The organism is Undibacterium pigrum (assembly GCF_003201815.1).
In the GTDB taxonomy this organism is placed as follows: domain Bacteria; phylum Pseudomonadota; class Gammaproteobacteria; order Burkholderiales; family Burkholderiaceae_D; genus Undibacterium; species Undibacterium pigrum.
Genome location: NZ_QJKB01000001.1, coordinates 980,414 through 1,038,084 on the forward strand (window position 1 = coordinate 980,414; position 57,671 = coordinate 1,038,084).

The 57,671-nt window shown below is 49.4% G+C and carries 51 protein-coding genes (1 of these 51 cut by a window edge); 17 read left to right on the top strand and 34 right to left on the bottom strand.

All coding sequences use genetic code 11. The annotated features are described in order from the left end of the window. Both upp and DFR42_RS04310 read left to right on the top strand, forming a co-directional pair. Window positions 1-633 carry a uracil phosphoribosyltransferase gene (gene upp, locus DFR42_RS04305; protein ID WP_110253682.1) on the top strand — a complete coding sequence of 211 codons (633 nt, stop codon included), beginning with the start codon at window positions 1-3 and terminating at the stop codon, window positions 631-633. Between the two features lie 54 nt (window positions 634-687). After that, window positions 688-1,854: a pyridoxal phosphate-dependent aminotransferase gene (locus DFR42_RS04310; RefSeq protein ID WP_110253683.1), complete on the top strand. Its 1,167-nt coding sequence runs from the start codon at window positions 688-690 to the stop codon at window positions 1,852-1,854. 125 nt (window positions 1,855-1,979) lie between these two features. Here DFR42_RS04310 and DFR42_RS04315 read toward each other — a convergent pair whose 3' ends face one another. The 15 genes from DFR42_RS04315 to DFR42_RS04385 form a co-directional block, all read right to left on the bottom strand. Beyond that, on the bottom strand, window positions 1,980-3,464 hold the full coding sequence (locus tag DFR42_RS04315) for a DUF3999 family protein (RefSeq protein WP_110253684.1): 1,485 nt from the start codon (window positions 3,462-3,464) through the stop codon (window positions 1,980-1,982). Beyond that, complete coding sequence (locus DFR42_RS04320; RefSeq protein ID WP_110253685.1) at window positions 3,461-7,360, bottom strand: DUF2339 domain-containing protein; 3,900 nt, start codon at window positions 7,358-7,360, stop codon at window positions 3,461-3,463. The genes DFR42_RS04315 and DFR42_RS04320 overlap by 4 nt, the downstream gene beginning before the upstream one ends. A gap of 252 nt (window positions 7,361-7,612) precedes the next feature. Then, window positions 7,613-8,017 (bottom strand): hypothetical protein, encoded by a 405-nt coding sequence (locus DFR42_RS04325; RefSeq protein WP_110253686.1) that lies wholly within the window; start codon window positions 8,015-8,017, stop codon window positions 7,613-7,615. Beyond that, window positions 8,017-9,114, bottom strand: a complete 1,098-nt coding sequence (gene zapE / locus DFR42_RS04330) for a cell division protein ZapE (RefSeq protein WP_110253687.1) — start codon at window positions 9,112-9,114, stop codon at window positions 8,017-8,019. The genes DFR42_RS04325 and zapE overlap by 1 nt, the downstream gene beginning before the upstream one ends. A 180-nt stretch (window positions 9,115-9,294) precedes the next feature. Further along, window positions 9,295-10,722, bottom strand: coding sequence for a dihydrolipoyl dehydrogenase (lpdA, locus tag DFR42_RS04335; RefSeq protein WP_110253688.1), 1,428 nt, complete (start codon window positions 10,720-10,722; stop codon window positions 9,295-9,297). 61 nt (window positions 10,723-10,783) lie between these two features. Continuing rightward, on the bottom strand, window positions 10,784-11,116 hold the full coding sequence (locus tag DFR42_RS04340; protein ID WP_110253689.1) for a PspC domain-containing protein: 333 nt from the start codon (window positions 11,114-11,116) through the stop codon (window positions 10,784-10,786). Between the two features lie 33 nt (window positions 11,117-11,149). Further along, complete coding sequence (gene odhB / locus DFR42_RS04345) at window positions 11,150-12,406, bottom strand: 2-oxoglutarate dehydrogenase complex dihydrolipoyllysine-residue succinyltransferase (protein WP_110253690.1); 1,257 nt, start codon at window positions 12,404-12,406, stop codon at window positions 11,150-11,152. Between the two features lie 61 nt (window positions 12,407-12,467). Next, window positions 12,468-15,323, bottom strand: coding sequence for a 2-oxoglutarate dehydrogenase E1 component (locus tag DFR42_RS04350; protein WP_110253691.1), 2,856 nt, complete (start codon window positions 15,321-15,323; stop codon window positions 12,468-12,470). A gap of 321 nt (window positions 15,324-15,644) precedes the next feature. Continuing rightward, window positions 15,645-16,949 carry a citrate synthase gene (gene gltA, locus DFR42_RS04355; protein ID WP_110253692.1) on the bottom strand — a complete coding sequence of 435 codons (1,305 nt, stop codon included), beginning with the start codon at window positions 16,947-16,949 and terminating at the stop codon, window positions 15,645-15,647. Between the two features lie 61 nt (window positions 16,950-17,010). After that, entirely contained in the window at window positions 17,011-17,292 is a 282-nt protein-coding gene (locus tag DFR42_RS04360; protein ID WP_110253693.1) for an FAD assembly factor SdhE, read from the bottom strand. A 112-nt stretch (window positions 17,293-17,404) separates the two neighbouring features. Then, window positions 17,405-18,115: a succinate dehydrogenase iron-sulfur subunit gene (locus tag DFR42_RS04365; RefSeq protein ID WP_110253694.1), complete on the bottom strand. Its 711-nt coding sequence runs from the start codon at window positions 18,113-18,115 to the stop codon at window positions 17,405-17,407. 12 nt (window positions 18,116-18,127) lie between these two features. Beyond that, a complete protein-coding gene (gene sdhA / locus DFR42_RS04370) occupies window positions 18,128-19,903 on the bottom strand; it encodes a succinate dehydrogenase flavoprotein subunit (protein WP_110253695.1) in 1,776 nt (591 codons plus the stop codon). Between the two features lie 2 nt (window positions 19,904-19,905). Next, the gene (sdhD, locus tag DFR42_RS04375) at window positions 19,906-20,274 is read right to left on the bottom strand and encodes a succinate dehydrogenase, hydrophobic membrane anchor protein (RefSeq protein ID WP_110253696.1); all 369 of its coding nucleotides are present in this window, start codon (window positions 20,272-20,274) and stop codon (window positions 19,906-19,908) included. A 2-nt stretch (window positions 20,275-20,276) separates the two neighbouring features. Next, window positions 20,277-20,684: a succinate dehydrogenase, cytochrome b556 subunit gene (gene sdhC / locus DFR42_RS04380; RefSeq protein WP_110253697.1), complete on the bottom strand. Its 408-nt coding sequence runs from the start codon at window positions 20,682-20,684 to the stop codon at window positions 20,277-20,279. Window positions 20,685-20,891: 207 nt separating this feature from the next. Next, entirely contained in the window at window positions 20,892-21,695 is an 804-nt protein-coding gene (locus DFR42_RS04385) for a GntR family transcriptional regulator (RefSeq protein ID WP_110253698.1), read from the bottom strand. Between the two features lie 351 nt (window positions 21,696-22,046). Between DFR42_RS04385 and DFR42_RS04390 the strand changes: the two genes are divergently transcribed. The 5 genes from DFR42_RS04390 (at window position 22,047) to DFR42_RS04410 (ending at window position 27,834) form a co-directional block, all read left to right on the top strand. After that, on the top strand, window positions 22,047-23,036 hold the full coding sequence (locus DFR42_RS04390; RefSeq protein WP_110253699.1) for a malate dehydrogenase: 990 nt from the start codon (window positions 22,047-22,049) through the stop codon (window positions 23,034-23,036). Between the two features lie 66 nt (window positions 23,037-23,102). Further along, window positions 23,103-24,074, top strand: a complete 972-nt coding sequence (locus DFR42_RS04395) for an HpcH/HpaI aldolase/citrate lyase family protein (protein ID WP_110253700.1) — start codon at window positions 23,103-23,105, stop codon at window positions 24,072-24,074. An 8-nt stretch (window positions 24,075-24,082) separates the two neighbouring features. Next, a complete protein-coding gene (locus DFR42_RS04400) occupies window positions 24,083-24,562 on the top strand; it encodes a hypothetical protein (protein WP_110253701.1) in 480 nt (159 codons plus the stop codon). 125 nt (window positions 24,563-24,687) lie between these two features. Then, the gene (gene acnA / locus DFR42_RS04405; protein ID WP_110253702.1) at window positions 24,688-27,423 is read left to right on the top strand and encodes an aconitate hydratase AcnA; all 2,736 of its coding nucleotides are present in this window, start codon (window positions 24,688-24,690) and stop codon (window positions 27,421-27,423) included. Between the two features lie 171 nt (window positions 27,424-27,594). Continuing rightward, window positions 27,595-27,834, top strand: a complete 240-nt coding sequence (locus DFR42_RS04410) for a hypothetical protein (RefSeq protein WP_110253703.1) — start codon at window positions 27,595-27,597, stop codon at window positions 27,832-27,834. Between the two features lie 65 nt (window positions 27,835-27,899). Here DFR42_RS04410 and DFR42_RS04415 read toward each other — a convergent pair whose 3' ends face one another. The 6 genes from DFR42_RS04415 to phaC all read right to left on the bottom strand — a co-directional run bounded on the left by DFR42_RS04415 (window position 27,900) and on the right by phaC (window position 34,583). Beyond that, the gene (locus DFR42_RS04415) at window positions 27,900-29,081 is read right to left on the bottom strand and encodes a cystathionine beta-lyase (RefSeq protein WP_110253704.1); all 1,182 of its coding nucleotides are present in this window, start codon (window positions 29,079-29,081) and stop codon (window positions 27,900-27,902) included. Between the two features lie 118 nt (window positions 29,082-29,199). Continuing rightward, entirely contained in the window at window positions 29,200-29,676 is a 477-nt protein-coding gene (locus DFR42_RS04420; RefSeq protein WP_211324147.1) for a hypothetical protein, read from the bottom strand. A gap of 8 nt (window positions 29,677-29,684) precedes the next feature. Then, window positions 29,685-31,067: a 30S ribosomal protein S12 methylthiotransferase RimO gene (gene rimO / locus DFR42_RS04425; RefSeq protein WP_245936822.1), complete on the bottom strand. Its 1,383-nt coding sequence runs from the start codon at window positions 31,065-31,067 to the stop codon at window positions 29,685-29,687. A gap of 154 nt (window positions 31,068-31,221) precedes the next feature. Continuing rightward, entirely contained in the window at window positions 31,222-31,779 is a 558-nt protein-coding gene (phaR, locus tag DFR42_RS04430) for a polyhydroxyalkanoate synthesis repressor PhaR (RefSeq protein WP_110253707.1), read from the bottom strand. Window positions 31,780-32,080: 301 nt separating this feature from the next. Then, window positions 32,081-32,821 carry a 3-ketoacyl-ACP reductase gene (locus tag DFR42_RS04435; protein WP_110253708.1) on the bottom strand — a complete coding sequence of 247 codons (741 nt, stop codon included), beginning with the start codon at window positions 32,819-32,821 and terminating at the stop codon, window positions 32,081-32,083. A 43-nt stretch (window positions 32,822-32,864) separates the two neighbouring features. Further along, a complete protein-coding gene (gene phaC, locus DFR42_RS04440) occupies window positions 32,865-34,583 on the bottom strand; it encodes a class I poly(R)-hydroxyalkanoic acid synthase (RefSeq protein ID WP_110253709.1) in 1,719 nt (572 codons plus the stop codon). Between the two features lie 133 nt (window positions 34,584-34,716). Between phaC and DFR42_RS04445 the strand changes: the two genes are divergently transcribed. Next, on the top strand, window positions 34,717-34,962 hold the full coding sequence (locus DFR42_RS04445) for a hypothetical protein (protein WP_110253710.1): 246 nt from the start codon (window positions 34,717-34,719) through the stop codon (window positions 34,960-34,962). Between the two features lie 13 nt (window positions 34,963-34,975). Here DFR42_RS04445 and pgeF read toward each other — a convergent pair whose 3' ends face one another. Together pgeF and DFR42_RS04455 are read right to left on the bottom strand one after the other, a co-directional pair. Further along, a complete protein-coding gene (pgeF, locus tag DFR42_RS04450; RefSeq protein WP_110253711.1) occupies window positions 34,976-35,788 on the bottom strand; it encodes a peptidoglycan editing factor PgeF in 813 nt (270 codons plus the stop codon). After that, complete coding sequence (locus DFR42_RS04455) at window positions 35,785-36,837, bottom strand: RluA family pseudouridine synthase (RefSeq protein WP_110253712.1); 1,053 nt, start codon at window positions 36,835-36,837, stop codon at window positions 35,785-35,787. Before DFR42_RS04455 ends, pgeF begins: the two co-directional genes overlap by 4 nt. A 43-nt stretch (window positions 36,838-36,880) precedes the next feature. Here DFR42_RS04455 and DFR42_RS04460 point away from each other — a divergent pair, with 43 nt between their 5' ends. Then, complete coding sequence (locus tag DFR42_RS04460; protein ID WP_110254233.1) at window positions 36,881-37,684, top strand: outer membrane protein assembly factor BamD; 804 nt, start codon at window positions 36,881-36,883, stop codon at window positions 37,682-37,684. 58 nt (window positions 37,685-37,742) lie between these two features. Here the strand turns inward: DFR42_RS04460 and yaaA are convergent, their stop codons facing one another. Next, window positions 37,743-38,519, bottom strand: a complete 777-nt coding sequence (yaaA, locus tag DFR42_RS04465; RefSeq protein ID WP_110253713.1) for a peroxide stress protein YaaA — start codon at window positions 38,517-38,519, stop codon at window positions 37,743-37,745. Window positions 38,520-38,532: 13 nt separating this feature from the next. On the opposite strand from yaaA, the gene DFR42_RS04470 reads away from it, so the two are divergent. The 8 genes from DFR42_RS04470 (at window position 38,533) to DFR42_RS04505 (ending at window position 45,630) form a co-directional block, all read left to right on the top strand. After that, the gene (locus DFR42_RS04470) at window positions 38,533-39,024 is read left to right on the top strand and encodes a putative toxin-antitoxin system toxin component, PIN family (protein WP_110253714.1); all 492 of its coding nucleotides are present in this window, start codon (window positions 38,533-38,535) and stop codon (window positions 39,022-39,024) included. A 255-nt stretch (window positions 39,025-39,279) separates the two neighbouring features. After that, window positions 39,280-40,038: a protein phosphatase CheZ gene (locus DFR42_RS04475; protein ID WP_110253715.1), complete on the top strand. Its 759-nt coding sequence runs from the start codon at window positions 39,280-39,282 to the stop codon at window positions 40,036-40,038. Next, the gene (locus tag DFR42_RS04480; protein ID WP_110253716.1) at window positions 40,038-41,894 is read left to right on the top strand and encodes a chemotaxis protein CheA; all 1,857 of its coding nucleotides are present in this window, start codon (window positions 40,038-40,040) and stop codon (window positions 41,892-41,894) included. The genes DFR42_RS04475 and DFR42_RS04480 overlap by 1 nt, the downstream gene beginning before the upstream one ends. 98 nt (window positions 41,895-41,992) lie before the next feature. Further along, window positions 41,993-43,471: a protein adenylyltransferase SelO gene (locus DFR42_RS04485; RefSeq protein ID WP_110253717.1), complete on the top strand. Its 1,479-nt coding sequence runs from the start codon at window positions 41,993-41,995 to the stop codon at window positions 43,469-43,471. A gap of 32 nt (window positions 43,472-43,503) precedes the next feature. Further along, entirely contained in the window at window positions 43,504-43,899 is a 396-nt protein-coding gene (gene msrB / locus DFR42_RS04490) for a peptide-methionine (R)-S-oxide reductase MsrB (RefSeq protein ID WP_425450863.1), read from the top strand. Window positions 43,900-43,910: 11 nt separating this feature from the next. Continuing rightward, window positions 43,911-44,534 (top strand): septation protein A, encoded by a 624-nt coding sequence (locus DFR42_RS04495; RefSeq protein ID WP_110253719.1) that lies wholly within the window; start codon window positions 43,911-43,913, stop codon window positions 44,532-44,534. Further along, window positions 44,531-44,803, top strand: a complete 273-nt coding sequence (locus tag DFR42_RS04500) for a BolA family protein (RefSeq protein WP_110253720.1) — start codon at window positions 44,531-44,533, stop codon at window positions 44,801-44,803. The genes DFR42_RS04495 and DFR42_RS04500 overlap by 4 nt, the downstream gene beginning before the upstream one ends. 50 nt (window positions 44,804-44,853) lie before the next feature. Further along, window positions 44,854-45,630 carry a peptidylprolyl isomerase gene (locus DFR42_RS04505; RefSeq protein ID WP_110253721.1) on the top strand — a complete coding sequence of 259 codons (777 nt, stop codon included), beginning with the start codon at window positions 44,854-44,856 and terminating at the stop codon, window positions 45,628-45,630. 68 nt (window positions 45,631-45,698) lie between these two features. Here DFR42_RS04505 and DFR42_RS04510 read toward each other — a convergent pair whose 3' ends face one another. From DFR42_RS04510 to DFR42_RS04555, 10 genes are all read right to left on the bottom strand, one after another. After that, on the bottom strand, window positions 45,699-46,439 hold the full coding sequence (locus DFR42_RS04510) for a substrate-binding periplasmic protein (RefSeq protein ID WP_110253722.1): 741 nt from the start codon (window positions 46,437-46,439) through the stop codon (window positions 45,699-45,701). A 160-nt stretch (window positions 46,440-46,599) separates the two neighbouring features. After that, window positions 46,600-50,595, bottom strand: coding sequence for a phosphoribosylformylglycinamidine synthase (gene purL / locus DFR42_RS04515; RefSeq protein WP_110253723.1), 3,996 nt, complete (start codon window positions 50,593-50,595; stop codon window positions 46,600-46,602). A gap of 136 nt (window positions 50,596-50,731) precedes the next feature. Beyond that, complete coding sequence (locus DFR42_RS04520) at window positions 50,732-52,417, bottom strand: glycosyltransferase family 39 protein (RefSeq protein WP_110253724.1); 1,686 nt, start codon at window positions 52,415-52,417, stop codon at window positions 50,732-50,734. 147 nt (window positions 52,418-52,564) lie between these two features. Continuing rightward, window positions 52,565-53,782: an EAL and HDOD domain-containing protein gene (locus DFR42_RS04525; protein WP_110253725.1), complete on the bottom strand. Its 1,218-nt coding sequence runs from the start codon at window positions 53,780-53,782 to the stop codon at window positions 52,565-52,567. 11 nt (window positions 53,783-53,793) lie between these two features. After that, a complete protein-coding gene (locus DFR42_RS04530; protein WP_110253726.1) occupies window positions 53,794-54,090 on the bottom strand; it encodes a hypothetical protein in 297 nt (98 codons plus the stop codon). A 31-nt stretch (window positions 54,091-54,121) separates the two neighbouring features. Then, a complete protein-coding gene (gene cheY, locus DFR42_RS04535) occupies window positions 54,122-54,511 on the bottom strand; it encodes a chemotaxis response regulator CheY (protein WP_110253727.1) in 390 nt (129 codons plus the stop codon). A gap of 103 nt (window positions 54,512-54,614) precedes the next feature. Then, the gene (locus DFR42_RS04540) at window positions 54,615-55,691 is read right to left on the bottom strand and encodes a protein-glutamate methylesterase/protein-glutamine glutaminase (RefSeq protein WP_110253728.1); all 1,077 of its coding nucleotides are present in this window, start codon (window positions 55,689-55,691) and stop codon (window positions 54,615-54,617) included. A gap of 50 nt (window positions 55,692-55,741) precedes the next feature. Beyond that, window positions 55,742-56,350 (bottom strand): chemoreceptor glutamine deamidase CheD, encoded by a 609-nt coding sequence (cheD, locus tag DFR42_RS04545; protein WP_110253729.1) that lies wholly within the window; start codon window positions 56,348-56,350, stop codon window positions 55,742-55,744. Further along, entirely contained in the window at window positions 56,347-57,249 is a 903-nt protein-coding gene (locus DFR42_RS04550) for a CheR family methyltransferase (RefSeq protein WP_211324148.1), read from the bottom strand. Before DFR42_RS04550 ends, cheD begins: the two co-directional genes overlap by 4 nt. A 231-nt stretch (window positions 57,250-57,480) precedes the next feature. Further along, window positions 57,481-57,671: the 3' portion of a methyl-accepting chemotaxis protein gene (locus tag DFR42_RS04555; RefSeq protein WP_110253730.1), read on the bottom strand. Its footprint extends 1,543 nt past the window's final position; only the last 191 of its 1,734 coding nucleotides appear in the window; the start codon falls outside the window, past its right edge; its stop codon occupies window positions 57,481-57,483.

Consider the following 57,671-nt stretch of genomic DNA (forward strand, 5'->3'; position numbering starts at 1 on the left):
TTGAACGAACTCGTTACCGAAATCAGACACCCATTGGTGCAACACAAGCTGACACTGATGCGCAGCAAAGACACGCCGACCGATAATTTCCGCCGCCTCTTGCGTGAAATCAGCCAGATGCTGGCCTATGAAGTCACCCGTGACCTGCCGATTGAACTGGTCAAGATCGAGACTCCGATCACAACCATTGATGCACCAACCATCAGCGGCAAGAAGCTGTGCGTGATCTCGGTCTTGCGCGCTGGCAATGGTATTTTGGATGGCATGCTGGATTTGCTGCCAAATGCCCGCGTAGGCCATATTGGTCTGTACCGCGACCCGGAAACACTGGAGCCAGTCGAGTATTACTTCAAAGTGCCAGAAGATATCGCAGAACGCCTGGTGATCGTGGTTGACCCTATGCTGGCAACTGGCAACTCAGCCGCTGCAGCAATCACCCGCCTGAAGCTGCGTGGCGCCACGACAATCAAATTCGTTTGCCTGCTGGCCGCGCCTGAAGGCATCAAGGTAATGAACGCTGCCCATCCTGATGTGCCTGTCATTACAGCCTCTATTGATGACCATCTGAATGAACACGGCTACATCGTACCTGGCCTGGGCGATGCTGGTGACCGTTTGTTTGGTACTAAATAATCATTTTATATTAATCGCTTTGTATTAATTAATAGTTTTTGAAGAACTTCACTGATGACGACCACTGCCCGCTTCGTACCTGAGTCTAAATTGCCCGAAGTGGGCACCACCATTTTTTCAGTGATGTCTGCCCTGGCAGCAGAGAAAAAAGCGGTCAATCTTGGTCAGGGCTTCCCTGACTTTAGCTGCGACCCTGCTCTGCCTGCCCTGGTGGCGCAAGCAATGACGGATAATTACAATCAATATCCGCCTATGCCAGGCATGCCGCAGTTGCGTGAGCAGATAGCCGCCAAGATCAAAAACATCTATGGCCATGCTTATGATGTGAATACTGAAATCACCGTCACAGCTGGTGCAACCCAGGGTATTTTGACGATATTGCTGGCCTGCGTGCATGCTGGCGATGAAGTCATTGTGATTGAGCCAGCGTATGACAGCTATGTATCCAGCATCAAGCTGGCAGGTGGTGTGCCGGTATTCGTCAGCATGGAACTGGGTGCAGATGGCTACGCTATTCCCTGGGACAAGGTAAAAGCCAGTATCACGGACAAGACTCGTTTGCTGATGCTGAACTCACCGCACAACCCTACCGGATCGGTATTAAGTGTAGATGACATTACCACTTTGAGCGATATCGTGCGCGACACCAGGGTCTTGATCGCATCCGATGAAGTGTATGAGCACATGGTGTTTGATGGTCAGCGCCACGAATCGCTGTCGCGTTACCCTGAACTGGCGGAGCGCAGCTTCATCATTTCTAGCTTTGGCAAGACTTATCATGTGACAGGCTGGAAAGTCGGCTATGTGACGGCACCGGCAGCACTGATGGCAGAGTTCCGCAAAGTTCATCAATACAATGTCTTTACCGTCAATACGCCTATGCAGGTGGGACTGGCGCAGTATATGAGCAAGCCTGCTCCGTATCTGGAGTTACCAGACTTTTATCAAAAGAAACGCGATTTGTTCAGGGCTGGTCTGGCCAATTCTCGCTTGCGTCTGTTGCCATGTGCTGGCACTTATTTCCAGTCGGTAGATTATTCAGCAGTTTCCGACATGACAGAGCTGGACTTTGCGCGCTGGCTGACTACCGAGATTGGTGTGGCAGCGATTCCCGTATCCGCGTTTTACCAGCAGGGTAAGGAATCTGGCATCGTGCGCTTTTGCTTTGCAAAGCAGGACACTACCCTGCAAGACGCCTTGCAGCGCCTGCAAAGCATTTAATTCCCTTCAAAAGACCTGAAACATTAAGAACGTGTTTGCGATCTGTAGCGAGCGAGCGTCAGCGGGAGTGAAGAGCAGCGCATGAGCCCCGATCACGCTTGCGCAGTAAGATCGCAAACAGGTTCTCAGGTCTTTGCCTTATCTTCCGATATACTCTTCAGCAGGGACCATACCATCCCGCCCAATAATAATAAACCAACACCCAATGCAGCCCATAACCAGGGTTTATGCTCTTTGGCAGGCGTCTTATCAACGGCTGGTTTGATCGCAGCCTGAGGTGCGACATAGTCGGCAATTTCTACACTGGCGATATCGGCCTGCACTGGCCTGGTCAAATCCATTTTTGGGATCAGCGTTGTCAAAGGTATTGCAGCGCCCTCTTTGTTCTCCATTCCCCATTCCAGCTGGTAAGGCGGTTTGCCACGCGCCAGAAAAACCAGCCTGCGCGGTAAACTAGCGATCTGTATCTCCGGCAAAGTTTTACCCAGCTTGCTATATGGATTATCTGTTTGCAAGCGCAAGGTTTTATAACTAGCTCCATCCATGAGCAAATCACGTGATTTGACTTCGCCATTGGGCAGGTTTATTTTATAAACCAGACTGTCATTCAACCAGACCTGTTGATCCACCTGCACTTCGGTATTGCGCTTTTGATGCCTTAGCACATGCAAAGGGTATAGCGGGCTATGCCTGTGATGATACGAGGATACTGGTGTAGTTGTGGTCGTCACCTGTGCCAGTACCGTGATATGCAGCAGGGTATTGGGTTCGCTCACCAGTAAACGCAGGCTGTCTATAGGCGTATTATCGGGAATGCTGTACTCGCAGTAATTTGCAGCGCAAGTCTTCACAGGAATAGGCTTACTCCATTGCAAAACTGGTGGCGTGTAGACTTCTTGCTGACTGTCTATGCTGACATTGTCCAGCCAGGGTGCATCTGCAGGATTATTCCAGCGCAGGCGCAAATACTGCGCGCTGACATGATGAAGCCTGATACCGAGATTCTGCAACACTGAACCTTGATGACGCAGCTGCACCAATTGTTCGCTGCCCAGCGATTGCCAGTTTTTCAGATCATTGCTGCTTTCCAGCGTGAAGCCGAACATGCCATCTACCTGTTCGCTAATGCTGAACCTGGCTTGCAATAACTTACCCTTGATCTTGCTGACATCAATAATCCAGGCAGGCACAGGATTTTGCCTGGTAATTTTCACTTGAGACAAGGCAGTCAGTGAGCCATCTGCATTTTGCCGGAAGCTGCTGAAACTGTTGCTTTGTATATCTTTCAAAGGAAAGGCACTGACAGTTTTACTCTCCAGCTTGGCGCTGGAGGTTTCCATATCAGCCCAGGCAAATGACAAGAGATCACCATCTGCATTGCGCACACGTACATCATGCAGATCAGGATGCAGGCTACCAGGATAAATATTGGTTGGTATATCCAGTTGAAAATACGGGCCAGCCGCGGTGCTTGAAATGACCGCATGCTTTGTCTGCGGAGCAAGCGCCTGCGCTACACCAGCATTGGAAGTAATCGCACAAGCAGCCAGCAATAACAGCTTTAATTGCGATTTCAGGGTCAGCTTGTTGATACGCCTGTTGATACTCATAATGCCTTCCCTTGATCTGCTGATACTTCACTATCCTCTGCCAATGCTGCCTGCGGCTCTTTGGGCTTGACGGGCACAGGCGCAAAATAAGCAACCACCAGCACCAAGATACCAACACCAATGAAAGAGACGATACGGTAAACGTCGCCACGGTCTGCCAGTTCTATCAGGAACAGTTTCACTACCACGACACCCAGGAGGGCAGCACCGGCGATCCAGGTACTGCGTGACATGCGGCGATTGCCAAACAACATGACAGCCACACTACAAATTGCCCAAGTGATGGAAACTGCAGCTTGACTCAGGCGCGAAGCAAACAAGGCATCTGCATCCCACGGCACGCCAGCAAAATGGTGGCAACTGCGCAAGACCATGCCAGTTAACAGAGCCAGCGCAGTGGAGGCGACTACGGCCACGGCAACTTGCCTGAGATTAGTTTTTGCGATACTGGCAGGCAAAGCGCGCCACCAATGCAACAGGGACGCCAGCACCAGCCATTGCCCCAATTCCAGTGGATTCAACAAAGGCAGATAAGGCAAGGGGCTGGCATCACCTGCACTGAAGGCATTGGTCAGCCAGCACCATGCCAGCAAGTACAAGGCGACAGGTGCACATGCCTGCTCGATATAAGTCTTGCGATAAGTATTCAAGGGCCAGCGACCTGCCAGGGGCTTGGCACCAATGAACCAGAATACAACGGCAGGAACCAGCACCCAGCCCAGCAATGGCCAGCTCGACCAGGTATCAGCCATAGGTGCGAGACGTGCCTGACCTTCGCGTGCTGCCAATAACAGGAAGAACCAAAAACCGGCAATATGAATAAGACTCAAGAGACGTGGCCATGCAGTCATCCAGTTTTGCTGCTTTTTCAATATCAGCAAATGCCAGGCCAGTGCCGCAGGCCAGGCAAGCCAGCCCAGGTTTGCCGATGGCAGATAAAGGCCGTCTGCACTCGCCGCACCTATCAAGCCAGCAAATACCAGGAGAGGCAAAGTGACGATGGTCGCGATACCCATTTGCGACCATCGTCGCCAGCCTGCCAATACTGCCATCAGGGCAGAACTGGCAAGAGCAATTACGATAGCGACTGTTGAAGAATATTCACGATGATCTGTGCGTACCAGAGTTTCCAGGCTTTCCGGGAACCAGGCACTTAACCACCATGCCAGACCCCAGACCACAGACAAGCCCAAAGCAAGCTTGCTGCTGCACCATGGGTTAAGCCAGACGGATGGAAGTTTTTGTTCAGCCCCGTCTGCATTTGCAGTATTGCCAAATCCACTCAGGTCCAGCAGCACAGCACGCATCCTGGCAGCCTCGGCCCGTATGAAATCTGCGCTGAACCAGGCTGAAACAGCCAGCGACAAGGGCACAAAAAAGCCCAGATGTGCGAAAGCTGTGCCCTGATATTTGCCAGGTTCCAGTAAACACAAAACCGCCGCAATGATTTGCACTGCTCCGGCAAAACCTGCCAAAGCGCCGTGCGACATGCGCAAACCTACCCATAACAACATGCAGGAAGTTATAGGCCAGATCAACGATGCCTGCGTCAGGTTGATGGCAAACAGCATGGCCAGATGCAGCAATGCACTACCACTGATAATGGCCAGCTGGTTCCAGATTGACCAGGCCGGTGGCAAGGATTGTTCTTGTGCTGCGCGCTTGGTCGCTACCATGGAACGACCGGCACTGAACAAGATGCTGCCAGCAATAATCAGGGCTGCCAGGCCGCCTTTCCAGCCATCTTCCAGCGCCGCATTGCCACTGGCAGCAACATGCAGCGTCAACAAGAAAGACGCCAGTGCAGTTGCCTGCAAAGTGGCAGAGATATGCCCAAAAGCCGTCAGGACATAACGACGGGCAATCGCCGATACCAGCAAAGCCATGACAGCCATCGCTGCTGCCGCGAATTGCGGGTCCAGCAACATCCACGGCAATAAGGTCAGCGAAGCGACACCCAGCCAGGGCAAGGCTGCATTTGGCATGGCTTCCCAGCTGGAAATACTCTCAGCTTTGGCTTTCCCGTGCAAATTCCAGACTACAAAGCAGCTTACTGCCAGCAAGACGGGCCCCAGCAAGCCGCCCTGCAACAGCGGGCCGGTGGCCTCGGGATTGATGTAGATACCATGCAAAAGTTTGTAGGCTGCACCGACCATGACCAGATATGCAAAACCACGTGCATAAGGACGTTGCTGACGTATACCCAGCCAGTACATACCTGCGCCCTCTATGGCCCAGGCTGCACCTGTCCATGCACCTTCCAGCCCCAGCGGTATCGCCAGCGTGGCAAAGATGGCGGCAACAATGACATAGGCCTCGGCCAACAGAGCCAGGCCCTGTTTAGCTTTGGAAAATACTATTTTTGCCAATACCAGATAAAAGAAACCGACGGCCAGCGCAGAAAAGGCAGCACCAAATTCGGTGTGTTTGACCAGCATGTATTGCATGCCAAAGGCGGTGATGGGGTTACCAAAAACCAGGGCACTATCGACCCGCCCTACCCGCTTCAGCGTAGCCAGAGGCCCCTCTTCAACTTCTGCTTCTTTCAGAGTGCGACGGGCAAAAAGCAGGCCTATCAAAGCAAACAGGACAAAGAAGAAAATTAGGAAAGGCTGGACAATGCCATACTGACTATCGGTATAGCTTCGCTCTGCCCAGCCCAGTGCCAGCGTAAAAGTGCCGACAAAGCCGATCAGGTTCAGTACACGCCAGGCATTGAACCAGGCAACCACGAAGATACCTATATCCAGCACAGCCATATAGGTGAACAAACCCAGGGGACGGTTTTCACCTGTGGAAATCAATACCGGCGTTGCAAAACCTTCAATTGCCGCAACAATCGCGAGGACAGGCGCATTTTGCAAGACAGCCAGGATGGCGCTCAGCACCGATACCATGAACAAGAATGCAAAGCCAACTTCAGGTGTGATCAAGGCATGCAATTTCATCGCCGATAGTGTGGTCAGATAAAACACACCTATGGCCATGCCCTGCAAGATCAATGCATAGTCTCTGCGTTTGCTGCGCAAGAACCAACCCAGGGCCAGTAATACAACGCCAGACAGAGCCACGCCTGCATAGCGCAATTCCACGGGTACGGTGACTCGCTCTGCGGTATAACGTAACAAGAAAGCCAGACCCAGGAACAAGATCAATACGCCGACTTTGACCAGTGCATTCCCGCCGAAAATAAGCTTCGCCAAAGGCGCAGGCAAGCGCTCCTGCAAAGACCTGGGTGGCGCTGGTGGTGGCGGGCGCTTTACTGGCTCAGGCTTCGCAGCTACCTGATTGACTGGCTCTTCAGTTTTGATAACAACAACTGGTGGAATGGAGTCGGCTTGCTCCATCGCTACGGCAGAGCTATTTTGTGAGGTAGCAATTTCATCGAGAGAAGTGAGTTGCAAATCCAGTGCTTCCAGGCCTGGCAACTCTTTTGCTACTAGCTGAGGCTGATGTTGAGATTCAACTGGATCTGGCTGCGCACCAAACTCTATTGTCGGCGGCACAGGCAGGCTCAAACTAGCATCATTGATTTTTGCGGCAGCGGCAGACTGTATGATTTTTTCTTCAGCAGGCGCCTCTTGAGGCCTTGCTTCAGCAATTTCTGCACTTTTAATGACGACGTTACCGGCTTTAAGCTCGGCCATTTCGCGTTCCAGCGTTTGCAGGCGATGCTCAAGCTTGAAGATTTTCTGGTGCAATTCAACCAAACCATCATTGCCGCCGGTTTTTGGACTTGCTTGTGGTGATGGCTGCTGAACTGCAGCATCAACTTTGCGCGAACGCCCAATCTGATGACCGACAAAACCGCCGATCAAAGCGAAAAAGAACATGGCCGCACCCGAATCGGTCGCCACGCCCAACACGAAGCCTATGATTGCGCCAACAAACCACATAGATTATTTCCTTGATTACAGTGCCAATGAGGCTAACGACAGACTGTAAGGAAATTTCCAGTGACTTGCAATACTTATATCGCCGCCGATCTAAGGGAGTTGCTACTAAAATTAATGCCCAGCCCAAGTGGAGCAGCTAGAAAACTGGACCAGACACATGCAGGTAGCAGGGAAAAGACTGTGACTTGATTTGATCAATAGCGGATAGTCGAGCTTACCGCAAGTTACAAATTCATGAATAAAAACGGCTGACTATGGCTTGGCCTGACGTTGTTCCAACTCTTTGTCGAGTTGATCGATACGCAGTTTGCGCTGCAATGCTTTCGCTTCGAGTGCGATTCTTTGAAGGGAAACAATATACTGACGGCGCTGCTGTTTGACATCATTAAGGCAGTCATTGACAAAAAAGGTCTGGTGGCAAGCTCTGTCTGCCTGCTCATACCAGCTTTGCAAACGCAATTGCGCTGCATTGCTTTCTTTCAAAGCAATCTCGGCCTGCTCCGCAGTGCTAATGCTGCCCGCAACATATTTTTGATCCAGGCTGGCAGTCAGGTTTGCAATTTGTGTCAGCTCATTGCTGCCAGGGATAGCCAGCGCATACGCAGAAATAAAAAATTGCATCAACAATGCGAGACCGCCAAACAATAAACGATTCATCAGGCTATATTCTCCGCAAGTTGGCGTTGATCTGTATCCATATATTCTTTTGATTGCATTTCTATGATGCGTGACACTGTACGGTGAAATTCATTAGACAAGGTACCATTGGTATAAAGTTCCTCAGGTGGCACTTCTGCCGACATGATCAATTTTACCTTATTGTCATAAAATACATCGATCAGCCAGGTAAAGCGCCTTGCCTCGGAAGACATGGCCGCAGACATGCGTGGAACAGAAGACAAAATAACTGTATGAAAACGACTGGCGATTTCCAGATAATCATTCTGTGAACGCGGACCGCCACACAGAGTGGCGAAGTCAAACCAGATAGCACTACCAGCACGGCGCAAAGATTTGAGCTTGCGCCCCTCAATATCCACATGCGGATCTTCATCACTGGTTTCTGCGACACGTGCAAAACTGTCTCGCAAGGCCTTGTCAGTAGCAGCATTGAGTGGCGTCATATAAGCCTGGACCTGCTCCAGTGCACGCTTGCGATAGTCATTGCCTGAATCCACATTCAGGATATCAAGCTTTTCCTTCAGCAAGGCGATGGTGGGCAACATGCGGTCACGGTGCAAGCCATCCGGATACAAAGTATCAGGCTGATAATTGGATGTCATGACGAAAGACACGCCATTTTCAAACAGGGCATTGAGCAAGTTATACAATAGCATCGCGTCTGCCACGTCTGAGACATGAAATTCATCGAAACAAATCAGACGGTATTTCTTGGCGATTCTGCGTGCCACTTCATCGAGGGGATCTGCCACGCCTTTAAGCTCATCCAGCTGCCTGTGTACGGCACGCATGAACTCATGGAAATGCAGGCGAGCCTTCCGGACGACGGGCACGACGGAAAAAAAACTATCCATCAAAAAAGACTTGCCACGCCCCACCCCACCCCACATGTAAACGCCACGAGGCACTTCAGGGCGGGTAATCAGGCGGGTAAATTTATTAGCGCGCTTGCTCTTATACTCCACCCATTCTTCATAGGCCGTCTGTAAGCGGTCAACCGCACGTTTTTGTGCCTCATCGGCCTGAAAACCACGCTGACTCAAGGCATCCTGATAATACTCTATGACATTCATGGGCGAGGGATACTATCTTTGCTGGCTTGCCTGTGAATGGCAAGCGGGTAAAAAAGCGACGCACCCTACCCCAATCAAAGCGAGGACAGAGTGCGCTGCCAATGCGGGCCCGAAGTGCGCCCGAAGTTCAAACAACCGCTTGAGTATCTATCAAACAAGCGATCAGACAGTCGTCCTGAATCAGAAATTCAGCGAACGTTTGTCAACTGCCAAAGCTGCTTCTTTTGTTGCTTCAGACAGAGATGGATGTGCATGGCAAATACGGGCGATGTCTTCTGCCGATGCCTTGAATTCCATCGCCACTACGGCTTCGGAAATCAATTCAGATGCCATAGGGCCAACGATGTGCACGCCCAGGATTTCATCTGTCGTTGCATCTGCCAGGAACTTGACCATGCCTGAAGTATCACCCAGCGCACGGGCACGACCATTCGCCATGAATGGGAAAGTACCTGCTTTGTATGCCACACCGTCCGTCTTCAATTGCTGCTCGGTACGGCCTACCCATGCGATTTCCGGAGATGTGTAGATCACCCATGGAATAGTATTGAAGTTCACATGGCCATGCTGACCAGCGATACGTTCAGCCACGGCAACACCCTCTTCTTCTGCCTTGTGTGCCAGCATAGGGCCACGTACCACGTCGCCCACGGCCCAGACATTCGCCAGATTGGTTTTGCAATCACCGTCAACAGCAATGAAACCACGTTCATCGAGTTGCAGGCCAACAGCCTCAGCATTCAAACCATTGGTGTTAGGTGTACGGCCAATGGAAATAATCAGCTTGTCGAACACAGCTTTGTGCTCAGTGCCCTTGTCGTCAGTGTAGTTGACAGTCACATCGCTGCCGCCATTGACGATTTCGCCTATCTTGACGCCCAGATTGATGGACAGGCCTTGTTTGACAAACAGCTTGTGTGCTTCTTTAGCAATTTGCTCATCCACAGCGCCAAGGAATGTTGGCAATGCTTCCAGCACTGTCACTTCAGCACCCAGACGACGCCATACGCTACCCATTTCCAGACCAATCACACCAGCGCCGATAACGCCGAGTTTTTTCGGTACTTCTGCAATCGTCAAAGCACCATCATTTGACAGGATAGTCGCTTCATCAAACGCTGCACCTGGCAATGCACGTGCATTGGAACCAGTCGCCACGATGATGTGTTTGCCAGTGATGGTTTCTTCTGTCTTGCCAGCTACCTTGATTTCATAACCAGCAGCATCGCCTTTAACAAACGAACCATGACCATGGAAAAAAGTGACTTTATTCTTTTTGAACAGGTACAAGATACCGTCATTGTTTTGTTTGACGATGGTGTTCTTGCGACCCAGCATCTTGGCAACATCCAGACCCAGACCCTGCACATTGATACCATGGTCAGCGAAAGCATGGCCAGCGTGTTCATAATGTTCGGAAGACTGCAACAGCGCCTTGGATGGAATGCAACCTACGTTGGTGCAAGTACCACCTGGAGCCGGGCCACCTTTTTCATTGGTCCATGCGTCGATACAGGCAGTAGAAAATCCCAGTTGGGCAGCGCGGATTGCGGCGATGTAGCCGCCAGGGCCACCACCGATAACGACGACGTCAAATTGTTTGCTCATGAAAATATCCTGATTTTGTATAGATGATTTAGCCGTGAAAGACAGGTTTCGCCTGACAGTGTCAGCTTTCTTCAGGGATGAATATCCAGGCCAATAAATAAGCCACGACACCCGCACCAAAGTAAAGACTGAAGAAGACAAACATCAAACGCCAGATCCAGGAATCCAGACCGGTAAATTGCGCCAGACCACCACAGATACCTCCCAGCCACTGGTCTTTTTTTGACCGGCGGAACTGGTTCAGATGATTGATACCCTGGTGCTGTTGCTGACCGGATGTGGATGGATCGCCAGTTGCCAGCAGCCTGGCTTTGGCTTGCGCAAATTCTGCATCAGACAGTGCTCCTGTCTGATGCAGTTCATGCAGACGTTTGATTTCGTCAGCGATATTCACGGAATGATTCTCGCTTTGCGCTCAGAACCTGAATTACAGATCAAGCAACAGGCGGGCTGGATCTTCCAGCGCGTCTTTCATTGCCACCAGACCCAGAACTGCTTCACGACCGTCAATGATACGATGGTCATAAGACATAGCCAGGTAGTTCATAGGACGGATCACGATCTGACCATTTTCAACTACAGCACGGTCCTTGGTCGCATGCACGCCCAAAATTGCGGATTGTGGTGGGTTGATGATAGGCGTAGATAACATGGAACCGAAAGTACCGCCATTCGAGATGGAGAAAGTACCGCCAGACAAATCATCCAGTGTCAGTTTGCCGTCTTTTGCCTTGGCACCGAATTCGCCGATTTTCTTCTCGATTTCAGCAATCGTCATTTGGTCCGCATTGCGCAGGATAGGTACTACCAGGCCGCGTGGAGAACCAACAGCGATACCGATGTCGAAATAACCGTGGTAGACGATGTCGTTACCGTCAACAGAAGCGTTGATGATAGGATATTTTTTCAATGCAGCAACGGCAGCTTTAACGAAGAAGGACATGAAACCCAGTTTCACGCCATGTTCCTTTTCAAACTTGTCTTTGTACTTGTTACGCAAGTCCATGACGGGTGCCATGTTGACTTCGTTGAAAGTTGTCAGAATTGCGTTAGTCGATTGAGATTGCACCAGACGTTCAGCGATACGGGCACGCAAACGGCTCATCGGTACGCGCTCTTCTGGACGGTCACCCAGGCTGGCGATCGTTGGAGCAGCGACTTGTTGCAGTGCTGGCTTGCCAGCTGCAGGAGCAGCCAGAGGAGCAACTACTGGTGCTGCAGCAGGTTTGGCGGCTACTGCTGCCAGTGCATCACCTTTGGTAACACGGCCATCTTTGCCGGAACCGTCAACTTGTGCTGCAGTCAGGCTGTTTTCTGACAGGATTTTTGCTGCTGCTGGCATCGCTACGCCAGCAGAAGACTTTGCATCAGCAGGTGCAGATGTGGCAGCGGCAACTGCTACTGGAGCAGCAGATACTTCCATCGGGCTTACTTTTGCAGATGCATCAGTATCGATAATCGCGATGACTTCGCCAGCAACGACCGTACTGCCATCGCCCTTGATGATTTGTGTGATCACGCCAGCGTCAGGTGCTGGCAGTTCCAGTACGACCTTGTCTGTTTCTACGTCGATCAGGTTTTCGTCGCGGCCGACTTCCTGGCCAACTTTTTTATGCCAGGACAACAGGGTTGCTTCTGCGACGGACTCAGATAACTGAGGAACTTTTACTTCGATAATTGCCATTTTTTACTCTCCGATTCGGGTAGCCAAATGCGACATCAGCTTCTGATGTCGCATCGCGTCATTATTTGGTCAGGACAAAGCCTTTGAGTTTGGAAAATGCCGTTTCCAGCAATGCTTTTTGTTGTGCATAGTGCTTGTCATAGTAACCGACAGCTGGCGATGCACTGGCTGGACGACCTGCATAAGCAAGTTTTTGACCTTCTTCCAGGCTTTCAAAAATATTGTGCTGGATCTGGAACCATGGTCCCTGATTTTGCGGCTCATCTTGTGCCCAGACCAATTCCGTCATGTTCGGGAATTTTTTCAGTTCAGCAACAAAACTCTTATGCGGGAAAGGATACAGTTGTTCAACACGGACAATTGCCGTATCTGACTGACCGCGCTCTTTACGGGCATTGACCAGGTCGTAGTACACTTTGCCTGAGCAAGCGATAACGCGCTTGACCTTCTTGGCATCAATCTTCTCGTCAACTTCACCAATCACTGTCTGGAAGCTGCCTTTGGCCAGATCGGACAAAGGTGAACCTGCATCCTTGTTACGCAGCAAGGACTTCGGTGTCATGATGACCAGAGGCTTGCGGAACATGCGTATCATCTGACGACGCAACAGATGGAAAATCTGGGACGCAGAAGTAGGCTGAACCACTTGCATATTATTGTCAGCACACAGTTGCAGGAAACGTTCTGGGCGAGCAGATGAATGCTCCGGACCCTGACCTTCATAACCATGCGGCAGCATCATGACCAGACCAGATGCGCGGCCCCATTTCACTTCACCAGAGCTGATGAACTGATCAATAACAACCTGAGCACCATTGGCGAAATCGCCGAATTGCGCTTCCCAGATAGTCAGTGTATTTGGTTCAGCGGTGGAGTAACCGTATTCAAAGCCCAGTACCGCTTCTTCAGACAAAACAGAATCGATAACAGTAAATGGTGCCTGCTTGTCAGAAATGTTTTGCAGAGGGATATAAGTACCAGCATCCCAGCGTTCACGGTTTTGATCATGCAAAACAGCGTGACGGTGAACGAAAGTACCGCGACCTGCATCCTGACCTGTCAAACGGATAGCATAACCTGAAGAAACCAGAGATGCGTATGCCAGATGCTCGCCCATGCCCCAGTCCAGGTTCATGTCGCCACGACCCATGGCTGCACGGTCGCCCAGTACTTTTTCGACCAGGCTATGTGGCTTGAAGCCTTCAGGTACAGTAGTAATACGTTCCGCCAGACGCTTCAATTCAGTTGACGGTACGGCTGTGTCAGCTGCATCTGTCCATTTACGGTTGAGGAAAGGAATCCAGTCAACAGCGTATTTGTTTTTGAAATTGGAGATTACCGGATCATGGGTATGCTTGCCAGCATCCATGGCATCACGGTAGGCCTTGATCATTTGATCGCCGCCATCCGCAGGGATAGTGCCTTGTGCAGCCAGTTTGTCAGCATACATACGGCGTGTGCCTGGGTGCTGAGCAATCTTCTTGTACATCAAAGGCTGAGTCAGAGCGGGTGTATCTTGCTCATTATGACCAAGTTTGCGGTAGCAGATGATGTCAACGACGACGTCTTTCTTGAATTCCATACGGTAATCCAGAGCGATCTGAGTCGCCAGGACTACTGCTTCAGGATCATCTGCATTGACGTGCAGTACCGGTGCTTCGATCATTTTGACAACGTCGGAGCAATACAGGGTAGAACGTGAATCGCGTGGATCAGAAGTCGTGAAACCGATCTGGTTATTGATGACGATATGCACAGTACCACCTGTACCGTAGCCGCGTGTTTGCGCCAGGTTCAGGGTTTCCATGACTACGCCCTGCCCTGCAAACGCAGCGTCGCCGTGTACCAGGATAGGCAAGACTTGTGAGCCGTCTTTGTCGCCGCGACGATCCATACGTGCTTTGACAGAACCTTCAACCACTGGATTAACGATTTCCAGATGAGAAGGATTGAACGCCAGGGACAAGTGAACAGGGCCGCCTGGTGTAGAAATATCAGACGAGAAGCCCTGATGGTATTTAACGTCGCCAGCTGGCAAGTCGTCACCGTGTTTGCCTTCAAATTCAGCAAACAGATCCTGAGGCATTTTGCCCAGGGTATTGACCAGTACGTTCAGACGACCACGATGGGCCATACCGATAACGATTTCTTCGACACCGCGCTCACCGGCGCGCTGGATAGTCTCATCCATGGAAGCGATAAAGCTTTCGCCGCCTTCCAGGGAGAAGCGCTTCTGACCAACATATTTGGTATGCAGATAGCGTTCCAGGCCTTCAGCCGCAGTCAGGCGGTCAAGGATGTGTTTTTTCTTTTCAGGAGAGAAAGATGGTGTGGAGCGAATTGCCTCCAGCTTTTGTTGCAACCAGCGCTTTTCTGTAGGGTCACTGATGTACATGAACTCAGCACCGATGGAACGGCAATAAGTGTCACGCAGGGCATTCAGCAGGTCGCGCAATGATGCAGTTTCTGGACCGAAATAGGTATTGCTGATATTGAACTGTATGTCCATATCGGCATCGGTAAAACCATAGAAACTTGGCTCCAGTTCTGGAATGCTAGGACGTTCCTGGCGTTGCAGCGGGTCCAGATTGGCCCAGTGGCTACCAAGAAAGCGATAGGCAGCGATCAGTTGCTGGGCGGCGACGCGTTTGCGTCCCATCTCAGCATCAGCAGTCGCATTGACTGTGCGTATCGGGCCTTGTTTGGCACGTTCGGCAAACGATGCAATAACAGGTGCGTGGGCAACGTCTGGCTTGGAGGAGCCATCGACTGCAGGCACGTTTTGCATGGCGTCGAAATATGCGCGCCAGTTGTCAGGAACAGAACCGGGATTATTCAGGTACGCTTCATACAGTTCTTCTACATACGGCGCATTGCCGCCGAACAAGTACGAGTTAGCGTTATATTGTTGCATCATCTTGCTCACCTTTCTTCGCGTTTCGCGAGATTAGCGGGTTAATCTAACCTTCCGCGACACGGCCTGACCGGTTAGCGGATTGCACATCAAGTTGTGGGGAAGGGCTTAATTCAATCTATCCTCGTGACCAAATCAAAAAGCATGTCATTTAAATATGTTTTTTGATTAGATCGCGAAAGTTATTCCTAAAAATCACTTTCGTGGCGAAGCATAGCATAATTACTGAAGAAAAAAAAAGCGAGTCGTAAAGACTCGCTTTTTACAACAACATAAAATAACTAAAGATTAACGTTTTAACTTCACGTTCGAATGAACGCTTAATTAACGCTTGTCTATAGCTGGTACATCACGTTTGGCTGAGCCAACAAACAACTGACGTGGGCGACCGATTTTTTGCTCTGGATCAGAAATCATTTCTTTCCATTGAGCGATCCAGCCTACTGTACGTGCCAAAGCAAAGATACCGGTGAACAATGCTGTTGGAATACCCAGTGCACGTTGTACGATACCAGAGTAGAAATCGACGTTAGGATAGAGCTTGCGGCTGACGAAGTATTCGTCTTCCAGCGCGATTTTTTCCAGTGCCATGGCCAGCTTGAACAGTGGATCATCTTGCAGACCCAGTTCTTGCAGCACTTCATAACAGGTTTCACGCATCAGCTTGGCGCGTGGGTCATAGTTTTTATAAACACGGTGACCAAAGCCCATCAGCTTGACGCCAGAGTTCTTGTCTTTAACCTGAGCGATGAACTCAGGAATATTGTCAACGCTGCCGATTTCTTCCAGCATGCTCAATGCTGCTTCATTCGCACCACCGTGAGCAGGACCCCACAGGCAGGCGATACCAGCAGCGATACAGGCAAATGGATTGGCACCAGAGGAACCGGCCAGACGCACTGTTGATGTAGAGGCATTTTGCTCGTGATCTGCGTGCAGGATCAGGATACGATCCAGGGCGCGCACCAGTACTTCATTGGTTTTGTATGGCTCACATGGCGTAGAGAACATCATGTGCATGAAGTTCGCGCTGTACGACAAGTCATTACGTGGATACACGAAAGGCTGGCCGATAGAATATTTATAGGCCATCGCTACCAGTGTAGGCATTTTGGCGATCAGGCGGATAGCTGACACTTCACGGTGATGCGGATCATTGATATCCAACGAATCATGGTAGAAAGATGCCAGTGCACCAACCGTACCTACCAGTACCGACATAGGATGGGCATCACGGCGGAAGCCGCGGAAGAAGAATTGCATTTGCTCATGCACCATGGTGTGATTGGTGACAGTCGCTACAAATTCTTTCTTTTGATCTGCGTTTGGCAATTCGCCATTCAACAACAGATAGCAGGTTTCCAGGAAATCACCGCCATTGACAGCCAGTTGCTCGATAGGATAACCGCGATACAGCAATTCACCCTTGTCGCCGTCGATATAGGTGATGGAAGAATTACAGGCTGCCGTGGACATGAAACCTGGATCATAGGTGAACATGCCGGTAGAACCATACAATTTACGGATGTCGATGACATCAGGACCAATCGAACCCTTGTAAATTGGCATTTCCAGGGCTGGTGAGCCATCGGAGAATGATAGCGTGGCTTTTGTTTCAGAATTTGTCATGGCTCTTCCTTCAGATAAGAGGTGAGTCGTTAATCAAAAAAACACAAAAAATCAAATTGACTTACGCCGCTTGCAGGCGCAGCAATAAAGCATGGACATGAGGCAGATCGACTTCGGCTTCCGGTTTGGTCTTGGCCAAGATCAGATCCATTAAAGTATTGTCTGGCAATTCCATCAGGCGGCTGAAGGCATCCACTTCCTCATCTGTCAGGGATTCTTCATTGGCATCCAGAAAACGCGTCAAGATCAGATCGTTTTCCAGCAAACCACGCCGTGCCCGCCACCGCAGCCTGGCCCGCTTTATCGGGTCGCTTTGATGGGATATAGCTTGTGACTCAGACATATTTAATTTTCTTCCATACTGACTATTTCATGCGGCTCTCAGCTTGCCTGGAAAACCGCATGAAATAGCAGCGATGCCCGTCAAAAAATAACAGGGCATCGCCAAAAACAACTTAAACCGCGCGACGGACCATCAGCTCTTTAATCTTACCGATAGCACGGGTAGGATTCAGACCTTTAGGACAGACGTCCACACAATTCATGATGGTGTGGCAACGGAACAAACGGTATGGATCTTCCAGGTTGTCGAGGCGTGCTCCAGTTGCTTCATCACGAGAATCAGCAATAAAGCGATAAGCCTGCAACAAACCTGCGGGACCAACGAATTTATCCGGATTCCACCAGAAAGATGGGCAGGATGTAGAGCAACATGCACACAGAATGCACTCATACAGACCATCAAGCTCTTCACGCTCAGCAGGCGTCTGCAGGCGCTCTTTTTCCGGAGGAATGGAATCATTCATCAGGTAAGGCTTGATGGAATTGTATTGCTTGAAGAATTGCGTCATATCCACGATCAGATCGCGGATCACTGGCAAGCCAGGCAAAGGACGCAAGACGATAGGCTCGCTCAATTCATTCAGATTGGTGGTACATGCCAGGCCATTCTTGCCATTGATGTTCATCGCATCAGAACCACACACACCTTCACGGCATGAGCGGCGCAGCGCCAGTGAGTCATCAACGTCAGATTTAATACGTTGCAATGCATCCAGCAACATCTTGTCAGTGTCTTGCAGCTCGACGGTCAGGTCTTGCATGTAAGGCTTGGCATCCTTGTCCGGATCGTAGCGATAGATTTTAAATTTCAGTGTACGTGCCATATCGGTATCTCTTTAGAATGTACGGGCTTTAGGCTTGAAGGTTTCTACAGTCAGTGGTTTGGTCACGACTGGCTTGTAGTCGAGGCGATTGCCTTCGGAATACCACAAGGTATGCTTCATCCAGTTCACGTCGTCGCGCTGTTCGTAATCACGGTGCGCATGTGCGCCACGGGATTCTTTACGGGCGGCAGCGGATGTGATCGTTGCCTTGGCTGTTTCGATCAGATTATCCAGTTCCAGTGCTTCTACACGTGCAGTATTGAAGACCTTGGATTTATCTTTGAAAGAAACATGCTTGCGACGCTCATCAAGCTCCATAATTTTCTTGTAGCCGGTTTGCAGCAATTCATCAGTACGGAACACGCCGCAGTATTGCTGCATAGTGCCGCGGATGGCATTGGCAACGTCTTGTACGCGCTCGGAACCGGTACTGGTTTCCAGCTTGGCCAAACGTGACAGTGCCAGATCAGCCGCATCAGCAGGCAAATCTTTATTGCTACGCGCCTTCAGATTACTTGCAACTACGTGATTACCAGCCGCACGGCCAAACACCAGCAAATCGAGCAGAGAGTTAGTACCCAGACGGTTTGCACCATGCACCGATACGCAGGCGCACTCGCCAATTGCATACAGACCATTAACGACTTCACTGCCACCGTTTTTAGGTGCCACAACCTGACCATGAATATTGGTCGGGATACCACCCATCTGATAGTGAATTGTAGGAACGACAGGAATCGGCTCTTTGGTCGCATCAACGTTGGCAAACTTGTGCGCGATTTCCAGAATCGATGGCAGGCGTTTTTGAATGGTGTCAGCACCAATATGACGCAGATCCAGCATGACGTGATCTTTATTTGGACCACAGCCACGACCTTCCTTGATTTCCTGATCCATGGAGCGGGAAACAAAGTCACGTGGAGCCAGATCTTTCAGCGTAGGCGCATAACGCTCCATGAAGCGCTCGCCCTGGCTATTCACCAGAATACCACCTTCACCACGCACACCTTCAGTAATCAGGACACCCGCACCGGCAACGCCAGTTGGATGGAACTGCCAGAATTCCATATCTTCCAGCGGCAAGCCCACACGCGCCGCCATACCCATACCGTCACCAGTATTGATGAAGGCATTGGTAGAAGCTTGCCAGATACGGCCAGCACCGCCAGTTGCAAATATCGTGGTCTTGGCTTCCAGCATCATGACTTCGCCAGTTTCCATTTCCAGCGCAACCACACCAAGGACATCACCATCAGCATCACGGATCAGGTCTATCGCCATCCATTCAACAAAGAAATGGGTACGGGCGCGGACGTTACGCTGATACAGAGTATGCAGCAAAGCATGACCAGTACGGTCAGCAGCAGCACAGGCACGCTGCACAGGTTTTTCACCGTAGTTGGCAGTATGGCCACCGAATGGACGCTGATAAATCGTGCCGTCAGCATTACGGTCAAATGGCATACCAAAATGCTCAAGTTCATAAACCACTTTTGGTGCTTCACGGCACATGAACTCGATCGCATCCTGGTCACCCAGATAGTCTGAACCTTTAACGGTATCAAACATATGCCAGAGCCAGCCATCTTCCGACATATTGCCCAAAGAAGCACCAATACCACCCTGCGCAGCAACAGTATGCGAACGGGTAGGGAAAACTTTAGACAGTACAGCGACATTCAGGCCAGCCTCAGCCAATTGCAGCGAGGCACGCATGCCGGAACCGCCAGCACCAACGATGACCGCGTCAAAACGGCGGCTAGGGATTGTGGATTTAATTGCAGCCACTTTTATACTCTCCACAAAATCTGTGCAGCATAGCCAGCACAAGCGATCAACCACAGAATTGTGGCAACTTGAAATACCAGACGCAAAAATACATTGTGCGTCACATAATCCATCCAGATATCGCGCATACCAACCCAGGCGTGATACAGCAGGCAGATGACGACAGAGAAAGTCGCCAGCTTGAACCACTGCATGGCAAATATGCCAGCCCAGGCAGCTTGATTGAAGTTTTTACCCGTCAAAAACAGACCCAGCAAAATAACGGTGTATAGCGCCATGACGATGGCAGTAACACGCTGCGCCAACCAGTCACGCAAACCGTAACTTGCTCCCACGACCAGACGCTTAGGTCCAATATTATTATTTGCCATTTTTAGAATACTCCGAACAGTTTCAAGGCTATCAATGCTGCCAGCACAAGACTGATCGCCAACACACTCACTGCTGACTTACGTGCACTATCCTTATCGAGACCATAGTGCAAATCCATGAGCAAGTGACGGATACCAGCGCAGAAATGGTGCAGATAAGCCCATGACAAAGCCAGGATAACCAGCTTGACAAAAACGCCGGATGTCAATGCCTGCAATTCGGCAAATGTAGTTTCCGATGTCAAACTCTTATCAAGCAGATAAAGGATGAATGGCAACAACAGGAACATCAGCATTCCACTTGCCCGGTGCAAGATGGAAACGAAGCCTGCTAGCGGCAACCGGTATCCGGTCGCATCTATCAAGCGCATGACACCAAAGCGTGGCTTGGCTCTTACTACTTCAGACATAAATAATCTCCCCATTAACTAGTCTGTACATAAACCTTGCAATTTTCGCTCATTTTGGTGCATTGCACCAACAAAAATCGGCGCAATTTACAAAATATCGCTATCTTAAACCTAAAGCTCTGCGGGTGCAGAGCACGCAAACACACGTCACAAGGTCAGGACACGCCAAAAAACCACAGCAAGCACACCGGTCGCCAGATGATTGATTTAGCTTAATTCATTCCTGTAATGGTGATTCACAGTCAGATACAAACCACGACGCAGCTCTACTGGCTTGTCGCCATACGTAAAGGAAACGCGCTCAACATTAAGCAAAGGCACCCCGACATCCACACTCAGCAAACCTGCAACCGCCTCATCAGCACACACCGCACGGATTTGCTCGGACGCTCTTATCATGTGCGTGCCAAATTCGCTTTCAAACAGACCGTACATCGGCCCCTTGTATTCATTCAAACGCTCGGCAGTCAGGCCTTTGAAGATGGAACCAGGCAACCACAAATCATCGAGGATGGTAGGCACACCAGAAAAAGACTGCACACGACGGATAAAGACGACCGAATCACCAGATTTAATGTCCAGCAAACGCGCCACCTCTGCTGGTGCGCGCATGCGTTTGACTTCGATAATGCGATTCTCAGGATAATGCGGCACTCCCTCATCAGGGGCCAGCCGCAAAAAACGAAATTGCGAACGCGCCTCATGGTGAGTTGCGACGAAAGTGCCCTTCCCCTGCCTGCGCACGACCAGATTTTCCGCAGACAGTTCATCAATGGCTTTGCGCACCGTACCCTGACTGACTTTGAAACGGCCAGCCAATTCCATCTCACTGGGTATCAACTCACCCGGCTTCCACTCACCGGATTGCAGGCTCTGGGTAATCAGCGCTTTTATCTGTTGATATAATGGGCTGAACGTAGGCGAAGCACTCAAAGACGAAGCACCAACCCCAGCACCTGGAGTGGTCGGTGCAACGGGCGAATTATTTGCGGTTGGTATGCTTGAGTTCATAGACTGCAATTTCACCACAAAACTACCCGCCACGTCCAGAACAAAAACTAAGTGATATGTCTTATATAAGACATAAGATATTGATTGACACTTAGCCCTGCACGACCTACACTCCCGTACAAATAGTTGGCGCCAGCATTTAGGCCAGCACCAGCTAACAATCTGTCACACAGCTGTCATACCAAGCAATATAGTTCGAACGCTTTCAATGTAAAGGACGAAAACGTGTTTGCAGCGGATTTTGGCTGACTGACAGCGCTTTCAACGGTATCATTAAGTGTTTTACATAGCGTCGGCACCAGTCGCTGCAATTGTTTGAACATCGTTTTCACACCACTTCGGAGATGCATCATGGCGAAATCCCCTATGCGCGTAGCTGTTACCGGCGCCGCAGGCCAAATTGGCTATTCCCTTCTGTTCCGTATCGCCAATGGCGACATGCTGGGCAAAGACCAGCCAGTGATTCTGCAATTATTGGAAATTCCTGACGAAAAAGCCCAGAAAGCGCTGAAAGGCGTAATGATGGAAATCGACGACTGCGCATTCCCACTGTTGGCTGGCATGTCAGCTCACAGCGATCCAATGACAGCGTTCAAAGATATCGACGTCGCCCTGCTGGTTGGCGCCCGTCCACGCGGCCCAGGCATGGAACGCAAAGATCTGCTGGAAGCCAATGCACAGATATTCACTGTACAAGGCAAAGCACTGGATGCAGTAGCATCCCGCAATGTTAAAGTTCTGGTCGTTGGCAACCCAGCCAATACCAATGCTTACATCGCCATGAAATCGGCACCTTCCCTGCCAGCAAAAAACTTCACAGCAATGCTGCGTCTGGATCACAACCGCGCCTTGTCTCAAGTGGCTGCCAAAGTTGGCAAACCAGTTGCTGCAGTTGAAAAACTGTGCGTATGGGGCAATCACTCCCCAACCATGTATGCTGACTATCGCTTTGCGACAGTTGATGGTGCATCTGTCAAAGACCTGATCAATGATCAAGTCTGGAACAAGGACGTATTCCTGCCTACAGTTGGCAAACGCGGCGCAGCGATTATCGAAGCGCGTGGCTTGTCTTCTGCTGCCTCCGCAGCAAACGCAGCAATCGACCACGTACGTGACTGGGTACTGGGCACAAACGGCAAATGGACTACCATGGGTATTCCTTCTGATGGCTCTTATGGCATCCCTGAAGGCACTATGTTCGGCTTCCCTGTGACAACAGAAAACGGTGAATACACTATCGTTCAAGGTCTGGAAATCGACGAGTTCTCCCGTGAACGCATCAACATCACTCTCAAAGAATTACAAGAAGAGCGTGATGGCGTTAAACACCTGGTAGGTTAATCAGGCAAGAGGGCAGATTCTGGCACTCGCCGGAATCTGCCTTGGTTCACGATGATATTTTAAGTAATGCACCCATCTACAGTACTTTTTCAGGATCAAATTGAACCGGTTATATTACCGGTCTGCGACCATTACGCAGGATCTGAAAAATTGATGCGCAAATCGATTGCGCTACAACAGGAACTAGGTGGAGTTTTTGACATCACTCTCGATTGCGAAGACGGCGCGGCCGCTGGCAATGAGACCTATCATGCAAATCTGGTCACTAACCTGGTGAACAGTACAGACAATCATTATCAGCGTCTGGGCGTGCGGGTGCACGATGTACATCACCCTGCATTTGAGCAAGACCTGGAAATCATACTGCCTGCGTGTGCAGACAAACTTGCCTATCTGGTTTTACCAAAAATAAACAGCACAGCCGAGTTGCAGACAGCACTGCAGCGCATCAATCATTTCGGCAAAAAACACAATGGCCAGTTAATCCCGGTTCATGTCTTGATAGAAACCCATGGCGCACTGGCAGAAGTACAGCAAATTGCCGCCCTGCCTCAGGTAGAATGCCTGTCATTTGGTTTGATGGATTTTGTATCCTCCCATTTTGGCGCCATACCTGCCTCAGCCATGCGCTCTCCCGGACAATTCAGCCACCCGCTGGTTTTACGCGCCAAGCTGGAAATTGCTGCCGCCTGTCACCGCTACGGCAAAGTTGCTTCGCACAATGTAACCACCGAAATCAGGGACACCAGCGTCGTGGCAGACGATGCCCGCCGCGCAGCCAGCGAATGTGGCTATACCCGCATGTGGAGCATACATCCTGACCAGATACAGCCTGTCATACAGGCATTTTCTCCCAGCGAAACCGACATCGAGGATGCTGTCAACATCCTGACCCAGGCAAAAAAACAGAACTGGGGACCAATACAATGGCAAGGACAGTTACATGACAGGGCCAGTTACCGCTATTATTGGACAATTTTAAGACGAGCCCAGTCAGGGCAAGTCGCATTACCGGCAGCAGCACAAGAGTTACTCTAGGAGACACCATGAAATTACTTTCTTTTATCAGCCTGGCATTTGCAGCATGCACCATCCTTGCAAGCAATGCCAATGCAGTGGAAGCACCACGCAGCAAGACCAAATCCACAGCAAAGGCGGTAAAACCTGCCGCTGCCCACGTAGCAAAAGAAGATGACGAACCGGAACCGGACGTGGCTTTGCACAATAATTTTGAGTACAAATGCGAGCTTGGCAATGCCCTGACCATGTACACCAACGCCGAGGATGCAGACCATGTGGCCATGCGCTGGAAAAAACGCCTGTACCGCCTGACTAAAGTCGATACCACGACAGGTGCCGTGCGTTTTGAAAACCGCAAGGCTGGTTTGATCTGGATAGGTATTCCAGCCAAGGGTTTGTTACTGGATTCACATAAAGGCCAGCAATTGGCCAATGAATGCAAAACTGAAGCCGCATCACTGGCAGAAGTGAATAGCAAGGATAGTAGTGCGGCACAAGCCAAATAAGTTTTAATGTTAAAACGCGATACCGGATTTCACGACAGCCTTAGCACCGGCTGACATGAGTGAGCGTGCGTCGTCTGATTTAATTATTTTTTGATCGTTGATTTTCGTAAATAAGAGGAAGAGCCATGAGCCAAAATGCGTACAAGGATGCATTCAAAACCCTGAAAGATTTTAAAATTTCGGATACCAAGAAAGGCAAGTTCTTTTCCCTGCCTGCCCTGGAAAAAAATCTCGATGTAAAAATCTCACGTCTGCCAGTGTCTATCCGTATCGTGCTGGAATCAGTGCTGCGTAACTGCGACGGCAAAAAAGTTACTGAAGAACACGTCAAGCAACTGGCCAACTGGGGTGCAACAGCCGCCCGTACTGACGAAATCCCTTTCGTCGTATCGCGCGTTGTGCTGCAAGATTTTACCGGCGTGCCTTTGCTGGCTGATCTGGCTGCCATGCGTAACGTGGCTGCCAAGCAAGGTAAAAACCCAAAGAATATCGAACCACTGGTTCCGGTTGATCTGGTCGTTGATCACTCTGTACAGATCGATCATTTCCGCGAAAAGAAAGCGCTGGACCTGAACATGAAACTGGAATTCTCGCGCAACAACGAGCGTTACCAGTTCATGAAATGGGGCATGCAGGCATTTGATACATTTGGCGTGGTTCCTCCAGGTTTTGGTATCGTCCACCAGGTGAACCTGGAATACCTGGCACGCGGCGTACACAAAGCCAAAGATGCCAAGAAAAATGAAGTCTACTACCCTGACACACTGGTAGGTACAGATTCTCACACCACCATGATCAATGGTATCGGCGTAGTTGGCTGGGGTGTAGGCGGTATCGAAGCAGAAGCTGGCATGCTGGGTCAACCAGTTTACTTCCTGACACCTGACGTTGTCGGCGTTAACCTGACTGGCGCATTGCGCGAAGGTTGTACAGCAACGGATCTGGTATTGACGATCACTGAATTGCTGCGCAAAGCCAAGGTTGTTGGCAAATTTGTGGAATTCTTCGGCGAAGGCACACGCTCCCTGTCACTGACAGACCGCGCAACAATCGCCAACATGGCACCAGAATACGGCGCGACCATGGGCTTCTTCCCAGTCGATGAAGCGACTATCGATTACTTCAAAGGCACAGGCCGCACCAAGGCAGAAATCGACGCATTCGAAGGCTATTTCAAAGCCCAGAAAATGTTTGGTATTCCTGCTGCTGGCGACATTGACTACACGACAGAAATCTCCCTGGATCTGTCCACAGTTGCACCTTCCCTGGCTGGTCCTAAGCGCCCACAAGACCGTATCGAAATCGGTAACGTCAAATCAACATTTGCTGATCTGTTCTCCAAGCCTACAGCAGAGAATGGCTTCAACAAAAAAGCAGAAGACCTGAACGCGGTTTACACCAATACTGACGGCATCAATGTCAAAAACGGTGACGTACTGATCGCTGCGATTACTTCCTGCACCAACACCTCCAACCCTAGCGTCTTGCTGGCTGCTGGTTTGCTGGCCAAGAAAGCAGTTGAAGCTGGCTTGAAAGTAGCACCACATATCAAAACATCGCTGGCTCCTGGCTCACGCGTTGTGACTAAATACCTGGAAGCAGCAGGCTTGTTGCCTTACCTGGAAAAACTGGGTTTCGGCGTGACAGCTTACGGTTGCACTACCTGTATCGGTAATGCTGGCGACCTGACACCTGCGATGAACGAAGCAATTGCTGCCAACGATATCGTGGCATCTGCCATTTTGTCTGGTAACCGCAACTTTGAAGCGCGTATTCACCCGAACATTCGCTCCAACTTCCTGGCCTCCCCTCCTTTGGTGGTTGCCTACGCCATCGCTGGCAATATGACCCGCGACTTGATGACAGAGCCAGTTGGCCGCGTTAAAGGCAAGGATATTTTCCTGGGCGACATCTGGCCTACCAGCGCAGAAATCAGCAAGCTGATGAAATTTGCGATGAATTCCAAAACCTTCAAGGAAAACTACGCAGACGTTAAAGGTGCTCCAGGCAAACTGTGGGAAAACATCAAAGGCGTGGCAGAAGGTGATGTCTACAACTGGCCTACCTCGACTTACATCGCTGAACCTCCATTCTTTGCTGACTTCACGATGGAACCAAAAGCAGCCGCAACCGGCATCACTGGTGCACGCGCACTGGGTGTGTTCGGTGATTCCATCACGACTGACCATATTTCCCCAGCTGGCTCCATCAAAGAATCCAGCCCTGCTGGTAAATGGCTGAAAGAAAACGGCGTACTGAAAGCCGATTTCAACTCCTACGGTTCACGTCGTGGCAACCATGAAATCATGATGCGCGGCACATTTGCCAACGTGCGTATCAAAAATCTCATGATCCCGGCCAAGGAAGATGGCTCCCGCGTTGAAGGTGGCGAAACCCTGTTCCAGCCAACTGGCGAACAAATGGCGATCTATGACGCAGCGATGAAGTATGTTGCTGACGGCGTACCAACCATGATTTTCGGTGGTGAAGAATACGGTACAGGCTCCTCACGTGACTGGGCAGCAAAAGGTACACAATTGCTGGGCGTTAAAGCAGTTATCGCCCGCTCTTTTGAACGTATCCACCGCTCCAACCTGGTTGGCATGGGCGTATTGCCACTGCAATTTATCGGCACTGACAGTGTTGATACTCTGGGCATCACTGGCAATGAATCTTTCGACCTGAAAGGTATAGAAGATGAAATCAAGCCACAGCAAGAAGTGACTCTGGTCATCCACCGTGCCAACGGCGAGACAAAAGAAGTCAAAGTCTTGTTGCGCATCGATACACCTATCGAAGTTGACTACTACAAACATGGCGGTATCCTGCCATTCGTATTGCGTCAATTGCTGGCAGCCTAAGCTTCAGCATGCACATCCCTGCTTGCAGGGATGAATTGAAAAAGAGTGAGTTCCTAAGGGAGTTCACTCTTTTTTCTTTGGTTTTTCTTTCTGTGTATGGCCGTGCAAGAATGATGTAAGCAAGTTCGTCTAAGCTGACTTCATCTTAAAAATCCAACTCTGGAGACAACCATGTGGAAAATTCTCGTCGCCTTTATTATTTTTGCTGCAGCTGCCCTATTCGTGATTTTTAAAGGGGGCGATAAAGTCGATATGCAAGGTGAAGCTGCTGGTCATAACCCGACTGAAGTTCACTCTGCGTCTGCCAGTGCTTCAGCACCTGCTCCGACCAGCCTGCCTGCTGCCGCATCTGAAGCGAGCGCGACAGCTACGCCAGCATCTGATGCTGCAGCAAGCAGCGCCAGCAAATAAGCTTATCAAATAGCATCATCAAATAAAGCATTAAAAACAAAGGCTGCAGATTTGCAGCCTTTGTTTTAGCTCAGTGTAGCCAAAGCCTGTTCTATATCTACAATAAGGTCTTGCGTATCCTCAAGGCCAATATTGAAGCGCACCAAAATCCCGGATTCAGCCCAGTTGCTACGCATATATTGCATGCGATAAGGCACGCACAGGCTGTGCGCCCCACCCCAGCTATAACCCAGCTTGAACAATTTCAGACTATCGACAAAGCGATCCGTCTGTTCTTCTCCATACTTCGCATCAAACAACACTGAAAACAAGCCAGCAGCACCCGTAAAATCACGCTGCCAGATATCATGTCCAGGGCAAGCTGGTAATGCAGGGTGTAAAACCTTACTTATTTCCGGACGATTTGCCAGCCATGCAGCAATTTTGCGTGCGCTTTGATCATGCGCATTAAAGCGTATTTGCATGGTAGGTAAATTTCTCAACACCAGATAGACATCATCCATGCCCACACCAAACCCCAGCCGCATATGCGCCATCTGCAAACGGGTATTGAGAGCAACGTCGCGGGTAATGACAGCTCCCATCAAGACATCCGAACCACCACTTTGGTATTTCGTCAGCGCCTGCATGATGATGTCGACGCCATGTTCAAAAGCAGCAAACGCTATGCCTGCAGACCAGGTATTATCCAAAGCCACCAGCACACCACGCGCATGGGCAGCTGCACATATCGCCGGCACATCAGGCACTTCCATAGAAACAGAACCTGGTGCCTCTACCCATATCAAGCGAGTGTTTTCTTCTATCAGCTCAGCAATACCAGCACCAATTAAAGGATGGTAGTAGCTCACTTTGACACCAAAGCTGCGCGCTAGCCAATCGGCCTGATCGCGGCTGGGGCCATAGACATTATCTGGTATTAATACATGGTCGCCACTTTGCAGGAAAGCCATATTCACCAGTGTGATTGCCGCCAGGCCACTGGGAGTCAACAGGCAATGCTCACCGTGCTCTATTTCTGCCAGCCTGCCCTCCAAAGTAAAACTGGTGGGTGTGCCATGCAGGCCATAGGTATAGCCAGACTTATCCTGCCAGCTACGTTCACGCATAGCCGCAACATTGTCGAACAAGACTGTGGACGCATGATGGATGCCGACCGGGAAAGCAGCAAAACCATCTGGTGCCGCATACTCGCTATGAATGATACGGGTATTGAACCCTGGATCTGGCTTTGTATTTTCTGACATGCTAATTCCTGACGCGTAAATTAACTGATCATATATGTTAGCTCAGAAGTGTCACTCTTATCGATCACCCTGCATGCAAATATACAGGCTACAAAAAAGGCGCTTTAAGCGCCTTTCTTTATTTACTGGTTCTCGATTTCGTCGGTTTTTTTGATACCGGCAGTAATTCCAGCACAAACTCTTTGCTGACTTTGCCATCATCCGATTGCCAGATACCGCGTATGACATTGTCCTTGAGTTCGCCATCCCACTGGCCAGACACATCTACGCCGTCTTCAGACTCTTCCATGCTGAGCTTGTTGCCGCTGACTTCGCCAGCCAGAAAAATCTTCTTGCCCTGATTGCGCTTGCCACCCGCCACAACATAAGAACCCTCAACACTGTCCCTGTCTTCAGTTTTCGGCTGCAAGTGCATGCGTATCTTGTCATCGCCCATCCTGCCCTGGAATTCAATTTCCCTGGCAAAAAAGGGATTAGCCATGGGAGCGAAACGCGATGCTACCGGAGAAACCAGCTCAGTTTTATCCTGAGCCTCGACCGTAAGCCCTGAAGCAAATTCTGAGAACAGGATCAGCGGCAGTAAAACCAAACGCAAAAATCTCATCAGATTGCTTCGCCCCACAGATCATGAGCATCAGCTGCGGTGATTTTCACTTCAACAAATTCACCTACCTTGAGTTTGCGATGTGGCTCAAACGGTGGCTTAACGTAGACGACACCATCAATCTCAGGCGCGTCTGCAGAACTACGGCCTACACCACCGCTACGGTCGAGAGAGTCGATCAATACGCGCATGGTTTTGCCGATTTTGGCTTGCAGGCGCTTCTTGGATATACCCTCCTGCAACTCCATGACGCGACGACGGCGGTCTTCACGTACTTCATCTGGCAATTGATTGGCGATTTCATTGGCGGTCGCACCTTCGACTGGCGAATAGGCAAAGCAGCCCAGACGATCAATTTCCGCTTCCTTGAGGAAGTCGAGCAGGTATTCAAACTCTTCTTCTGTCTCACCAGGGAAACCGGCGATGAAGGTGGAGCGTATCGTGATCTCAGGACACATTTCACGCCAGGCTTTGATGCGTTCTATATTTTTTTCACCACTGGCAGGACGCTTCATGCGCTTCAATACGTCAGGGTGAGCATGTTGCAAAGGCACGTCCAGGTAAGGCAGGACATGGCCATTGTTCATGAAAGGAATGATCTGGTCTACATGCGGATATGGGTAAACGTAATGCAGGCGTACCCAGGCATCATGTTGCTTGGCCAGCTCGCCCAGGGCCTCGACCAGTTGCGTCATATGGGTTTTGACCGGCTTGCCATTCCAGAAACCCATGCGGAACTTGATATCCACACCGTAGGCACTAGTGTCCTGAGAAATCACCAGCAACTCCTTGACGCCAGCCTTGAACAGGTTTTCTGCTTCCATCATGACATCCGCAATCGGGCGCGACACCAGGTCGCCACGCATGGATGGGATGATGCAGAAGCTGCAACGATGGTTACAGCCTTCAGATATTTTCAGGTAAGCGAAATGCTTGGGCGTCAATTTGACGCCTTGTGGCGGCACCAGATCCTGAAATGGTTCATGCGGCTTAGGTAAATGCTTGTGCACTGCTGCCATGACTTCGCCGACTGCGTGAGGGCCAGTTACTTCAAGTACTTTGGGATGGATGGACTGTATCATGTCCTTGCCATCAGCACCCTTTTTAGCACCCAGGCAACCAGTCACGATAACCCTGCCATTTTCAGCCAGCGCCTCACCAATCGCATCCAGCGACTCCTGCACAGCAGCATCAATAAAGCCGCAGGTGTTGACGATGACCAGATCAGCGCCATCATAGGATTTGGCAGTGTCGTAACCTTCGGCACGCAACTGGGTCAGGATTTGTTCGGAATCGACAAGCGCCTTTGGACAACCCAGGGACACAAATCCCACCTTGTGAGTAGCAGGCATTTCTTGACGACGAATTTCAGAGATAGACATAGAGGACAATTAATAGCAAATGAGAGCAAAAAGGGTACAAAAGCGAATTCGCTATTGTACCCTTTTTGCCAGCCCAACTTGCCGCATCTGTGATAATTTCCTGAAGAATCAGGGGCTTAAGTCAGAATGCGAGCCTGTTCAACTTGAATATCATTTACTTTTTATTCACATCTTCTGGATTGAAGGGGAAGACATTGAACATGTTTTTTGCCTGGCTTTGCATCTGCTCTTGCATTTGCACAAACAAATTCTTGCTCTGTTCTATGTAATTGCCCATCATGCCTTGCATCATCGGGCCCTGTACATTCATGAACTGCGTCCACATTTCAGGGCTGAAAGGCTTACCTTCATAGATGCCCTTGGAATTTTCGGCCAGCTTGTTCTGGATATCGATAAAGGCCTGGACGTTTTTTTCCAGGTAATTGCCCATCATGCCCTGCATGGCATGGCCATAGTAACGAATGATTTGTGACAAAACGACACTGGAGAACATTGGCGAACCGCCGGCTTCTTCTTCCAGAATGATTTGCAACAATATGCTGCGTGTCAAATCCTCGCCCGTTTTTGCATCGACTACAGCGAAATCATCGTTTTCCAATACAAACTGCTTGACGTCCACCAGCGTGATATAGCTGCTGGTTTGCGTGTCATACAGACGACGGTTAGGATATTTCTTGATCAGATGCTGTGATGATTTTTTTGCGCTATTCATTGAGATCTCAGTTAAACACTTCGATATCCTGCTACTTTATGAGGATCACTCTTCAAAGTAGCACAGACTATTCACGCAAACATGGTTTCCTGTTCTGGATTAGCCAAAACAGCCAGCCATGTTTGTCCCCTTTTTTATATCTTGTATTTTGCAGCCTGCAAAAGATATGCCCATCGAAATCTTGCGACTCTGATGGGCATATTTTACCGCACTGCAGAAGAAAGACAGCAATTGGGGAGGCTAAAAAGCCAATTTAAAAAATTTATTCCAATTCCTGGCAATTTCTAAGAGCTGACTGCGATTAACCCATGTGCAAACCACCGTTGATAGAGAAGTCTGAACCAGTGGCATAACCACCTTCATCAGATGCAATCCAGGCAACAATAGAGGCAATCTCTTCAGGCTCAGCAAGACGCTTGACAGGAATACCAGCCACAATTTTTTCCAGCACATCAGGACGAATCGCCTTGACCATGTCAGTACCTACATAGCCCGGGGAGACTGTATTCACAGTAACACCCTTGGTTGCCACTTCCTGTGCCAGGGCCATGGAGAAGCCATGGATACCAGCTTTAGCCGTGGAATAATTAGTCTGTCCAAACTGGCCTTTTTGACCATTAACAGAAGAAATATTGATGATACGACCCCAACCGCGGTCTACCATGCCATCGATGACTTGCTTGGTGACGTTGAACAGAGAGTTCAAATTGGTGTCCATGACAGCATCCCAATCTGCCTTGCTCATTTTACGGAACTGACCGTCACGGGTAATACCAGCATTATTAACCAGCACATCCACTTCACCAATCTCTGCCCTGACCTTTTCAAAGGCTGCCTTGGTCGACTCCCAATCGGAGACATTACCTTCAGAAGCATGAATATCCAGGCCTTCTGCACGCATATCTGCCAGCCATTTATCCTTGCGGGCAGAGTTCGGACCACAACCAGCAACAACTGTATAGCCATCTTTGCACAAACGTCTGCAAATTGGAGTTCCAATACCACCCATACCACCAGTTACATAAGCAACACGTTTTGACATATTTGTTCTCCTAATTGAAATTTTATTACTAAACAACAAACCTTCAATCTGCTCTTACCTTCACGTAACGCCCTGGTGCAGCCTCAATCGCCGGGAAGTCTGCATTACCAGGATTCGTTGGTATTTTTACCATCTTACCACCATGTTCAGCCAAAAAGGCTGACCATTCTGGCCACCAGCTACCTGGGTGTTCGGTAGCGCCTGCCAGCCAACTTTCTGAATCCAGACCGGCTTGCTCATTGGTCCAGTAACTTCTTTTTTTCTTGGCTGGAGGATTGACCACGCCAGCGATGTGTCCTGAAGCCCCCAGCACAAAACGATTCCTGTTTTTATGACGAGGATTCAACAAAGCCGTGGAAGCATAAGCTGCCTGCCAAGGCACGATATGATCTTCACGCGAACCATAGACAAAGCAAGGTGCGTCAATTTTGCCCAGATCAACCTTGCTGCCCGCGACGGTCAATGCACCTGGCTGCTTGAGTTTGTTTTCCAGGTAGGTGTTGCGCAAATACCAGCAAAACATGGGGCCGGGCAAATTGGTGCTGTCGGCATTCCAGTACAAAAGATCAAACGGTGGCGGTGCTTCGCCCTTGAGGTAATTTGACTGCACATAATTCCAGACCAGGTCATTCGCCCTCAGGCTGGAGAAAGTGCTGGCCAGGTCTTTACCCGGCAAAATGCCACGACGACCTATGGTTTGCTCACGCATCTTGACTTGCATTTCATCGACAAACACGTCGAGTACGCCAGTCTGGGTAAAGTCGAGCAAGGTAGTCAGCAAAGTCAGGCTACTGGCAGGATGTTCGCCACGCGCCGCCAATACTGACAAGGCAGTAGAAACAATAGTGCCGCCTACGCAAAAGCCAAAAGTGTTGATCTTGTCCTGTTTGCTGATTTTTTGTACGACCTTGATTGCCTGTATGGCACCATCTTCGATATAGTCATTCCAACTGACTTCAGCCATGCTTTCATCAGGGTTGGCCCAGGACACCAGGAAAACCGTGTGTCCCTGGTCGACGGCATAACGCACGACTGAATTCTCAGGCTGCAAATCGAGGATATAGAATTTGTTGATACAAGGCGGCACCATCAACAGAGGGCGTTGATGCACGGTCTTGGTGGTGGGTTGATATTGAATCAGCTGGAACAAATGGTTTTCATACACCACGGTACCGGCTGAAGTGGCAACATTTTTACCTACTTCAAAAGCTGACTCATCTGTTTGAGAGATACGGCCTTTTTGCATGTCGGCCAGCATTTGAGTAATGCCTTTGGCCAGGCTCTCGCCTTTACTCTCTATCAGCTTGCTTTGTGCTTCGGGATTGGTGACCAGGAAATTGGCTGGCGACATGGCATCAATCATTTGCTGCACTGCAAAACCGATTTTCTGTTTTGTCTTGGTTGGGGCCTGCACAGACTCTGCCATGGCCATCAAAAAGCGTGCATTCAGCAAATAAGATGCTGCACTATAAGAGTGCATTGCATGGTTATGCCAGTCTGGAGCAGAAAAACGCCTGTCATTGAGATCAGGGATTTTGGATACGGCAAAGTCTTGCCATAGCTTGCCAAACTCTTGCATATACTCCGTTTGCAAGCGCGTCATGGTGGCGGGATCTATCTGCGCCCCAAGGCCCTTCAGCATGTCCGCTGCTGGCATGGGGTTCATTGCTTCGGCAGGCTTCATCCACTCCTGCCATTTATCTTGATTCACTAGCTGTGACATCCACTCGGAGTACATAGCTTGAGGATCGAAAGTCTTCATGCGTGCCTCCTGATTTTCGCGTATCGTTTCGAAATAATTTTAAGCTTTCTTTCCCTGATTAATGAAGCCGCAATACCATTCCCGTTATTGCAAATGCCCACCCAATACTCACAATAATAAAATAAGGTTTTTTATGTATATCGTCGCAATCGCCTGGATTTATGTCGTACTGATGATGTCAATCACAGAGCACTCTGTCATTGCGGGCATCATGACTTTCCTGCTGTATTGCGTTTTTCCTTTAACAATAGTTTTATACCTGATGCGCACACCACAGCGCAAGCGTGAACAACGGGAAAAACAAGCTGCACTGCAAAAACAATCTGAAACTTCCGCAATTTCAAGCGAGCATCCGCAAGCCGAAACCAAAGCAGATTGATCCCGGCATCCTGTTAATCCGGTGCTATCCAGATCAGGCTGGCCATTCTTCCGCTGATACCATCGCGGCGGTAAGAATAGAACTCAGTCACTTCACTTACTGTACAGCGATCACCACCTGACACTTGCTCAACACCGATGTCATTTAGCAATTTTCTTGCCAGCCCGTAGAGATCGGCCAGATACTTTTCCGATCCATCCCGACTGGCTTTCGCTTTAAAATAAATCTGCACATCAGGAACTTGCGCAGCAAAAGCATCGAGTACATCACGCCCTACTTCAAATTCTTGCGGCCCTATGGCTGGCCCAAGCCAGGCAATGATCTCCTGTGCACCCCTGGCACGCATGGCTGCTACGGTATGTTGCAACACCCCTGATGCCAGACCACGCCAGCCGGCATGTGCTGCAGCAACCACTTTGCCAGAAATATCTGCAAATAAAACCGGCAGGCAATCTGCAGTCAGCACTGCACAAACCTTACCAGGCTGCGTACTAAGCACGGCGTCACCTATATTGCTGACGCTGCCAGCAGCAAGATCATTAGCATCAAGTACTATATTGCCATGTACTTGTGATAAGAATATGACATCCGAAGGCAATTGACGATTTAATTTATCCCGATTCTGTTTTACTGCGTTGGGATTGTCGTTGACATGGTCACCGAGATTGAGACCGGCGCTGCCGCTCGCATCTCCATAGGGGCCAAGACTGGCCCCGCCATGACGGGTGGTGGTGAACGCCCGCACGGTGGCGGGCGCGTGCTGCCAGTTGGGCAACACTACCGGGAAAGAAGCAAGATCAATGATGCTCTTGCTGTCTGATTTCATACTGATTTGCTTACTAACTGTATGCCAGCCTGCAGCAGCAATGCTGCAAAATCATCAGCCAGGGGGATTTCCCATTCCACATGCTCACCTGTAGTCGGATGCGTCAAACCCAGCTTGCGCGCCTGCAGTGCCTGACGAGGGAAGAAGCGCGCCAGATGCTGCTTGCCATACAGCGGGTCACCAACCAGCGGAAAACCCAGTGACAACATGTGCACACGAATCTGATGGGTGCGACCAGTTTCAAGTTGGCAGGCAACCAGGCTAACAGGAAATTTTTCCAGCATGCCAGCTGCTACGCGCTGGAAATGTGTCACAGCCGGTTTGGCAAGCATGCTTTGCGAGACTGCCATCTTGATGCGGTCACGCGGATGTCTGGCCATAGGTGCATCAACTGTGCCGGACAAATTGGGCGTACCCCATACCAGCGCATAGTATTCACGCTTGACTGTTCTGTCCTGCAACTGACGCACCAGCTCAGTGTGGGCGATCAGGGTTTTGGCGACGACCATCAGGCCAGAAGTATCTTTATCCAGCCTATGCACGATGCCAGCACGTGGCACGCCCAGCAAAGCAGGCCAGCGGTACAGCAAGCCATTCAGCAATGTGCCTGACCAGTTACCAGCAGCCGGGTGCACCACCATATCAGCAGGTTTATTGATGACCAGGATGTCGTCATCTTCATAAACCACGTTTAAAGGGATGTCTTCGGGCGCATAAGCACCTTCATCGGGAGCGGCTTGCGGCTCAATAATGATTTTTTCATCACCCAGCATGGTCATTTTGCCACGACCCGGCTTGCCATCGACACTGACAAAGCCTGCTTCTATCCATTGCTGGATGCGACTTCTGGAATATTGGGGAACCAGTTTGGACAAAGTCTTGTCCAAACGCTCACCACAGGCTTCTGATGTGAGCTTTAATTCTATATTTTCGACTACCGGCGAAAAATCTTCGTCCACTTCGGTGCTATCGTTCAGCTCTTCAAATTCAGTCTCCAGGTCGGAATCTGACAAAATCACTGTAGTAGTTTGTTTCACATTTTTTGCCATCGGCTATAATCCGTAAATTGTTTTCATGCTCACGCACAAATTTATGCACATTAAATCTTTGAAATTGCTGGTTCTGGCTGTTGCCGCGTCCTTAAGTTTAAGCGGCTGCGGGGTGTTTGGCGAAAAGGGCGATGAGACCAGAACCTGGTCAGCATCAAAATTATACGCTGAAGCAAAAGACGAAATGTCTAGTGGGAGCTATGAAAGAGCAATTCAGTACTTTGAAAAACTGGAATCACGCTTCCCTTTTGGTACGTACGCACAACAAGCACAAATGGAAACTGCCTACGCTTATTACAAGCAAGGCGATCAAGCCCAGGCATTGGCGGCAGTTGAACGCTTCATCAAGCTGCATCCAAATCATAGCCATGTAGACTATATGTACTACTTGCGCGGCGTTATCAACTTCAACGACCAGGTCGGTTTGTTGAATTTCCTTGCCAATCAGGATATTACAGAACGCGATCCAAAAGCGTCCCGCGATTCTTTTGACGCTTTCAAACAACTGGCAATCCAGTTCCCAGACAGCAAGTATACGCCAGACGCGATCTTGCGCATGAAATATCTGGTAAATGCCCTGGCGCAATATGATGTGCACGTAGCACGCTACTACCTGCGTCGTGGTGCTTATCTGGCATCTGCCAACCGTGCCCAGGCTGCCATCAAGGAATATCCGGATGCCCCTTCCATTGAAGAAGCAATGTTCATCCTGATACGCTCTTACGATGCCATGGGCATGACTGAGCTGCGTGATGATGCCAACCGTGTGTTCTTGCAAAACTTCCCAAAAAGTGACTTCCTGGCAGGTAAAGGCAAGTCTGGCGGCGCCTGGTGGAAATTCTGGTAGGACGGTAAACCAATATATCCACCAGAAACCTGATGCTCTGGTGGATATTGGTTTTTAGCTAGTCTTCCATCTTTCGGCGGAATACCCAGTTAAATTTGGTCGATTCTTCTTCGCAATAGGCATACCCTTCTTCGGCAAAGGCTTTCAGGTTCTCGGCCCTGCGTATGCCATGCTGCGCGCTATATTTAGCCATCAAGCCTCTCGCACGCTTGGCATAGAAAGAAATGATCTTATATTGACCATTTTTCCAATCCTGAAACACTGGAGAGATCACTGGCACGCCTAATAAAGCGGGTTTGACGGCTTTAAAGTATTCGTCGGAAGCCAGATTCACCAAAGTTTTTGCCTTTTGTTGCTGAATAACATCACTCAGCAATAAACTTATTTTATCGCCCCAAAAGGCATATAAATTTTTACCGTGGGCATTATCGAGCCTGGTTCCCATTTCCAGGCGATATGCCTGCAAGGCATCCAGCGGACGCAATAAGCCGTATAAACCAGACAAAATACGTAGATGATTTTGCAGGTATTTTATCTGTGCTGTGGTCAGACTGGTAACGTCCAAGCCTTCATAGACATCGCCATTGAAAGCAAAAACCGCCTGTTTGCTATTCAATGGAGTAGCTTCTGCCTGCCAATCAGCAAAACGTTGAACATTCAGTTGCGCCAGGGCCGGGGAAATATCCATGAGCTCAGCCAATTGATCTGGCTTATAAGTTCTAGCGATGCCTATCAACTCTTCGGCTTCATCCAGAAAATGAGGCGTGGTGACAGTTCTGGCCTTTACGGCTGTGTCAAAGTCAAGACTCTTGGCCGGAGATAATACAATGAGCATAAATTGAATTTAAATGACAAAAATGACCGCCATCATACCTAAGCGCGTAGTGATTGACACTAATGTATGCCTTGATTTATTCGTTTTCAAAGACCCGAGATGGTCGGTTTTACTTGAAGAACTCGGCAATGGAGCAATACACGCCATCACCCGTAATGACTGCAGGGATGAATGGCTGGCAGTGCTCAACTACCCTCACCTGTCTGCCAGACACGACAGTGCAGAGCTTGTGACTGCCGTGTTTGATCGCCATATTACTTGCATCACTCCTGCAGAAACCTCTTCGTACAAACTACCCATTTGTAGCGACAAGGATGACCAGAAATTCCTGGAAATTGCACGCGATACTCAGGCTGAGGTATTAATCACCAAAGACAAGGCATTACTCAAGCTGGCCAGAAAAATCCGGCAGGCAGGCATGTTCAGAATTGAGACACCAGAACAATTTTTGAAAACTTACGTAAAAGAATGTGACAAAACTGCATCGGGACCAACAAAAGAATGACAAATTTTATTACTCTGAGTTATTCTTCGGTAATGTCCTGCTACTATGAACAAGAGTAAAAAGCAGTCTTGTTTGTACATGAAATTTACACCCTAACTTATAGAAAATAAGTTAGGCAAATGAACGGAGCCCATGCGGAAACTTAGTATCTGAATGGCAGCAACACTCAGATCATTTCTGCATACTCTCGCTGACACACCATGACATTTGTGAAGCTTACACAATGATCAATGCGATTATGGAGAACCAAGGACTATGACCGATTCAGCAGATGATCTGGACGCATTGTTTGAAGAAATGGCCAATCAGCGCCTGGAAACCAATGTAGAGTCCCCCTCTTCCGGAGCAGCAGTTGTTGCAAGCAGTCCCGCACCCGAGCCTGAGCCTCTACCTGCCAAATTCAATCTGCATGGCGATGATGCTGACTCTTCCCGACCTATGTTTGATCGACTGGGTGGCCTGGTCAGGATGTTGCACGACTCCATGCGTGAATTGGGCTACGACCGCTCGCTGTCTGACGTTGCGGAACAAATTGCCGATGCTCAGGGCCGACTGGAATACGTTGCCACTCTGACCGAACAGGCTGCCAACAAGGTCTTGAATGCCACAGACCTCGGCATGCCGGAACAGGATGAACTGGCAAAAAAAGCCAAATCCATGGATGCACGCTGGACAGATTTATTTGACGGTAAACTCAGCATCGATGAATTCAAGGCTCTGGCGACAGACTCCAAGACCTTTGCTAACGCTGTCTTATCAGCCACAGATGCTGAGAAAGCGCGCCTGCTGGACATCATGATGGCGCAAGATTTCCAGGATTTGACAGGCCAATTGATTAAGAAAGTTGTTGCAATCAATAAACGTGTCGAACACGAACTGGCACAAATACTTCTCGACAATGCACCATCTGACCTGAAAGAGAAAGCAGTAGAATTGATGGAAGGCCCTTCCGTCCCGAACGCGGCTTTGGAACAGGACGATGTAGATAACCTACTTGATAGTCTGGGTTTCTAATGGATGACATGCTCAAAGAATTTGTCGTCGAGGCGCTCGATCTGGCGACTAATGTAGAAGAACATCTACTATCGCTCGAGCGCAATCCCGGCGACATGAATACGCTTAATGCCGTATTCCGGTCGTTCCATACGATCAAGGGTGGCGCAGGCTTCATGAATTTGAGCGCCATGGTCTCGGCCTGCCATTTGACCGAAAATCTCTTCGATGCCCTGCGCACAGGACAAGTACCCGTCACGCCAGAAGCCATAGAAGCGGCTCTCGAGGCTAGCGGCTTTGTCGCTGACCAGCTTACTGCCCTGAATAATGGCACCGAGCCGGACAAGTTGTCGACCATGCCCAAGTCTTTGGAAAAAATGCTGACAGATGCCATAGAAATGAAGGGCGTCAGCAAAAAACCGGCAGCTGCCAAGGCAAAAGCACCAGAAGCGCCCAAACCCAAAGCGGCAGAAAAAGCTGCGGCTCCGGCAGCTAAAAAAGAAGAAACCGGTGAAGTTGACTGGAATGCTTACTACCGCGCGGTGACGCCGCCAGGCACCCTGCCCGAAGAAGAAGTCGAGGCAGAAGCCGAAGAAATCCAGGCAGAAGAAGTACATGCGCCAACGCCAAGGGAAGAGACAGAAGCTGTCAAGTCTTCACTCTCTGGCGGTGAAGTCAAACAAAATGCACCTGCCAAAGAAGAAAGCATACGCATTGATGCGGTCAAGCTGAACGTCTTGCTTGAAGTTGCTGGGGAATCTGTGCAGGCCGCCAATCAGGCAGCAGTACTTCTGGAAAAACTTTCACAATTTAAGTTCGACGGACAAGCTGCACCGTTGATGTCTGCCTTGACAGAAACCCTGACACGCGCATCCCGTTACTCAACCGAGCTGCAACGTGCCACGCTGGCCACACGCATGCAGCCGGTGGGACGTTTGTTCCAGAAATTCCCCAGGCTGATCAGGGAACTGGCACGTGATCTTGGCAAAGAAGTCGATCTGAACATTGCTGGTGCCGAGACTGAAGTGGATCGCGTTGTCGTGGACAGCTTGTATGATCCACTGGTCCACATGTTGCGCAATGCACTTGATCACGGCATAGAAACCGCAGAAGAACGCATCAATGCCAATAAATCACCGCGTGCCACGATTTCATTGAAAGCATGGCAGGAAGCCAGCAGCGTCATGATAGAAGTGACGGATGATGGCAAAGGCATGGATGCACAAAGACTGCGTGACAAAGCTGTCTCCAAAGGCTTGATCAACATCCATGATGCCCGTACTGACGACGAAGCCTTCCAGCTAGTGTTTTTACCAGGCTTTTCGACCAAGGAAGTCGCGTCCAGCGTATCCGGTCGCGGGGTAGGCATGGACGTGGTAAAAACTGCTGTAGAACGCCATCGCGGCGCGATACGCATAGCTTCTCAACTGGGAACAGGCACTACCTTCCTGATCCGTTTGCCAATTGAGCTGTCTATCGTTCCAACCATGCTGGTCCGTACTGACGGCGCATCACTGGCCTTGCCAATGGCGACTGTACAGCGCGTGGTTGAATTGCCAGAAACCTTTGAAAGTGTCGGTGGCCAACCTGTTTTGCGTGATCTTGGCCGGCCTTTGCCAGTGAAGTCTCTGGGCAAGATACTGGGTTACACGCCAGCGTCTGAAAGAGTTGGGATCGTCATTGCAGCGCCCAGCCCTTACATCTTGTCTGTAGATGCAGTTGATGGCACAGCCGATCTGGTGATCAAACCACTGACCTGCATTAGCACCCCAGGCATTACGGGCACTGCCCGCTCTGCTGAAGGTGAGCTGGTTCTGGTGATCAGCCTATCTTTCCTGATTGATGGTTGCAAGACCAGGGAACGCATAAGCGCCTGAGTGCTACTCTTCCATATTTGCAGTAAATCACCTGATAAACGCATTTTGACCAAATCTGTCAAAATGCGTTTATTCTTTTTACAGCCATATGGCGTCTCATGACCACTTCCCCCCTCTCTCTGCAGGAATTCATGCTGGAGAATCAGTTTGCAGAACTTCCCGCACACTTTTATACCCATCTCGCAGCCAGCCCTATAGACAAACCTTATCTGGTGGCGGCAAGCACAGAAGTTGCAGCACAACTGAACCTGGACCAAGCCAGCCTAAACTCGCCCGAATTTTTGAATTATTTTTCAGGTAACCAGCTCATCCCAGGCAGCAAGCCCTTGGCAGCCGTGTATTCAGGGCACCAGTTTGGCGTCTGGGCAGGTCAACTGGGTGATGGCCGCGCCCTGCTTCTTGGCGGCACATCTCATGCTGAACAGCACCTGGAAATACAACTGAAAGGCGCAGGCATGACCCCCTATTCACGCATGGGTGATGGGCGGGCAGTATTGCGCTCTTCCATACGTGAGTTTTTATGCTCGGAAGCAATGGCGGCATTGAACATCCCGACTTCACGTGCGCTCTGCGTCATCGGCTCAGACCAGATGGTTTTTCGCGAAACACCAGAAACCAGCGCTGTCGTGGCCCGTGTAGCCCCCAGCTTTGTCCGTTTTGGTTCTTTTGAGCACTGGTATTACAACGACAGGATGGATGATCTGCGCCTGCTGGCTGATTATGTCATTGCACTTTCCTATCCCGAACTGCAGACAGAAAACAATCCTTACCAGGCGCTGCTGGCTACCGTAACCACACGCACTGCCACACTGATGGCGCAATGGCAGGCCGTAGGGTTTATGCACGGCGTCATGAATACCGACAATATGTCCATCATCGGCCAGACTCTGGACTATGGCCCTTTCGGTTTCATGGAAGCTTATGATGAAAAACATATCTGCAACCATACCGACCAGCAAGGACGCTACTCCTATCGCATGCAACCAGCCATAGGCAACTGGAATTGCCAGGCACTGGCGCAAGCCTTGTCGCCAGTCATAGGTAGTGTTGATGACACCAATGCTGCACTAAGCCATTACCCAGCCGTTTATCGCAAAAAATGGACAGAGCTCATGCATCAGAAGTTTGGCCTGAAGACAGATCAGGAAGGCGACCTGGATTTATTTGCTGGCTTTTTCACTTTGTTACAAAGTAACCATGCCGACTTCACCCTGAGTTTCCGTCATTTGAGTAAGCTTTCGAATCAGAAATCGACCAAGGATGAGCTACTGCGTGATTTATTCCTGGACAGGGATGGCCTTGATCTATGGCTGCTTGATTACAGGGCGCGCCTGGGCATGGAACAAAGTGATGACAAGACACGTCAAGCCAGCATGCTGTCAGTCAACCCCAAATTTGTCTTAAGAAATTATCTTGCGCAGGTAGCGATAGAGAAAGCGCAAAAAAAGGATTTTTCAGAAACCAGGAAGCTGTTGAGCATCCTGAAAAACCCCTATGACGAACAAGAAGAGCATGAAGACTATGCAGAATTGCCGCCAGACTGGGCCAGGCACTTGGAAGTCAGTTGTTCATCCTGATATAGAGAAAACACAGAAATACAGAGGAAATCATGAGCAAAATCGTTAAATCAGATGCCGAATGGAAAGCGCAACTCAGCTCCATGGAGTATGAAGTCACCCGGCATGCCGCTACTGAGCGCGCCTTTACTGGCAAATTCTGGGATCATCATGAAGTAGGCACATATACCTGCGTCTGCTGTAATACACCCTTGTTTACTTCAGATGCCAAATTTGATTCCGGCTGCGGCTGGCCAAGTTACTTCAAGGCAATTAATCCGGCAAATGTTCGTGAGAAAGTTGATACATCTCATGGCATGACGCGCACCGAGATTTTGTGTAATATCTGCGACGCTCATCTAGGACATGTATTCCCGGATGGACCACCACCTACGAGATTGCGGTATTGCATCAATTCCGCTTCCTTGAAATTTGACCCTGCAACTTAAGCTGTCTGTAAATGAAATTTCTTTTTGATATGTTCCCGGTAGTTTTGTTTTTTGTCACCTTTAAATGGGGTGAGAAAAATCCGGCTACCGCACAATCCCTAGTCTCTTATTACTTTTCTGGCATAGTTTCAGGCGGAGTGACGACAGCAGAACTGGCTCCCATATTATTGGCAACAGCACTTACTCTGGTCGCCTCCATATGCCAGATTGGCTATCTGCTGATACGTCGCAAAAAAGTCGATGCCATGCTGTGGATTTCCTTCATCATTATCATGGTATTTGGTGGTGCCACTTTGTATTTCCAAAGCGAAGCCTTTATCAAATGGAAACCAACTGTGTTGTACTGGTGCTACTTTGGTGCTTTTGCTCTGGCGCAGTTTATTTTCAAGAAAAACCTGATTCAAATGGCCATGGGCGAGCAAATCAAACTCCCTGAGCTAATCTGGACGCGCCTGAGCTATGCCTGGATGCTGTTCTTCTTGCTCATGGGATTTGTAAATCTGTATGTGGCGTTTAATTTCTCTACAGACACCTGGGCAAACTTTAAATTGCTCGCTGTTGTTGCCATCATGCCTGCATTTGTTATTATACAAAGCCTATTTTTGGCCAAGTACATGGAAGAACCTGCTCAATGACACGTCATGAAAAAATATTAAACCGCCTGACGGAAACCTTGTGGCCCGTTGAGTGTCAATTAACAGATGACTCTGAAGCCCATCGCGGCCATGCTGGCGCTGCAGGCGGCGCCGGTCATTACAGTGTAAGAATAGTTTGTCAGCAATTTGACGGACTAAACCGTATTTCCCGCCATCGACTAGTGTATGATGCCGTTGGCGATATGATGCAAACGGAAATTCATGCCCTCAATATAGTGGCATTGAGTCCGTCAGAGATAGCGACCTAAGCAGTTTATTTATAATCCGTTTTTTTTATTTTGTTATTTAGGAACAGACAATGACTTTTAAACCTGCTCATTTGCTGGTAGTACTTCTTGCAACTGCCCTCCCTGCAATGGCTCAAACTCTGGCTACGGTTAATGGCAAGACAATCCCTACCAGCCGCCTTGAAACATTAGTTAAACAAGTAACTGCGCAGGGACAACAGCAAGACAGCCCGCAATTGCGTGCGATGTTGAGGCAGGAACTGATCAACCGCGAAGTATTGATACAAGAAGCGGAGAAATCAGGATTAGCGAATAACGCTGAAGTAAAACAAGCCATCGAAGCAAGCCGTCAATCCATACTGGTGCGTGCCCTGATGATAGAGCAATTGAAAAAGAGCCCTGTTAGCGATGCAGAAGTACAAGCCGAATATGACAAGTTGAAAGCACAAGCTGGCGATAAAGAGTATCACCTTTACCACATCTTGCTGGAAAAAGAAGATGAAGCCAAAGCCATCATCTCCAAATTGAAAGCTGGCGCCAAGTTCGAAGAACTGGCCAAGCAATCCAAAGATGCTGGCTCAGCTTCCAAAGGTGGTGATCTTGACTGGTCCACTCCAAATAATTGGGATCCAACTTTTGCAACAGCTGTAAAAGCACTGCAAAAAGGCCAATTCACAGAAACACCAGTGAAATCACAGGCTGGCTTCCATATCATCAAGCTGGATGATACACGCACAGCAAAATTCCCTACTATGGAAGAAGTCAAACCTCAATTTGTAGAAGGTTTGCAACAACAACGTGTACAGGCGTATCAGCAAACCTTGATCAAAAAAGCCAAGATCCAGTAATTTCGTCTGGCTTTGCTTAAGAAAAGAGGTGCGCATGCACCTCTTTTTTGTATTCTATCTTCACCAAACTATTGGTATTTATTGATGATGCTCGTCAATTTACCGCTACGCTGCAATTCCGCCAGGCCCTTATCCAGTTGCTCTATGATTTGCGCTGCCTGCGGGTGATCTTTACTGACTCCAAAATGCAGGGGATATTTTTCTGTTTGCGGCAGGCTTACTATTTTGTAAGTACTCATATCAATGGGCAAAAGGCTCAGACGGGCAAACCCCAATAATACCTCCTGCATATCCACCACAATGTCGCAATGACCGCGTTCAATTTTGCGCATGAGACTGATATAACTGGTCGCGCCACTCTCTATCGCTGATGCAGGCAATTTGGTATAGAAAGTGGATGAGCCGTGCAATGAGCACACTTTATATTTTTCCAGATCGCTGAGTGCTTGCAATGGTGCTTGAGGAAAACGCTTTGCTAAATACAGGTAAGATGGCGAAAGGCTGTGATAGCTACGTGAAAACAAATACATCTTTTCACGCTCAGGGTTCTTGAACACCGACATCACAATATCAAAGCCTTCGCGAGCCTGTACTTCAAACAGGCAACGTGCCCAGGGCCTGAGTTCTATCTTGGGGTCGGCAAAGATATTTCTCAAAACCTCTGCCGACAAGCCCTCTACTGCTGCTCCAGGCACCTTGACATAAGACATGGGCGGCCAATTACCATCTCCACCGCAGGCACGCAAGCGCTCTGCTGCACCAGCAGTATGCAAGGCAAACAACAAAGCAAAGAATAACAAATATCGCATTTATCTAGAGAAAGTTTCCCTGGCGATTCATTATAAGGAAAGCTGCGCTTCCCAGAAGCCTTATTATCAACTCAAATGTAAATCATCTTCATAAGCATAAAGCAAAAAAAAGGCGAAATCATTTCCATGATTTCGCCTGCGAGTCTGTGCCTATAAAAGCTTAGCCAACAAACACTCGTGCATTGCGGAACATACGCATCCAGGGAGAATCTTCACCCCAGCCATCTGGATGCCATGAATGCAAGACTGAGCGGAATACACGCTCAGCATGCGGCATCAACACGGTAAAGCGGCCATCTTCATTGGTGACTGAAGTAATGCCCTGTGGTGAACCATTTGGATTGTATGGATAAGCTTCTGTTGCCAGGCCAGCATTATTGATAAAACGCATGGCCACCTGTGCTTTGGCAATGTCGCCAGTCGTTGAGAAGTCAGCAAAACCCTCACCATGAGCGATGGCGATAGGTGTTTGTGTACCAGCCATGCCCTGGAAGAAGATGGAAGCAGACTCAGCCACTTCCACCATGGCAAAACGACCCTCGAATTGCTCAGACTTGTTCTTCGTGAATTTAGGCCAGGCCTGTGCACCAGGGATGATGGATTTCAAATTACTCATCATCTGGCAACCATTGCAGATGCCCAGACCAAAGGTATCGTCGCGATGGAAAAATTGTGAGAATTGATCAGACATCATGGCATTGAACAAAATTGTTTTTGCCCAACCCTCACCTGCCCCAAGTACGTCGCCATAAGAGAAACCACCAACAGCGATCAAGCCCTTGAAGTCAGCCAGTTTTGCGCGACCAGCAATCAGGTCACTCATATGCACGTCTACCGCCTCAAAACCGGACTTATGCATGACATAGGCTGTTTCTATATGCGAATTCACACCCTGCTCACGCAAGATGGCAACCTTGGGACGTACGCCAGTCGCAATGTATGGGGCTGCCACGTCTTGCTGCGGATCGAAGCTCAGTTTAGGCTGCATGCCTGGATCATTGGCATCCACGATGCGCGCATATTCAGCATCAGCACCGGCAGGATTGTCGCGCAGACGGGCGATTTGCCAGCTGGTTTTACTCCACAACTGATGCAATACAGTTCTAGGCTGTGTATAGATTTGCTTGGCATCGCGGGTAAATTCGATGATGCCGCTATTGTTTGGTTTGCCGATGATATGGCTGCAAGCACCCAGATTAAAGCTGCGCAAGACATCCATGACTTCTGAACGTTGTTCAGTGCGCACCTGTATCACAGCACCCAGTTCTTCATTGAACAAGGCGCGCAAGGTCATGTCATTACGACGTTCAGACACTTGGCTAGCCCAGTTCTTGGCATCGCCCTGGTCTGCTGCATGCTCGCTATCCATGGTCAGGATATCGAGATTGACGGACAAGCCAGCACGGCCAGCAAACGCCATTTCACACAGGCTGGCGTACAGGCCACCATCAGAGCGATCATGGTAAGCCAGCAATTTGTCTTCACTATTCAACTGCTGGATAGCAGCGAAGAAAGCTTTCAAGTCTTCTGCACTATCAACGTCCGGCGCATCGTTGCCCAACTGCTGCATGACTTGCGCGAAACAGGATGCACCCAGACGATTTTTACCACGACCGAGATCAATCAGGATCAAGCTGGTATCGCCCTGGTCAAGGCGTATTTGCGGCGTCAATGACTTGCGCACATCATAGACTGGCGAGAAGGCAGAAATAATCAGCGATACTGGTGAAGTCACCGCCTTGCTTTGACCTTCGTCCTTCCATGTAGTACGCATGGACAGAGAATCTTTGCCTACCGGGATACTGATACCCAGTGCCGGGCATAATTCCATGCCGACTGCTTTTACGGTATCAAACAGGGCCGCATCCTGGCCAGGCTGGCCACAGGCTGCCATCCAGTTAGCTGACAGTTTGATATCCGAAATATCGTTGATCGGTGCAGCAGCGATATTGGTGATGGCTTCACCAACCGCCATACGGCCAGATGCGGCAGCATCAATCACGGCCAGCGGGGTACGTTCACCCATGGACATGGCTTCACCCAGGTAGCCTTCCAGACTCATGGTGGTCACGGCGCAATCAGCTACCGGCACCTGCCATGGACCAACCATCTGGTCACGCACTGATGTAGCGCCAACCGTTCGGTCACCAATGGTGATCAGGAATGATTTGTCAGCGACCGTAGGCAGGCTTAATACGCGCTCAGCAGCAACTTGCAGATCAATGCCCGTCAAATCAATTTTTGGGAAATCATTGCTGACATGGACAACATCCCTGTGCATTTTTGGTGGTTTGCCGAGCAAGACATTCATGGGCATGTCGACTGGTGAAGTGTCGTTCAGCGGGTCAATGACGCGCAATTGACGTTCTTCAGTCGCGGTACCCACCACGGCAAACGGACACCGCTCACGTTCGCAGAAATGACGGAACAATTCCAGGCTCTCTGGTGCTATGCCCAGGACATAACGCTCCTGTGATTCATTACTCCAGATTTCTTTCGGTGCCATGCCGCTTTCTTCCAGCGGCACTTTACGCAAATCAAACAGTGCGCCGCGCTTGGCATCATTGGTGATTTCAGGGAAGGCATTCGACAAACCGCCTGCACCTACGTCATGGATGGACAGGACAGGATTATCATCACCCAACTGCCAGCATGAATTGATGACCTCTTGTGCACGACGCTCCATTTCAGGGTTGCCGCGCTGTACAGAGTCAAAATCCAGATCCGCCGTATTAGTCCCTGTTGCCATCGAAGAAGCCGCACTACCACCCATGCCTATGCGCATGCCCGGGCCACCAAGTTGTATCAACAGAGTACCGACTGGCAGATCATTCTTTTTGGTGTGTCTGTCAGAGATATTGCCGATACCACCGGCAATCATGATGGGCTTGTGATAGCCATACACCGTGCCACCGACATTTTGCTCAAAGGTACGGAAATAACCACCCAGAACCGGACGGCCAAATTCATTATTGAAAGCCGCACCACCCAAAGGGCCTTCTATCATGATTTGCAGTGGTGAGGCGATGCGGTCTGGCTTGCCGTAGGCATTCGCGTCGACTTTTGCAGTCAGGCTGTCGCCAGCATTTTCCCAGGCCTGGCGCGCACCCGGCAACATCAGGTTGGACACGGTAAAACCGGTCAGGCCCGCTTTTGGACGGGCACCACGACCTGTGGCACCTTCGTCGCGAATTTCACCACCAGCGCCGGTAGAAGCACCCGGGAATGGGGAAATGGCTGTCGGGTGATTATGCGTTTCCACCTTCATCAGGGTGTGCGTCAATTCTTCTGTGACCTTGTACACCAGGTCTTTACCGGAAGGGAAGAAACGATTGACGACTGCACCTTCCATGATGGAAGAGTTGTCGCTATAGGCAACGATAGTGCCTTTGGGTTGCAACTCATGGGTATTCTTGATCATCTGGAACAGGGATTTATCCTGTTTCTGACCATCGATAGTCCAGTCAGCATTGAAAATCTTGTGACGGCAATGTTCGCTGTTTGCCTGGGCAAACATCATCAGCTCAACGTCAGTAGGGTTACGCTTGGCTGCGGTAAACGCATCAACCAGATAATCGATCTCGTCGTCTGACAAAGCCAGGCCGAGTTCAGTATTCGCCTGCAGCAGGGCAGCCTTGCCACCTTGCAGTACGTCTACATGCTCCAGTTCTTTGGCGACCAGTTCAGAGAACAGTGCCTGTGCTTGCTGCGCATCTGCCAGCACCATTTCTGTCATACGGTCATGCAAGAGTGCTGCCACTTGTTCACGGCTGCCATCAGCGAGTTTTTTAGCGCCCCCCAGCAAACCAGTCTTGACCTGCACGTAGTAAATAATGCCACGCTCCAGACGGTGGATATGTGTCATGCCGCAATTATGGACGATGTCCGTGGCCTTGCTGGCCCATGGCGAGATCGTACCAAATCGCGGAATGACGACAAACACATCGCCGTCACTACTGGCGGCAAATGCATCGCCATACACCAGCAAGGCATTCAGGCGGTCAGCGTCTTCCTTGACCAGTTCAGATGTCGTATCGACAAAATGAACATAGCGACCGCTAACGCCAACTATATTGGCATCGACAGCTTGCAAACGAGAGAGAAGACCGGAGGTACGAAAAGCAGACAGGGCGTTGGAGCCTGGCAATATCAACATGGTGAGCGAGGTAGTTGAGGCACAGTACACAAACCTGCAGTGCACATATGCTGGTTGGATCAGAAAGCGTGATTATACCTTGATGCCCTACCCGACTCCAGACGCCAGCAGGAAGAAATTGCCTTGACTGCCAAACTCAATTCATAAACAGGGTGCTACGACCGATTTTTTTACTGTTTTTGAATTTTGATGCATATTTTTTATCAATAAAGCTAGGCATATCTTCATCCAGAACAATCAGGCTCACCAACTGCTGGTCTGTGATTTTGTCAAAGTTCATATCTGAAACGACAATATTGTTTTTATGCAGTTTATTGCCCCAGAATAAATCGCTGCTACGGCTTTCGACTACCCGCACAGGCTTCTTCAAATAAAAAGGCAGCGAAGACTGGTGCTCAAATACTTTAAATAAAAACACCTCACGCTTAACTTCTGCCAAGGATAATTCCGCCACCAACGGCCGAGTAGAAGTCCACTGTGCCGCTGCCTGCAAAACACCTATAAGCCCTACTAAAATCAATGCAGGTATTGCAGCAAAAGGGAAAATGCCAAAGCGTGGCAAACGCCAGACTATAAGGGCAACAAGCAGGCTCAGGACACAGGCGCTGCCCATAAATATCTGCAAAAATTGCATACTTTGCATGCCATAAACCAGCAAAGAAGAAAATTGCGAAGCCCCTTGCCTGCCAGCCTGCCAAGCAAGTGCGCCAAACAAGAATGCCAGGACCAGCCCTACCAGAACCCTGCCCCATGTGCGTCCGAACTGCCGGTCTTCCAGGGCGATTGCCAGTTGCAAAGCAGCCAAGGGCATAACCACGACGAGATAATAGTTCGCTTTGGCACTGGATACAGAAAAGAACAGCACCGGCATGATCCAGGCACACGCGAGGAAAAAATGCAGCATTTTGGAGCTAGGCACCTTCGCTTTGACAAACAAAAGCACAGGCAAAAAGAAAGACCAGGGGAAGAGATAAATCACCATCCTGGGCAGGTAATACCACCAGGCACCAGCATAATAATCATGTGGCTCACGCTTACCCAAAAAGCGCAGCACATGCTCATTGACAAAATAAAACCAGGCAAATATGGGTTCAGCCAATGTCGCAGCAATATGCCAGGGCAAAGCGATCAGCAAGAAAATACCCACTGCTTTTGGATTAAACCAGGCAATTATTCTTTTCAGAAAATCTGATACAGAACTGGAAAACAGCATGGTGTAAGTGACGGTCACAGCAACAAACAAAATAATCGCCACGAAACCCTTAGCCAGCAAGGCAAAAGCCAGCAAGCCCAAAGACCAGTGAAGTTTTTTCTGGTCGCCCGACAAGCTAAATAAATAGCCCGCCATCACTGCACCCGTAAAAAATACTGTCAACAGCATATCGAACATCAAAGTGCGCGACATTGCCATGACACCCAAACCACTGATAAACATCAGCGCAGCTAACCTTGATGCAGCAAGCCGCCCTATCTGACGGCCAAACCATAAAATCATCGCCACACATGAGAGTGCTGATAATGCTGGTACCAGCCTGGCAGACCACTCATGCTCGCCAAAAATGGCAAAGGAAATCGCCGTCAGCCAATACAATAGCGGCGGCTTTTCCATATAAGCCAGACCATTCAGATGCGGGATGATCCAGTGACGCCAATCGCCTGAGGCCAGCATTTCCCTGGGTATCTCAGCATAGAGGCCCTCATTATTATCGAGGATGGGGTAACAACCCAGGCCGTAAGCCAAAAAGAAGAACGTCACTACCCATACCAACCACAGCGGTATGCTTTTTTGATGCGCTTCAATTTCAGCTTGTACAGCACTCATATGTTGATAAATGATTTCCTAAAGACAATTCCCTGAACGAGATTGTCATAATTATTTTTTTCAAGTAGCGAACTGTATCCATTCTTGATGGATAAAGCAAAAAAAAGACAAGCAAAATGCTTGTCTTTTACGGGGACCACAGTTTGATCAGGCTACAGATGCAACATTTTTTGCCCACACCAAGGCTGCCATGTGCGCTGCATTCAGGTCTGGCGGCGTGATTTTCAAGGATTCTGCCAAAGAACCAACCAGCATGCTATTCAATTCGCATGCCTCAGCCAGTGCCAGGAAAGGACCATAAGTACCGCCACGTGATATCAAGGCCTCGGTAACAACCTCAGGCAATTGTATGGATGACAGCACTTCTTCCATAGGGATACCAAGGAGCCTGTCGAGCAATGAGAACATGCCAGCAACAAACAGGTTTTCTGCCTCACTCTTGGACATTTTGCTTTGCCCCAGGATTTCAGCCAGACGACCACGGACGATAGCCGTTTCCAGCAACACAGGCGAATAACCACTGGTACTTGCCGTTGCCAGCAACAATGTCAACCATCTGTACAGTGGACTGTAGCCCAGCATTTGCACTGCATGCTTAAGTGACTGCACCTCGGAGCGCAGACCAAAACCTGCCGAATTTATGTAACGCAAAAGCTTGTATGCCAGAGTTGCATCCCGTTTGACCACAGCTTCAAGCTGCTGGATATCTGCATTTTTTCTGACCATTTCCATCAACTGCAAAATAGTCGTCTGCGAAGTATTCAGCGTTTTTGGTGCAGTACTTGGCCTTGGCGTCAGATGCAATTTACCAACAAAACTGTCCAGCCCCAAAGCCGAGCATGCATCAAAATCCGGCCATGCCAGCACATTACGCGCCACCATGCGGACTGTAGACTGCTTCAATGTCGCATATACCTTGGCTTGAGACGCAAAATTGGAGGCGTTCAATTTCACTTCAAGATGGGTGATTTGCGCAAAATAAGCGCGTTCCAGCGTTGTCACCTCAGCACCGCGCAAGCAGATGCCATATCCCAGCTGACGCAATTCGGTGACCGCTGCCAGCGTATCAGGGTCTGCAAAATATTTTTTATGGAGTATCAGTACGGTATTCTTGGCGGGCAGAAGCTTCAAACCTTCTGCATGCAGCAGCTCAGGTACGGCTTCAAGAAACAACAGACTGTCACCCAGCAGGAAGCCTTTGTCATCGTCGTGCAATTGCACAGCGACGAACTCAAGCAAGGCGCTCAGACTTTCAGTGCTTGCTTCTGCATTCTGGTCAGGCTGTTGCCAGGAAAATTGAAAACCGATCACTCGTTGTTTAGGATCGAGTAAGGGTTCTCTTACGATGAAGCTTTCTTCTATCATCTTAGTATTATTTATGTTGGATTAATATGATTGAAAAATTCAGAGCCCAAGACAGTTGAGCAAATCATTAACTTGATACTGATTTGAGTAAACCTGGAATTGCACTGCGGATGAGGATGCGTGCCACTCAAGGCAACACTTGCGATACTGGTAGAAAAGGCGAGGCGACGATAAACACCAAGCAAGCTACTGGCAAATTGCTTTAAGCATGCCAACAATGCCAAACTGTCAGACAACAGTTTGGCAATACGGCCTGCTCTGCTCAGGAGATTTTCTGCTTGAGTATCTGAATTGCTGCGCTGACTCATTTTCCTCTCCAGGCAAAAACTGATGGTCCTGCTATTTCCCCAGTTTTTCGAAAATCTTGGTCAGCTTCTCATCCAGCGTGGCTGCAGTAAATGGCTTCACCACATAACCATTGGCACCTGCCTGCGCAGCAGCAATGATGTTTTCTTTTTTGGCTTCAGCCGTCACCATCAGTACCGGCATTTTGGACAAGGCTGGATCAGCGCGAATGTGTTGCAACATCGTCAGACCGTCCATATTGGGCATGTTCCAGTCTGAGATGACGAAATCGAAATCACCATTCTTCAGCTTTGCCAGTCCCATTGCACCGTCTTCCGCTTCATCGACATTGGAATATCCCAATTCTTTCAGCAAATTCCGAACTATGCGACGCATAGTAGAAAAGTCGTCGACTACTAAAAATTTGAGATTTTGATCGGCCATGAATTACTCCACTATTTCTTTAAGGACAGTTATTAGCATTATCGGACAAATTGAGATAAAACGGTGCTGAAATTGCTGTAACACATTAAATTCTATCAAAACGTCACACCCTCAGGGCTCTGCTGCCGTGCGTAGCAAGATAATGCAGAACCTTGGTAGGCAATTCATTCAAAGGGCCAACCTCATGTGTCGCGCCAATTGCAATTGCTTCACGCGGCATACCAAATACTACACAACTTGCTTCATCTTGGGCAAAATTGTATGCACCTGCATTTTTCATCTCCAGCATACCTGCCGCTCCATCCTTGCCCATACCAGTCAAAATCACGCCAACGGCATTCTTGCCAGCATAGGTTGCGGCGGACCGGAACAGTACATCTACTGAAGGCCTGTGGCGGTTTACTGGCTCACCCTGATCCAGTTGCGTCACATAGTTGGCACCACTACGTCCCAGCAACAAATGTGAATGACCCGGGGCAATGTAAGCATGCCCTGGCAAGACACGCTCGCCACCAGCAGCTTCTGATACAGATATCTTGCACAAGCCGTCCAGACGCTTGGCAAATGAGCGGGTAAAGCCTTCCGGCATATGTTGCGTAATCAGTATACCCGGACAATCCGAAGGCATTTGCACCAGGAAATTTTTGATCGCTTCTGTACCACCAGTAGAAGCACCAATGATAATGAGCTTTTCACTACTGGTGAGCGGGTTGCGCACTTGTGGCAATACACCAACACTTGCCTGAGTTGCGCCGGTTACTGGCACACTTCTTGGCCTGACTCTGGCCTTGGAAGCGATCCGGATCTTGTCGGCAATCAACTCGGTATATTCAAGCATGCCGCTTTGTATGGATAACTTGGGCTTGGTCACAAAATCCACCGCCCCCAACTCCAGTGCGCGCATGGTGATTTCAGAACCACGTTCGGTCAGCGAAGATACCATGATGACAGGCATGGGGCGTAAGCGCATCAAACGCTCAAGGAAATCCAGGCCGTCCATCTTGGGCATTTCCACATCAAGTGTCAGCACATCCGGATTAGTTTGCTTGATCAACTCGCGCGCAACCAGAGGATCAGGAGCCACGCCCACCACTTCCATGTCGGGCTGACTACCGATAATCTCGCTCATGACACTTCGTATCAGCGCAGAGTCATCAACAATCAATACTTTTATCTTCATTCAAAAATACTCCGCGCTCAGTCCTGATACAGACATCGCACAATAATTAACTAGAACAAATCCACTTCACCACCAACCGAAGTCGTTTTGAGCCTGCTGGCATAATCTTGTTCGCGCCTTCTCAGGGTATCGTTATGTTCCACTTTGAGTTTCTTGACCAGAACCTTGCCCGTGCGGGGAAAAAAATAGACTTTGCGCGGGTAGATATCATTAAGATCTTCCGCAATCACGCGCATTCTTTCAGCGCGCAGATAGTCGAGCACGAATTTTGCATTGCGCTCACCCACATTGATTGCCGTAAATCCGCGCAGGACATTGCCGCCACCAAATACCTTGGCTTCCATGTTTTCGCGTTTGGCGCCAGCTTTTAAGAGTTCGTTGATTAGCACCTCCATCGCATACGTGCCATAACGCATGGATGCGGATACAGGATTATCTGCATCACCACCGCCATCTGGCAGCATGAAATGATTCATGCCACCCACACCGGAAACGCGATCTCGTATGCATGCAGATACGCAAGAACCCAACACGGTAACAATCAGCATGTCCTTGTTGGTGAAATAAAATTCACCAGGCAATATCTTGGCAGCGTCACAATCGAAAGTTCTATCGTAATAGACATTCGTTGCAAAATGCTCTTCACTTAGCTGGCTCATGGATTACCCTTTTGCAAATGGCGCAATGTCGTCGTTCTGGTGCCAGCAGGATGGGATTTCGATAAGTCATAGACCGTCTTCCCTCTCAGCTTGAAGTCATCCGAGACATACAGGAAATTCTCTGAATGGCCAGCAAACAATAGACCATCCGGTTTCATCAAGGGGACAAATTTCTTTAAAATTTTGCCTTGTGTTGGTTTGTCAAAATAGATCATGACATTCCGGCAAAAAATTGCATCAAATTCGCCACTCAAAGGCCAATTATCTTCCAATAAATTCAATTGCTTGAATGTGATCAAATCCCTGAGTTCTGGCCTGACCCTGACCAGACCTTCTTGAGCGCCCTTGCCCTTGAGGAAAAATTTGCGGGTTCTCTCTGCCGACAATTTCTCTATACGATCCAGGTTATACACTCCGCGCGATGCAGTTTCCAGTACATTGGTGTCTATATCTGTGGCAATGATGTGCGCAGGAGGGCGTAGTGTGCCAAACGCCTCGCAAAGCGTCATGGCAATAGAATAAGGCTCTTCTCCTGTGGAACTGGCTGAGCACCAGATATTCACCGTTTCGTTTTTCTTGGCAATATGCTCGGCAAGTATGGGAAAGTGATGTTCTTCCCTGAAAAATGAAGTCAGATTGGTGGTCAAGGCATTGGTAAATGCCTCCCATTCAGACTCATTCTGATTACGCTCAAGGTCATCAAGATATTCTGAAAACGAGCTGATACCAGTCGCTCGCAAACGACGTGCCAGCCGGCTGTAAACCATTTCCTGCTTACTGTCAGCCAGGGAAATACCGGCTCTTTTATAAATCAAGTCTCTGACACGGTCAAAATCTTTTGAGTTAAATGAAAACTCTTTTGAAGTATCCGACCTGGTTTTATCGATGGATTTCGTCATTCAATGCTTTCCTAAACTTTCCCCATCTTGTTTCTGAGATGAAAGCTGATTTCAAATAAAAATCCAGATAATCATTATCTACACAGGCATTTTGCCAGACTAAAAAATATTTACTGTTAATTAAGTTAAACTAAATTCTTGATTCAAAACGGGTGCCGATGCTTAACAAACAAAGTAAAACTACAATTTTCCAGCACCCGGAACGCTTAATTTACGGCCATTCTGCAGCACTTAAAACTCTTCCCATTCGTCTTGCTTACCAACATCCGTTGCTGGCTTACTGGCTCGGGCACCCGCTCCGGCAGTACCTGAAGGTGCGGCCCTGGGCAAAGCTTTTACTTCTGACCTGGCAGGCGCAGCTGGCTTACTGACTGCCTTGCTAACCACAGGCCGTGATTGCTGAAGGACGTGGACGTTGCTCG

Coding starts and splice junctions, on each gene's coding strand:
- DFR42_RS04530 (WP_110253726.1), bottom strand. CDS start 54,090: ATGAGTCAGCGCAGCAATTCAGATACTCAAGCAGAAAATCTCCTGAGC.
- DFR42_RS04410 (WP_110253703.1), top strand. CDS start 27,595: ATGTGGAAAATTCTCGTCGCCTTTATTATTTTTGCTGCAGCTGCCCTA.
- rimO (WP_245936822.1), bottom strand. CDS start 31,067: ATGTCTATCTCTGAAATTCGTCGTCAAGAAATGCCTGCTACTCACAAG.
- lpdA (WP_110253688.1), bottom strand. CDS start 10,722: ATGAGCAAACAATTTGACGTCGTCGTTATCGGTGGTGGCCCTGGCGGC.
- DFR42_RS04320 (WP_110253685.1), bottom strand. CDS start 7,360: ATGTGGTTTGTTGGCGCAATCATAGGCTTCGTGTTGGGCGTGGCGACC.
- DFR42_RS04350 (WP_110253691.1), bottom strand. CDS start 15,323: ATGATGCAACAATATAACGCTAACTCGTACTTGTTCGGCGGCAATGCG.
- phaC (WP_110253709.1), bottom strand. CDS start 34,583: ATGAAGACTTTCGATCCTCAAGCTATGTACTCCGAGTGGATGTCACAG.
- DFR42_RS04360 (WP_110253693.1), bottom strand. CDS start 17,292: ATGTCTGAGTCACAAGCTATATCCCATCAAAGCGACCCGATAAAGCGG.
- DFR42_RS04390 (WP_110253699.1), top strand. CDS start 22,047: ATGGCGAAATCCCCTATGCGCGTAGCTGTTACCGGCGCCGCAGGCCAA.
- zapE (WP_110253687.1), bottom strand. CDS start 9,114: ATGAATGTCATAGAGTATTATCAGGATGCCTTGAGTCAGCGTGGTTTT.
- gltA (WP_110253692.1), bottom strand. CDS start 16,949: ATGACAAATTCTGAAACAAAAGCCACGCTATCATTCTCCGATGGCTCA.
- DFR42_RS04445 (WP_110253710.1), top strand. CDS start 34,717: ATGTATATCGTCGCAATCGCCTGGATTTATGTCGTACTGATGATGTCA.
- DFR42_RS04470 (WP_110253714.1), top strand. CDS start 38,533: ATGACAAAAATGACCGCCATCATACCTAAGCGCGTAGTGATTGACACT.
- DFR42_RS04510 (WP_110253722.1), bottom strand. CDS start 46,439: ATGCGATATTTGTTATTCTTTGCTTTGTTGTTTGCCTTGCATACTGCT.
- odhB (WP_110253690.1), bottom strand. CDS start 12,406: ATGGCAATTATCGAAGTAAAAGTTCCTCAGTTATCTGAGTCCGTCGCA.
- DFR42_RS04500 (WP_110253720.1), top strand. CDS start 44,531: ATGACACGTCATGAAAAAATATTAAACCGCCTGACGGAAACCTTGTGG.
- DFR42_RS04315 (WP_110253684.1), bottom strand. CDS start 3,464: ATGAGTATCAACAGGCGTATCAACAAGCTGACCCTGAAATCGCAATTA.
- DFR42_RS04550 (WP_211324148.1), bottom strand. CDS start 57,249: ATGACGAAATCCATCGATAAAACCAGGTCGGATACTTCAAAAGAGTTT.
- DFR42_RS04395 (WP_110253700.1), top strand. CDS start 23,103: ATGCACCCATCTACAGTACTTTTTCAGGATCAAATTGAACCGGTTATA.
- yaaA (WP_110253713.1), bottom strand. CDS start 38,519: ATGCTCATTGTATTATCTCCGGCCAAGAGTCTTGACTTTGACACAGCC.
- DFR42_RS04520 (WP_110253724.1), bottom strand. CDS start 52,417: ATGAGTGCTGTACAAGCTGAAATTGAAGCGCATCAAAAAAGCATACCG.
- cheY (WP_110253727.1), bottom strand. CDS start 54,511: ATGGCCGATCAAAATCTCAAATTTTTAGTAGTCGACGACTTTTCTACT.
- DFR42_RS04310 (WP_110253683.1), top strand. CDS start 688: ATGACGACCACTGCCCGCTTCGTACCTGAGTCTAAATTGCCCGAAGTG.
- pgeF (WP_110253711.1), bottom strand. CDS start 35,788: ATGAAATCAGACAGCAAGAGCATCATTGATCTTGCTTCTTTCCCGGTA.
- DFR42_RS04540 (WP_110253728.1), bottom strand. CDS start 55,691: ATGAAGATAAAAGTATTGATTGTTGATGACTCTGCGCTGATACGAAGT.
- sdhD (WP_110253696.1), bottom strand. CDS start 20,274: ATGGCAAATAATAATATTGGACCTAAGCGTCTGGTCGTGGGAGCAAGT.
- DFR42_RS04525 (WP_110253725.1), bottom strand. CDS start 53,782: ATGATAGAAGAAAGCTTCATCGTAAGAGAACCCTTACTCGATCCTAAA.
- msrB (WP_425450863.1), top strand. CDS start 43,504: ATGAGCAAAATCGTTAAATCAGATGCCGAATGGAAAGCGCAACTCAGC.
- DFR42_RS04400 (WP_110253701.1), top strand. CDS start 24,083: ATGAAATTACTTTCTTTTATCAGCCTGGCATTTGCAGCATGCACCATC.
- cheD (WP_110253729.1), bottom strand. CDS start 56,350: ATGAGCCAGCTAAGTGAAGAGCATTTTGCAACGAATGTCTATTACGAT.
- DFR42_RS04385 (WP_110253698.1), bottom strand. CDS start 21,695: ATGAACTCAAGCATACCAACCGCAAATAATTCGCCCGTTGCACCGACC.
- sdhC (WP_110253697.1), bottom strand. CDS start 20,684: ATGTCTGAAGTAGTAAGAGCCAAGCCACGCTTTGGTGTCATGCGCTTG.
- DFR42_RS04475 (WP_110253715.1), top strand. CDS start 39,280: ATGACCGATTCAGCAGATGATCTGGACGCATTGTTTGAAGAAATGGCC.
- DFR42_RS04460 (WP_110254233.1), top strand. CDS start 36,881: ATGCACATTAAATCTTTGAAATTGCTGGTTCTGGCTGTTGCCGCGTCC.
- DFR42_RS04480 (WP_110253716.1), top strand. CDS start 40,038: ATGGATGACATGCTCAAAGAATTTGTCGTCGAGGCGCTCGATCTGGCG.
- acnA (WP_110253702.1), top strand. CDS start 24,688: ATGAGCCAAAATGCGTACAAGGATGCATTCAAAACCCTGAAAGATTTT.
- DFR42_RS04435 (WP_110253708.1), bottom strand. CDS start 32,821: ATGTCAAAACGTGTTGCTTATGTAACTGGTGGTATGGGTGGTATTGGA.
- DFR42_RS04485 (WP_110253717.1), top strand. CDS start 41,993: ATGACCACTTCCCCCCTCTCTCTGCAGGAATTCATGCTGGAGAATCAG.
- DFR42_RS04455 (WP_110253712.1), bottom strand. CDS start 36,837: ATGGCAAAAAATGTGAAACAAACTACTACAGTGATTTTGTCAGATTCC.
- DFR42_RS04325 (WP_110253686.1), bottom strand. CDS start 8,017: ATGAATCGTTTATTGTTTGGCGGTCTCGCATTGTTGATGCAATTTTTT.
- purL (WP_110253723.1), bottom strand. CDS start 50,595: ATGTTGATATTGCCAGGCTCCAACGCCCTGTCTGCTTTTCGTACCTCC.
- DFR42_RS04365 (WP_110253694.1), bottom strand. CDS start 18,115: ATGGCACGTACACTGAAATTTAAAATCTATCGCTACGATCCGGACAAG.
- phaR (WP_110253707.1), bottom strand. CDS start 31,779: ATGAATAGCGCAAAAAAATCATCACAGCATCTGATCAAGAAATATCCT.
- DFR42_RS04495 (WP_110253719.1), top strand. CDS start 43,911: ATGAAATTTCTTTTTGATATGTTCCCGGTAGTTTTGTTTTTTGTCACC.
- DFR42_RS04415 (WP_110253704.1), bottom strand. CDS start 29,081: ATGTCAGAAAATACAAAGCCAGATCCAGGGTTCAATACCCGTATCATT.
- DFR42_RS04505 (WP_110253721.1), top strand. CDS start 44,854: ATGACTTTTAAACCTGCTCATTTGCTGGTAGTACTTCTTGCAACTGCC.